Genomic DNA, 57,671 nt, shown 5'->3' with positions numbered 1-57,671 from the left:
TCCTAAAGCCCCAGCCAGAACAACAGGGCCATACATAATTGCTTGTTTTTTGTGATCATCTTTCGCTATATATGTATGTAGTTGCATTGGCAATCCCACTTGCACTCGATCACCCGCAGTCCATTTTCTATTTATTGTTAAATATCCATTTTCTATTTTTGAAAAAACTTCCACTCCATTTACGGTAGCAGTTACAGGACCTGATATCCAATAAGGAACCCTTACATGAAGATTAAGTGTAGTCCCGTTTGCTTCCTTAAACACAAGTTCAGTACTGTCTGATTCAGGAAACGTCGTGTTTTGAATCAATTGGATTTCTTTATCTTCTAAAGTAATGTCAGAAGCAATAAATAAATTCACATATAAATCATCTTCTGTCCGATAATAAATATTTCGAGTATAGCGAGCAGGATTTTCCATTCCTGTTCCTGTACAACACCAGAAAGAGTCGTCTGGTGAGCAATATACCTTAAAATGACCAGGTTGAGTAGAAACAAAATACGTCTTCATTCCTGAATCAGGGTCTTGTGAAGCAAGAATATGATTATAGAGCCCTTTTTCGTAGTAGTCCATCAACGAAGCTTTGTGTGTCCATGCAAATAAGTACTCGGTTAGCTTTAACATATTGTATGTGTTACATGTTTCAGTTGTTAAAATTCCTAACTCTTCTGCATTTCCAGGACCAAAGTGCTCACCGATACTATTTCCACCCATTACATAAGATCGGTAATTTGTCACTTGGCTCCAGAAAAACTCAGCCATATCACGGTATTTTTGTTCACCTGTAATATCATATAACTTAGCGGCACCTATTACTTTAGGGATTTGAGTATTCGCATGTTTTCCCTCTAAATCATCAACATGATTTGCTAGAGGTTCTAAAATTGCTTGATGACAAAAACGTTTCGCGAGAACCAGGTACTTTTCTTCCCCAGTAATTAAGTACATATCTGCCATCGCTTCATTCATTCCACCATGCTCACAAACAAGCATACGTTGAAATTGTTCATCTGTTAATTTTGAAAGACCAAGATAAGCCCAATTCGATAATTTAGTTACTACGTCTAATGCTTTATTATTTCCAGCAATTTGGTAAGCATCAATCAAGCCCGCAAATATTTTATGAAGACTATACCAAGGTACCCAAGACCCTCCTAAACTAAAGTTATCTACTCTAAACTCTCCAGTAAACACTTCATCATAACAAGCGCGAGGAAAACCGCTTACATACCCACTCGGATCATAGTCTTGAACAATTGCTAACTCATCCACAGCATAGTCAAGTTTGTCTTTTAACTTCTCGTCACCCGTAACTGCATACATGGTTGCAGCTGCAGATAACCAATGTCCAATTGAATGTCCAGCAATCCCCATAGATTCCCAACCACCATACCTAGGTTTACGAGGCTTTTGCGAAGTAGATTCGTAGCATGGTGCTATTAGGCGATCAATATCTAGATATAAAAGATACTCTTTTCCTTTTTCTTGTGACTTTTTAAAGATTCCATCTGAAAGATTAACATTTTTCAACATGAGATTCTCCTTTAACCTTTTTATGTAATACCCTTATTATGAATGGATAATAGTAGAAAGGGAATTCACATTTCAATAGAAAACATATCTTTTTTTTGGATAAATAATGATATACTTATATTAATATTTACTGGAGGTTAGATGATGAATCAAGTTAGTATAAACGCTTATAACCTGCCGTTGGTTAGAGAGGTAGGGTTTATGTCTGATAAAGAGGGAATAATGCGCCACCCAGAACGAAATATGGACAAAATAAACGTTTTTGTCTATGTCAAACAAGGTTCCATTCACGTGATTGAATCGGGCATAGAGTACCATATTAAACAAGGAACATATCTTTTTCTCAGAAAAGGCATCCCTCATTGGGGTGAAAAACATTATACCCCAGGAACAGAATGGTATTATATACATTTTTATGACGCTCCACAGCAAGAAAGTAATAGTGAGTACTCTTCCTTTCAACAGGCCTCCATGATTTTAGAAGATACCTATGATAAACAACTGACTTTGCCTAAAGTTGGGAAAGTGTTTCAGCCTGAGTATGTGGAAATCCTATTAGCAAAACTGTTAGATCGTTATGATACACCAAGTCCAATACGTCCATTAAGTTTATCTGTTATGACTTATGAATTATTTGTTGATTTGTATAGGAATAAACATGATGAAAATAAAGATAAAAAAACGCATCGGATTGTAGGAAAAGTAATTGAATTATGTAGGAATTCTTCTAAAAACAAGCTTTCAGGACAGGATATCTCAAAAGCAATAGGAATGAACTACGCTTATTTATCAAGCTTATTTCGAGAACAGACTGGCAAGACTATTACCCAATTTCAAAATGAATTATTAATTGAAAAAGCTATAAGACTTTTTAAAGAAGATACATTAAACGTTTCTGAGGTAAGTAGTTATCTAGGTTTCTCTAACCCATTTTATTTTAGTAGGGTATTTAAAAAAGTTACCGGCATATCCCCTTCTACATATTTAAACCAAAACTACAGGAACTATTAACTTTTTGGCTCTGTTAAAGTTTGATTTTAAAATTTACCATAAAATTGGAAGTTTTGCTTTTGCATTTTATTGGATTATTAAACTATGGCTACTTTAGTTTAAGTTTATGTCCTCACATAGTTGTCTTCCATAAAATTTTATAATTACTTTCCTTCGAAGGATTCTTCGTATTTACTTTCAAGAAGAATTTCATTGGCTGGCATATTCGTCCATTCCTCAATAGGAATGTTTGGGTTTTCATCTAAAAACTCTTCCATGATTTCTTTCCCTATTGTGTAGTTTGCTCTATCTGGTATATCTTTGATTTTGCTTCCATATAATAAAACTTCCTTGGTAGCTAAGCCTGTTGAATCTGCATTTTCTTTAAGAAACTCCCATGTGTTTTCTTCCATTTTAATACTAGAAAATTGGTGCCAAGGGATAGTTATGTCCTGATATAAATTTTCCGCAAATGTATCTGCTTTACCCTCAAGGATAACATCGTGTAATAACGTGGTAGTATAAGCCAGTTCTGTGTTCTCCATATATACAGAATGGTGATATTCATGAGCAAGGCAATACTTTAAATATTCATCCTTAAGTAAAGATGGTTCGATTTGGATTAGAATGACATCTTTCTCCCATGTTACACCTGTTACCCCATTTAGAAACTTCATTGTAGAAGTGTTAGTGGGATTTGCGGGAATTATATATATAGACTTTTTTCCACCTGGAAGTTTTTCAGATGATTCCTTCAATGCTTCTTTAATTAAGATATTGATACTGCTTTGATTTTCAATTAAAAGTTGAACCGATTCTTCTAACTTATCGATAGACATGGGTGTGCTAAGTGTCCAATCTTCTATTTCCCAATCATTGAATTCTTCACCGAATCCACTTACTAAGAATGGTTGTTTAACCGTCTGCTGATATAACGCTTTTAAATTAGTTGTTTGTTCCTTTGCTCCTTCTATATAATTTAAATATTCTTGATAGAAGGGTATTATAGTAAATTCTTGTCCGTTACTAGTAAAAGTAACTGGTGTTTTATAACCTATTTCGGAAAGTTTTCCTGATTCTTCACTGTTGGAACATCCAAATAGAAGAATCGGTATGGTAACAAATATTATTAAAACTTTTTTTATATTATTTAATTGTTGGATTTTAAACCACCTACCTAAGTCTATTTAATTATATTTGAAATATTATTGCAATAAGTCCAAAGAAAAACCTTTGAACAACCCATTTAGAACCTTAAAAGGAAGAACAAGTAATTCAGGAGTCCAAGACAGTATTTCTGATATATAATCTTCTTAAGCCTTTATCAGTTCTCTCCCTTTTAATGAATTATTCATTAAATCCCTATTTTTTCACTAACTTGCCTCGTAGTGAACAAAAAATTACGTTTATATCTGAATCTAGATAACCTAAGTGTATCATATATTTCCATATTTTGTATTAAACCACCTCTAATTATCAAGTCATTCATAGTAACAGAATTCCTTTGATGTTGAATGGATTCTAACACTTTGAACCAAGCCAGGTAATTGTTCAGATATTTAGTTGCAACTCCATTAAAACGTTGCAACCTTTAAGCCTTCGGTGATAATTGTTAACGTTCTGAATATGGTATAGCACCTTTGTACGAACATTACCATCAGACTTGAATTGACAAATATTCATACCTTTTTCAGCAACATTTGTTTTAATGGCCCCCCAAGAATAGGTGCATAAAACAATCTCGTTGGAAAGTTTATGTCCGATAGCTTTATCTAATTGTGCTTTTCTACTCGACCCATTCCCAATGTCTTAGAAAAAGTCATCTTTTCACGATCTCTTGCGAAGACTTATACTTGTTCGTTGCTTATGACGGCTGTAAAGCAAGAATGTTTAAAATAGGTTAATAATAATATCCAGGGTATTTCTCTCCCTGCAACAAAAAAACCGCCATTCTATATATAAAAGAATGACGGTTTCTCCATACTATATTATTGTGGATTCAATGATTTGGTTACTCCCCACACCTTGGTGGCACCGTCATATTCATTCAAAGCTATATCAAGGTCATGGAAATAGCGGTGTAAACTTCGAACGTGACTCGTTGATTGATCTTCCAATAATGTCGATGCTAGCTGCCTCGTACTTTCTAAATCACTTTTTAAATTTTCATTTTTAACTTGTGGAATCATTTGTTCAAGCGTTGCAACAATTTTTTCTGCCATATTGGTCTGACTATTCCAATCTAAATTATCAATCTTACCATAACCGGTCGTGTCGTTATAGAAATCATGTGTATCTGAAACAAACGCACCAACATTTTTATTATTTTCCCCTACTGTTTCTTGAATCTCCTCAACTTCTTCCACTGTAGGAGTTGAACTATTTTCTGATTTTTCTTCATTGGCGCTTTGATCTGTTGCTTCCTCTTTCTTTGTTTGAGTTTCGGTGAGCAATTCTTTTCCCACAATGAAAGTAAGTGAAGCTGTTGCGACTAGTATGGCTACTACTGCAATAATCACTTTACTCCTTATCGATTTACCCTTTTTACGTGACAATTATCTCACCTCTATAACTAAAATTGCTAAAGTTTAACTACAAACGATTCTTATATTTTCTGGAATCTTCTATCCTGTTTTTAAATTCTATCTTTTTCAACTCAACTTTTTCAATTCTTTTAAATGTTAGAAAAGAAATGAAACACACAGCATAATAGATTAATTCATAGTCTTGTTGTTCAATGATATTCATAAAAACATACTCCTTATAAGTACTTCCAGTTAAAATATTCATGAAGCTAACACTTTACTTCATAACATTATCTATTCTAAAAGTATCATTCTCCTAATAATTTTACATGTTTGTTACTATTTTATCCAAGAATAACATTTATACTTATTGCGAACATCCGTCGACCATCCCGAATAAACTGATATATCAAAAAAAGGGGGCATAAGGATGATTCACACTGTGAAGGCTGGTGAAACAATATCGCTTATTGCAGAAGACTACCGTATTCCTATTCCATTAATTATTAACGCAAACCCACAAATTAATCCAAACATTATTCATATTGGACAACAATTAGTTATCCCCGGTATTCCTTCTATTGAAGAAATTTCGTATTCAATCCGTATTGACTTATCTGAAAGAAGATTAACATTATTGTTAAATGGGATTGTTCAAAAAGTTTACCCGGTTGGAGTTGGAAGAATGCTTCACGAAACTCCGACTGGAAATTTCATTATCATAAACAAGGCACCAAATCCTGGAGGTCCATTTGGAACGATGTGGATGAGCTTGTCTAAAAAACATTATGGGATACACGGTACAAACAACCCTGCTTCCATTGGTAACTATGTATCAAAAGGATGTGTGCGAATGTATAATAAAGATGTTGAGGAACTGGCTGCAACCATTCCAATTGGTACTCCCGTTACAATTACCGCTTAAGTTATATCGAACTATATTATACCTATTTTAATTAACTGAAGCCTAATCTTTTTTTAGGTTCGTTCTAGTCTAAATAAGTATCTTCAACCCCAATTCCCCCTAAATTTCACTAAGGTTTACTTATCATTTCATCTGAGACATAATAGTACTATAGTTTTATGGTGAAGGTAGGTGGATATATGTTTGTTTATATCGTTTTGATTATGATCGTATCCATTATTGGGCTAGTATTAACATTACTGTTGGCTGGGAAAAGTGATGAAGGGTATAATGATAATCCGAAAAAAAATATTAAAAATTTAACATGGATATATATTGTTGCTATTCTAGGCTCTGTTATTGCTTTAGCTGTGTTTATTATTTTATTTACGTAGATGAATTCAATTGTGGTTGAAGATTGTGGTTATCATTGAGAATCATTTTCTTGTCTTCTTATTATGATTCTTGTCCAAATCATCCCCTTGATCTTCATCCTCTCTCACTTCTATTTCATCATGAAATTCAATCGTATTCTGGCCCGCTATATAATCAAATGGAGTATAGCTGTTGTCTGGAACTGACTTATTTTTAATCGTCTTGATGATTATCAATACAATTAATAGAAACATTAGAATAACAATTATTAAAGATAAATTGCCTACTAAAACCACAGTATCTCCCTTTCTCATCAGTATTTTTTCACTTTATCTCTATCTATTGTGAATATATTACAAATCCAATGCTTTCCGCTAGTTTTTTTATCTGCTTTCCACCCCATTTTTTTTAGTTCTTTTGCTATCATTACATTAAAAAAACCATGACCAACTAAAGCAATTGTTTGGTGTGTTTTAGCATAATAAACTAACTCCTCAGCAGCTTTTTTTGCTCTTTGTTTTGCGCCATTTAGGGATTCTTTTTGTCCCGAGTAGCCGTTTAACCAGAGTAATCTCAGTAAGAAAGCCCATGAACTTGGTCTTAATTTAAATCTTAAATTTTGTACAGTTGGAATAGGAAGCTCTGCTTCACGGAATAGTGGCAGACAAACCACTTCAGATAAAGGATTTAATATTTCAGCTGATTCTATAGACCTTGTTAAATCACTAGTAATTACTAGATTAGCACCCGCAATTTTTTCCATAGTAACTTCCGGGTAGGTTTTTTCCTCAAGAACACCATGATAATCATACTTTTCTATCCACCGTGCAAATTCTAAAATCGTCATGCGATCATTTATAATGTAGCTTGACTTACCATGTCTAATCAGTGATATTTCCATTCCCAATACTCCTCGCTCCGAAATTCCAGTCACACCTACTGGCTAGAAATTCGCATTACTCATACTTTTATATAAATTGTTTGACTATGTGCGTGTACACTTCAGGTTGTTGGTCATGTATTAAATGAGAAGAAAAAGGGAGGATAGACAGGTGAACATGTTTATTTAACTTTGCATAACTAACTGCACCGTGTACTTCATTTCCATTTCCTTCCCCAACCATATAAAGAATGGGAATGTTTAAATGTGCTATATTTTTCATTTCAACAAATGGATACCAATCTCCATGATGTAAGAATACGACTGGTTCTCCATCACCAATAATTTCCGTTTACAATAACAAATGGTATCCTCCTCTATTTTTCGGGTAATTAGCAACAATAAATTTCTCACTAAATCATTCTACTTTGTCTCTTATAGTGTCTTTTTCATAGAAACTACATCTATTATTATATCGTTTGACCTCTGTATAATCTCTTCATCATAAATATCATAACCTATTAAGTGGTATAGCTTTATATTTTTAGTTGCATACTTTCGCACCTTACAAGTTAACGTATTGCAACCATGTTCTAACCCATACAACTCTAATGCTTTTAGTAACCTCTTTGCCATCCCTTGGCCTTGTTTTTCTGGGATAACAGATAACCGATAAAAATAAATATTCTTATCTTTACAGGAAAACCTAACCATTCCAACCGGTACATCATCCGCATAACAAATGAGAGCCTGCTCATTTTTTTTAATGCAGAAGATATAGAATCCACTGTCTCATCTAATGCACTAGAAGGTATGGCATTGTTAAAATCCTTAAACGATTGAATCATTATATTGTGAATAATTGATGCTTGAGATTTTTCTGCTAACATTATGTTCATACAATCCCCCCTAAGAATCTTAACGTTTAATGGCGTCAATAATTAACGAGGGTGAAACTAGCTTTGCTCCTTGATTTCTCGGATCGTATTTTTTTGACCGAAAAATAACTCCATCTTCTCCTCGCCAATCTTGCTGATGGAAAACGCCATTACGATCAAAATATTCTAAAAGCTTCACCTCAAAACCAACAGTTTCAAAAACCTCTGTTAATGTGTCATAGTTATATACAATTTTATGACTTGCCGCTGAATGGTCCTTTGGGCCTGGACCACCCACTTGAACAATCTCTTGATACGTTTTATCCGGGAACAATCCGTCAGGCACTGCGCAACGAATGTACCCACTCTCCTGTAAATATCTATAACATATTTGCGCAGCACTAACACCTTGTTCGTATGTAAGGTGCTCCCAAACATGCTCCGCAACAATTGCTGTGATTGAACCACTATTAAATCTACCTTTCCAAGAATCCTCATCTAACAAGTTGAGATCTTCTTCTTGAGTATGAATCCAACTAGGATTATTGTTATATAGACCAGCACCTATCACTAGCTTTATTTGCTCTTGAGCAGTGTTCACGTAGACCATCTACCTTCCTATATCTTTAATAAAAGTAATTTATCAATTTTAATTTTAGCATATTTTTCCACATTTGAAATTTAAATTACTAAAAAATCGACATCCGTAAAAGATATCGATTTTATACTTAATTATATGTTATTGCCCTCCATTTTCTTTTCTAAGAAATACTGATTGTATCCTCTTGGGTGGTCTTCAACGATTCCAATTACAGTAAATCCTTGTTTTTTATAAAATTCTGGTGCTTGAAAACTAAATGTATCCAAAAGTATGGTCCTACAGCCTTTTCTCATCGCCCACTCTTCCATTTTCTTTATTAACTTACTTCCATAACGCTTACCTCTATGTTTTTCATCTACCCACAAGAAATCAATGTGAACGTGTGACCAGAACGTTGTTGCTGTTATCCCACCAACAATTACACCTACTTTGTTTCGTATGATAAAACTTAACTGCTCAATTGGAGTCTTTATCTCATCAGGCAGTTGTTGCATATTATATTCGATTAGCTTTTTCTTAATAAATTCACTATCTTTCTGAGACCCTTGTTGAATTTCTTCCATTTAATCACTCTCCTCATAATAAAAAAGCATTTATTTAATTATAAATGCTTTTTAGAATAATCATTATTCTATTTCCTTCATTTCACCTTTGCAACACCTAATGCATAGTGATTCCAAAGAATACTTTCGACTTAATCTGCTCTTACTTCTTCGCAATCTACAATTAATATGATTTCAGAGTGTTTTCCTTTTAATAATCTACTCTTTTTCTTGAATACCACTTCGGTTAAAAGACGAATTGCAATACCTAGGGCGAGACCAGCGAAAGCTCCAATCAATCCCCATTAAATCGGTCCCCATGTCAATTAAAAACCTATGCTAGCTCCAATAACAGCAAATGCTGTTGTCAGTACCATCCCAATATCCACAAAAGACGTACCATCAGACCGATGAAGACTGTCTAAATTTTTTCGTTCTTCCATGCGGAGACTGAAGCTTTCCCCATTGAAAGGGAGTATTTTTCCTTAGTGCAGGCGTTAGTCCCCATCTCATAAATTAACAATAAAGTTACGTTGGATTTTCTTTCAACTACACAAAATTTAGCAACAATCTTTTAAGTGATAGTTAAGGAGCGACTAATTCTACCTTCATCCGATCTGGATCTTCAAAATAAACAGCGTAGTGTTTTTCTCCACCAGCGAATGGATGTTTATCACTATAAAGAATTGTTATCCCTTTTTCTAATAGTAAATTAGTTATTTCATCAACATGGTGACGTGATTTCGCATAAAAAGCAAGATGATTAAGTCCTACCCTACATCGATGGTAGCTTACATCTAAAAATCTATCCTCAGCTTGCACAAATACAATATACGCGTCATCTAATTTCCAACTGATCCCTTTGTCCCATTTCTGATACCGTGTATATCCCAATTCTAATAGAAACCATTCCCAAAAGTTAATAGTACGAACCAAATTTGAAACGTAGAATTCTATATGATGGATTTGTCCTGCCAATGCATTTCCCTCCTCGATTTGGTTAGCAATTATATTGAATTATTATAAGTTACTATAATCAATCAACTACAACGGCGGCGCTTAGAAACAACCTTCTAAAAAAGAGCCAATCATTCCCTCTTAAATCAATAGATTATAGAAGGAATAAATGGTTTCTTAAAACAAAAAAATATTTAATTTGTGTTTTCAATAATGTATATTTATTATATATTACTAATAAATATACATTATTGAAAACGAAAAGGAGCTAAACCAATGAATATAATCCTAAGTGAAGATAATCCTAAAAAAGATGATTATATTAACCTACATCAAACAACTGGGTGGAATGCGAAAGGTTTATATACGTATGATCAACTATATACCGCCATATGCAATAGTTGGTATAGCATATCTATATATGAAAATAAACAACTAATAGGATATGGACGAATGATTTCTGATGGTATTTATCAAACACTTATTTGTGATGTCATGGTACATCCTGACTATCAAAATCTAGGCATAGGAACGAAAGTAATGAATTCATTACTCGGAAAATGTAACCAAGCAGGAATTAAATGGGTTCAGTTGTTTAGTGCAAAAGGAAAGTTTAATTTTTATGAAAAACTTGGTTTTAAAAATAGAGAAGTAGAAGCACCCGGTATGTCATTATTCTTATGATCAATATGTACTAGAAAATTCTACCTTAAACATGCTAGGAGATACCTCCTAGCATGTTTAGCCATTCACTCTATAATTGCATCATTTCTTTGTTCTTCTAACTTTGCTTTTATCTTGTGAAACTCTTTACTCGGAGGTGTCAAACTTATCACAGTATCCCCTGACTCCGGTTTACTTTCTTTCCCCTCAATAAAGAAATCTATCTTTTTAGTCGCCTTCATCACAAATAATAAGATAGCATTTTCATCTCTGTCTTCTAGGTAATTTTGATAATTATACTGTTGAGATAATGTTGTTTTACGAAAAACATAACCTGCCTCCACCTTATAAATAAGATCATCTAGAGAAACATCCTTTGAAAATAATACCCGTCCTCCAATGGTACGAACCATTTCTTCTACATTATCTCCGGTTTGATCTTGTATATTTAATCTGTAAACATCTTTACGACCAAAGGTGGGGACAAATGTTGTACAGACTAAAGCATTATAAGAATCATATTCCGTTGCTGAGATTAAATAGTCATAAGGTGTCATATCTAATCTATATTCTGTTTGTTCAGATAAAATTTCTCCATGATGAAAGTTAACACCGGCATGCCTTGCTTTCGTTAAACGTTCCCATGAAGAATCTGCAACAACCGTCGGAATTTTTAGTTCATCAAAAATACCAGCCAAAGCTACAGAAAATGCGTTACTACCTATAATCATCGCACCTGGTTGTCCTTCAGAAGACAAATTTAGTTTTTTCGCTAACCACCCTATTGAAAAACCATGAGCACACACGGTGAAAAAGACTAAAGCAAATGTTAAAGACGTTACGATCCGAGCATCTTCAAATCCTTCTTCGTACAATACTGAAGCAAAATAACTTGCTACAGTCAATGCAACAATACCTCTTGGAGCAATCCAACCAACCAATACTTTTTCTTTTAAAGTTAAGTCTGTACGTATCGTTGAAATAAAAATAGATAATGGTCTTACGATAAATAACATTAATAAGACATACCCTATTATTTCTATATTAAATACGTGAAGAAGTGTCCCTCTCGTTAAAGAGGCAGTTAACATAATGAAAATAGTAGATATTAGTAGTATTGAAATATTCTCTTTAAAATGACGCATGTCTTTTATCGAAGAAATCCCCATATTAGCTAACTTCATTCCCATTGCTGTAACAGCTAACAATCCTGTTTCGTGTGTAACTTCATCTGCTATAGTAAAACAAGCAATCACCGCTGCGAAAACTGCAGGTGATTTTAAAAATTCTGGCATAAAACCAGATTCAAACATCCAGCCTGTCCCTTTTCCGAATAACCAACCTAATATCACAGCAAATATAGAGGCTAAAAAGAAAAGCAGGAGTGATGTACCATCGGCTTCATTACTTGAGAAAAATAAGATAATCTCAAAGGCAAATACAGCTAATAACGCACCAAATGGGTCTACAATAACACCTTCCCATTTCAAAATCTTAGCTGGCCGGGGTTTTAGTTTTGATTGTCGTAGCAGTGGTAAAATAACTGTAGGGCCAGTTACTATGAAAATCGCTCCTATAATAAGCGAAACTGTCCAAGACAACCCAGCAACATAATGAGCAGCAAAAGATCCAAGTAACCAACTAATCAAAGCACCATAGGTTACAATACGAAAAACTGGTTTACCTAAACCACGGATTTCTTTAATATCTAGATTCAGGCTGCCTTCAAATAAAATAATCGCAACAGCAACGGATATAATAGGCCGGTACAAATCTCCAAAATCTTGCTCTGGGTTGATAAATCCAAATATAGGACCTACAAGTAGTCCAGCTATCGACATAACGACTATCGCAGGAAGCCTAAAGCGCCAGGATAGCCATTGTGACCCTACTCCTAACATTGCAATAATCATAAACTCTAATAATATCGAGTCAATCATAGCTCTCCTCCCTTTCACTCTTTAGGACAACTCAATCTATAATAAATTAATTATTTAATCAATTACTGCCCTTTTCCACAGGATAATCTATTTAATTTCAAACAGAATATATATAAAAACATCTTAAATCGAATGAGTACGGAAGTAAAACAGTTTGTTTTCACATTAAGACCCTCTATGCAAACCTTTCACTGGATGGAGAACTCAGAGAGTATAAAAGAAGAAAATGCTAAACCTATTTATCAAACTTAAATATTGACCTTCTAAAAGTTTGGTGTTTGTGTTTATGATAGCTAAAATATAAAGTCTGCACTAAGGTGTGCGACTGCCCGGGGTGGAAATTAACATAGAAGTTAGTGCAAACTTTCTATTAAGTTCGACGGTTGTACGAAAAAATGTTTACAGAAAAAGCTAAAACTCAAAATAGTATCAAATACGTTGCAAAAATAAAGAGACCACGATTGTAGTCTCTTACTTTAACATATTAATAAACCATACTACTATCATGATAGTATTTAAATTCTAATAAATTATTGGCAGGATCAATTAAAAAAAATGTCATGTGTTCTTCTTGTTTACCTTCAAAGCGAACCATAGGCTCTTTAAAAAAAGACAGTTCTTTTGCTGTTGCATCAGCTAACGCTTGATTATACTCTTTCTTTTCTAAAAACGTAACACCAAAATGACGAGGGTACATCTTCGGCTTATCATCTATATTAGTTGGACTCAAATGGCACACAACTTGATCCCCAAAAAAGTCAAAAGTAACACGATCATCATATCTTCTAGCAAGTTTACATCCTAGTTTCTCATAAAAGTCTACAGTTTCATCTAGTTCCTTGCATGGAATCGCTAAGTGAAACACCTTGTTGGTTTGTCTCATATAATTCCTCCTCGTATATATTTGTGCTACAAAGTCCAAAGTCCTTACTTCATAGCAACAATTATAGTCCTATCTAGCATACCTACCAAGATACGTTTACCTCCTAACAAACCTGATAGGATTACAAATGAAACGTATCGGAACGCAATCCTAAACGCAATGTCTCTAATGAAATAACATCACTTAATGCAATATTAGCTAAATTAACATTCGACCCAAGATGCTTAATAAAAAAGGTCTGCATATTTTTATTCGGCGCTTCAAAAATCAGTTTTTCGACTGGGATACTAGAAGATAGAATTTGCTCAAAGATATCAGTACGAATACCTCCATCTTCATTACATAAACCACTTGTTCCACTTTCTCTTGCTTCGGTGATAACCTTGGTTGCACCAGCTTCAAAATCCTCATGTATGTTCTCTAACCATTCAGCTGAATCTTGATTATTTGCCTTTGAACAATCTTTATTTCCAACCTCACTAAAGACAATAAAATCCTGAGAAAATTCTTTAATGAATTTGGCTTTTTCATGGTTTGATAAAGCGATAGTTCCATTCGAAACCTCTACATAGCTACAATTAAACTTTTTACAATAGTTATAATAACTTTCTACCTTGTCTTGGCTTAAAAACTTTTCAAATAATGTGCCACCGAAAAAAAAGTCAATCCCGAGAGAAGTTAAAAAATCTATTTTTTTCTGTAACCCTTTTGTTATTAGTGACGTGCCCCAACCAAACTTAACTAAATCAACATAGTCACTTGAACTTACAATGGTATCAAAAAATACGTTTAACGGGGTGCCATTATCAATTAAAACCGTTAGCCCTAAGTCTCTTGGTTTACTTTCTCTTGTTGGCAGAATTAACTCTGATTCTGTCATACATTAACCCTCTCAATCATTGGAATTCTCTTATTCTTTTTCACCTTCATAATGAAACTTCCATCTAATTCTTTTGTACAATAAAAAATATCTTCCTGCTTAAATATTGGATTTTCTACATTAAAAAACTTATCCGCGACATGAGATTGTTTTATTCTATTAATTACTTCTTCGGTAGAAATTGAATTAGAACCATCTATTATAGATTTTATATACTCTGCACAAGCAAGATCATCATCTCCACTTGGATGAGAGGCAATCACATTAACAGCATCTAGTTTTTCCTCAGCGATTCTTTCTTTTACATATAAAGCAGTCCTTTTCGCGTTCGAAAATCCAGTCACAAATACGTGATTTGAAGATAAACAATTTAATGTTGCTCGTACGCCGTTCGTTGTTTTCAGTACTAACGTCTCTCCTATAAGATCTTGATTTTGCAACTTAGTTGGAGAGTTTTCTAAATCAAAGCCTTCAATAGGCAATCCAGCTACTTCTCCGGCTAAAACAAGTGCAGGGTTATCTCTTTTCATTTTCAACGCTTGCTCTACAGACTCTGCTAGAAATATACGGTTTGCCCCTTGTAAAAAAGCAAAATGGGCTACTGTAAATGCACGAATAACATCAATCACAATCGTAAAAGGAGCAACGGTTGGTGGGGGATTCCTACCCTGATAAATATCAATCAGCATAATTTTTCTCCTCACTCTAAAATTCACGTACTCGGAAGGGTAGTAGCCTTCACATACACAAAGTATATTCGCCTACAAAATATTCGTTACAAAATCATACTTAGACTTAAAAGTTCAAAATTAGGCTCTTCCGTTATACCCAACTTGCTTTCTATTGGAATACATTGACTTTAAGGCGAATACCTAGACCCTTAAAAGAAAAGGGCTATATATTTATAAACTATAAAAGTGAGGGACAATAATGAAAGGTAAAATCACCTATAATCAGTGGGATACCCATGCTGAAGAAATACTCAACAACCAATTTAAAGACTTCATGGACGTGATTAAATGGGCCTACCAAGTTTATAAGAACGACATCTTATACGCTTGTAGCCTTGGAGCAGAAGGAATTGTTTTAATCGATCTGATCTATAAAGTTAATCCGAGAGCTAAAGTTGTCTTCTTAGATACAGATTTACATTTTAAAGAAACCTACGTCCTTATCAATAAAGTAAAAGAAAGATACCCAAAACTTCATATTAAAATAGTTAAACCAACACTTAATCTAGACGAACAAGCTACTCAGTACGGTGAAGAATTATGGGAAATCGACCCAAATATGTGTTGTACGATTAGAAAAATAAAACCTTTGCAAAAAGAGTTAACCAGTGTAGATGCATGGATTTCAGGATTGCGAAGAGAACAATCCTCCAGTCGAAAAAATATCGATTATATTAACAAAGATACTAAATTTAAACGAGTTAAAATTTGTCCATTAATTCATTGGACGTGGGATGATGTTTGGAATTATATTCACTTAAACAACCTACCCTATAATGAGTTACATGATCACAACTATCCTAGTATTGGGTGTGAGAAGTGTACATTACCAGTTAATAAGAAATCAGACTCACGATCTGGTAGATGGGCAAATTCGGAAAAAAAAGAGTGCGGACTGCACCAAGCTTGATTAGGAGCTGTTTACAATGATAACAACATTACTAGCCTGTTTAATTGCCTTCTTTTTCGCTCTCAACATTGGAGCAAGCGGTGCAGCTGCATCCATGGGGATTGCATATGGATCAGGTGCAGTAAAAAGAAAAAAAGTGGCATTACTCATTTGCGGAATAGGTATTTTTCTCGGTGCCATTTTAGGAGGAGAAGAAGTTGTTAAAACGCTAGGTTCAGAGATTGTCCCTAAAAATATTATCTCCATTAATATCGCCCTCATCATTCTTGGTTCTGCGTCGGTATCTCTATTCCTTGCGAACCTAAGTGGAATTCCACTATCTACCAGTGAAGTTATTGTGGGTGCAATTGTAGGTGTTGGTATTGCTTTCAAAGTTCTTTTTGTTAACACCCTAGTAATCATTGTTATGTATTGGCTACTCGTACCCTTAATAGCATTTATATTAGCCTTTGTTTCCAACAAAGGAATCCAAAAAATAAATAAAAAGTTCCCTTTTCTAAATGAAGGAAAGTGGCCGAAGATTCTTGTGCTATTAGTAATTATTACCGGATTCTTAGAAGCTTTTTCAGCCGGCATGAATAATGTTGCCAACGCTGTTGGACCGCTCGTTGCAGCTGGTATTATTAGCCTTGACCAAGGAACTTTTACCGGTGGTTTCTTTGTAGCTCTAGGAGCTATTTTTCTTGGTGGAAAAGTAATTGAAACCAATGGGAAAAAAATTACGAATTTAAGTCTATTACAAGGAGGCACTGTATCAGGGATTGGAGCGTCCTTAGTCATTATTGCTTCCTTGTTTGGTATCCCTGTTCCCCATACACAAGTAACGACTTGTAGTATTTTAGATGTTGGAGCATCCGAATTGGGGAGGGAAATATGGAAAAAAGCAATTATTGCAAAACTAATTAAAACATGGGTAATCTCCCCATTGTTTTCACTTGTTATTTCCTATAATCTAATAAAACTATTCATTGATTTTGATTTTTCAGGAATAGTTTTATTATTTGCTTTTGTAGTGATTGTTTATCTGATTGGTTTGTGGAACCCACGTGAAATTACTCATCCAGTTTATAAAGAAAGAGTAGGAGGAAGTAGCCAGAAGCTTTAAAGACTGGTCAATAGATAAGTTACAAAAATACGTATAGCAGAAGAAAGATAAAAGGATAGTATGAGATACTAGTTACCTTATATTCGATGAAGCCCAATAATAGGGCTTTTTTATTTACAAAAGGCGATTTTCAGAAAATAATGTTATCGACGAAAAATATAAAGTCTGTCGTAATGGAATAGATGATTGGTTTGTTAACTCAATTCAGAAAATACACTGGTAATTCGCTTGTCCTAATTCATTTCTTACTTTGTCACTCCCCTAATACTTCGGTCGATGGGACGAGTAATCACAGTATAAAAATATCGTAAGAAGCGTTTCTATAGGTTGTGCGGCTGCCCGGAGCGGAAATCAACGTAACAGTTAATCCAAATCTTTATATTACTACGAAGAACACATGGCAACAAAACTTGCGAAAGAACCTTTGAACAATGGATTTATTTATACATAAACAAATGAAGAATTTTCATAGACTAAACGTCTTACTCAATAATTACTCGATTAACTTGTATTATTTAGGGTAAAGAAAGAGAGAGGATAAAGAAAAGGAGTATGAAACAATAGTATGATTTCTAACATTTTAATTGCACTAACGATTTTATTTATCATTGCAAATCTATACATTTTTTTCACAAATAAATCTTATAAAAAAAGCACCTTTAATGCCCCACTCTTTTATCAACTTTTTTTTAATATGATAGGAATTGCACTTGGTTTTGCAGTTCTTTATTTTCTTTTATCTTTAAATGGCACTATTCTTAAAGTTGGTTCACCTACTGGAGATCCGGCTGATCAATCATTTGGTAATTTACTTTATTTTAGTGGAGTCACATTATTATCTATTGGCTATGGAGATTATGTTCCAGTAGGAAGTGTGAAGTTATTTGCTGTATTGGAAGCTAGTATTGGTATTTTATTACCTGCTGCTTACTTTATGAAGGCATTTAACAATGGAAAAAGTGACAATCGTAAGGATTAATTACTAAAGTAGTAAACTTACAAACATAAAAGCCACAATGAGCACCTAGAAAGCAGGTGTATTATGGCTTATGTTTAAGGAATTCTATTTAAAAAAGCAAGAAACATTACTTTTAAAGTATCTTAATACTTAATGGGTAAAGATAAGTTTGTTTGGGCTCTCCTATTTCTTTCCATTCCGATATTTTTATGACAGGTAGTTTAGCGCCTTTATAATCTTCAATATGGATGGTGCCCTTTGCTTCCATCCATGTATCTTCTGTTATCGATGAAGCGTCATCTACCTCAGTCAAAAAGCCTATAATTCCAGCGTCAGCTACACAATGTGTAATAATAAACCTACCTAAAACAAACTGGTCTTCTGTAAAGTCCTCTTCCTTATAAACGAAGCCATTTAATGTAATCTCTTTCCCTTCAAATTCCCCCATATCCATGTTAATCGCTTCATAGTATGTTGAATAAAGTTCATCAGTCATGACTATTGAAGAACTGCTCTTTAATTCTTCCACCACACGCTTAAATTCTTCCTGACTAATTGTATTCGAATAGAGGTTTGGATCTTCTGGATTATCATAGGGGTCAGCTGAACTATCATCTGTATTTTCATTTTGCTCTTCTAACAATGGTTCTGCATTGTCATCACTTTCTATGTCTGGTTGTTCTGTTATTTCCAGGTTATTATCTGTTAAACTTTCCTCTCTACCCACTCCATTTAACGCATTATTAGTTAATGTGAGCATTGTTCCTTTTTTAGCTGCAATAGAAGCATCCAAAGAAGTTAAGGGAATTGCAAATCCAACAAATAACGGTAATATTATGATAGAGTAAGATAGCAACTTTTTCACATTAATTGGTGAATACCCGTGATCATGATTGTGGTCATGGTTGTGATCATGGTTGTGGCCATGGCTTTCATTTTTTGGAGACCAAACCCGTTGGATTTGGGCAATAAATAAGACAAGAAAAATTATTGCTCCTATTTTACTTAACAGATCATATTTTGGATTGATAAGCTTAAGAATATCACCAGTATAGTGCAATTTAACTATAAAGATAACAAATGTTAATAATATAGCCGCTCTAAATGCTTGTTGAAAATAAAAACGCATGCACTCACACCCCCTAATAGAAACCATGTATTAGCATTAATATAGAAAAAACAGTTCCAGTTACTATGCTTATTAATATAAATACAAACTTTGAATTAAAAACACTAAGTAGCATAAATGTATTTTTCAAATCCATCATTGGTCCATAGATAAGAAAACCTAAAATTGCTGTAGTTGGAAATAAGTTTTTAAAAGATGCAGCAATGAAGGCATCAGCCTCTGAACAAAGAGATAAAAGATAAGCTAGTCCCATCATAACCACAGTTGATGCAGCAAGTCCATCCCCTAATCCTACTAAAGCTTCTGCCGAAACGTACGTTTGTATAAAAGCAGCAAATAAACATCCGATAATTAAGTATTTCCCCATATCAAAAAATTCATCAACGGCATGTATTAGTGTACTTCCTATTCTTTCGGTTAAAGGTTGTTGGATAGAGGTTTGATGCGTGTGAGTTTTGGGTGGTATCGGGTGTTTTAATTGATTCGATTTAAATAGTAAACTTACAATTAAAGCAATTACTAAAGCAATTACAAACCCTATAATCATACGGGAAGCAGCTATTCTTAAATCATTTCCAAAGGCCATAAACGTTGACATAATTACAATGGGATTAATAAGTGGGCCAGTGAGTAAAAAACCAACTCCAGCATATATTGGAACACCTTTACCTATCAATCTGCGAACAATTGGAACTATTCCACATTCGCATGCTGGAAAACACGCTCCTACAACACAACTCATTGTGACTGCTAAAAACTTATTTTTAGGTATCCAACGTTTTATGTGGTCTTCGGTAACAAAAATTTGAATCAATCCAGCAATGATTACACCGATTAAAACAAAGGGTAGAGCTTCTATTAGAATACTTAAGAATATTGTACTCATATTATAAATAGACGAGGGTAACTGAAACATCTTTTGAAGCGAGTTACCAAAAGAAATAATATAAATAACAATTCCAAACAATACAATTCCAGTAAAATCTACAATAACCGGCCGTAACCTACGATTCATTTTATTCCTCCAGAGCTATGTAATTGGGGACCATATCTTATAGACATGTCCCCTACTATTAATCTATTCTTTTAATGCAGTTACTAGCACGTCTAGATTTTCATACATTAATGTAAAATAATCGTCGCCATTTTCTATATTTTCATCAGTGAGAACAGCGAGGTTATGAATATTAAGCGATTTTACATTTGTTTCATTTTGAATCACTGAGGCAACTTTTGGTTTCACATTTTGTTCGAATAAAAGGTAATTGATCCCATGTTCTTTAACAATATCTATAACATTTTCTAACTGTTTTTGAGAAGGCTCATCAGAAGAAGAAATACCTGCTATAGCAATTTGCTCCAAGCCATAAACTTGCTCCCAATAACCGTAGGCTGCATGTGTTACAAGTATTTCATTATTAACCTGGGATTCTAATTTACTATGAAACTCTTCATCTAATTTTTCCAACCTAGACTTCAGATTTTCGAAGTTAGTAACAAACTCTTGTTCTGCTTCTGGTTTCAATTCAATCAATGTATTCTTAATATTTTCTGCAATTGATATTGCACGAATTGGATCTAACCATATGTGAGGATCTACATCCCCGTGGTGGTGACCATCAGTTTCTCCACTAGCTTCTTCTTCATGTGCATGTTCTGTTTCAGTCGACTCTCCTTCTTCATGTGCATGTTCCGTTTCAGTCGACTCTCCTTCTTCATGTGCATGTTCCGTTTCAGTCGACTCTCCTTCTTCATGTGCATGTTCCGTTTCAGTCGACTCTTCTTCATGTGCGTGATTATGAACATCTTCACTGCTCTGTTCTTCCATATTATTTGACAATGCAATGCCACTAGAAGCTTCAACTGATAATAAGTCCTCATCTTTTAACGCTTCATTTATCGTATCCGCATATGGTTCTAATTCAGCGCCATTAAAAATAAATGCATCAGCACCTGCAATATCCACCATCGTCTTGGAGGTAGGCTCATATGTATGTGCATCAGCACCTGATGGAAGTATGGATACGATATTAACATGAGAACCTCCAATTTCATTCGCAAAATATTCTAATGGATATAAAGTTGTATAAATATCTAATTTTTCATTGTTTTCGTTAGCATCAGTTGATTGAGCTTGTTCATCTGCTCCACAACCACTTATAATGAAAACACTTAACACAAAAAGTAAAACTAGCAATCTTGAAGAAAATTTCATTTAACTCTCCCTCTCTTTTAAAACATCCCAAAAACGATTATAGCGTAATGATTCCGTTTTGTAAATAGGAATTATTTCGTTTTGTTTTGATATCCTTAAATTGTCTTATAAAAAAAACAAAAGCAAACCAGCTGAATTAATTCATTGGTTCACTTCTACATGAATTAGTACGTTTTAATAACTTTTACTGGGATATGATTATGTCTTCATCGGTAAAACTATCACTATTTTCTGATTTTATTTCAACAAAAAGCTTATGTGGAAGGCATACGATTGTTTCTCCGGGGGTATCTTTCCAGCCCATTTTCACACCAATCTGATCTGGACTGTTGTCTTCTTTAATTCTTATTCTCCCCTCATCAACTTCCATTAAATTATATTGATTTCCTTTTCCCTCAATAATAAATTCTTCATTTCCCTCATGTCCTGTTAATGTAATTTCTCGAATAACCGTTCCATTTTGCGTGATAACAGCAACAACATTATTTCCACTTTGTTGTGCTTGTATATATGAAAAGATAATCAACGGTGTAAACGATAATAGTACAAGAATTATGATAATTATGATGTCATAAGGTTTAGCCATTCTTAAATAGTTGCGCATAAAAAGATTCCTCTCTATACTTAAAAGCTATTTTTGTTTAACTAAAGCTATTCTAGCCTACACTAATTTCTATATAATATATCACGATTAGGATTTAGTCTATATCTTAGAAGTCGATAAGAAAGCTAAGGCCGCCTTGCTCACACTAGGGCAATGAAAACGAACATCTATGTGGAGCTCTTTACCACAAAGATGTTTGACTTAAGACCTCTGACGGGGTAGGCGCTGGAACTAGATTTCAAAATTTTTATACTAAAAAAAGACACCTACTCTAAAGAGTTAAATGTCTTTTACATTCTTTTCTGTACTATCCGCATTTTTATTTTTATTAAGTTCATCAATTAAGTATTGTACAAAAGCTTCATCTCTATCTAACCAAGCCTGATAGTTCCTTTTCAAGAATTTCTCAGCTTCATTAAAACTGGAAAAGGATTTATTCATTATTGTTTTGTTTTTTTCAATTTCCCATTTTCCATCATCAACTGGGTAAAGAAGAAAAATATCATTTTTCCCTTTATATAGTGAACCAAATGTTGAATTTTTAAGGTTGAAACGATTTCGTTTTGCATCCTCTCGTAATGCTTCGAACTTAAACGGTGCATCAACATACAGCTTATACGCATCATCTGTCAATACAGCACCCGAAGCTTTTTCATGTCCACCGCCGCCAAAAAGACCTGCAACTTCAGACACATCCACATCATCATGAATGGTTCGAAATCCCATTCGCTTTCCACCCATGTTTAATATGACAATGTAATCAAGATGAGGATATTCTTTACCAAGTTCATTTCCTAATTCTGAGTGATACGACTCAGCATGGACGATACCAGCAAAATACCCATTCACTTCAGATTGAATAAGTTGACGCCTCTTTCGGCGAATATAACGTTCCGTTTTTTCCTCTTCCATCTCTAGTAATTTTAATTCGAATTCATCAAAATCGAATGAATCCGTTGTAGTAAGACGAGGAATCATTTTCTGTTCAAAATCATCGATTGATATTAAAAAAAACAGTGTATTTAGCTGCTTTGCTTTAATATTATCATTTTTCTCCCATTCCCATGTATCGTATTGCCTAACCAGTTCAACAAACTCCGCTATTGTCTCTGATGGATCTAAAAGTTTCTGTGCAATAAGATAGTTGTAAAACAAGGAAGTAGCAGAAGTTAACTTACCTTCATTATCCTCTACTTCAACTTGGCCCCAATCATATTCATTAAATGTTAGTGCAGTTTTATGATGGTCTAGTAGTTTCACTTTACCACCTGCTTGATAAAATGATTCAAGCCTTTTCTCATTTTCTTCATTGACTGAAAGATCCGTTATAAATAAAAAAATATCCTTATTATTATTTTCTAAAAAGTAATTAACTTCACAATCAAGGCTAGATATTGAATTATAACGAACATTCACCTTATTACCAAAGGCGAGTTTAGCCAAAATCCCACATCCTACCCCATCTAAGTCATTATGGGACAATAGTTTATACATATGTTCACCTCAGCAACTAGTATGTGTTTGGTAAGAAGATTTTATAATTGTTATAATAAATGAGTTAACAAAATTACTCATCTGTGTCTTCCTCTACTTCTTCTGATTGTTCCTCTTCTAATTCAATATCTTCAAGGTCTAGCCAAGAAAGCATCTCATAGACAACCTTATTAATTTTTTCATCAACCATTTCTTCTCCATATTTTTTCTTTGCTCGTTCTATATTGTCAATTACATCCTGACTAAACTCAATTATTGGTGTATCGCTTTCAATATTGTTAAACAGTTCAATTATTTCATCTAATGCTTTATCAAACCTTTTGCTTTCTAATTCTGTTGCCTTCATATTAATCACCCCGTCTTAGGATATCCTGAACGCAGCATTATTAATACTACTCTTTCTATAGGCTAGTCAAACTAGAAAAAAAGATAAATAAACAAAAATGGTTGTTTCGCCCTCCCAATATTGGTACATCTGTCATTTACTATAGTAAATGTCACATTACTGGAGATGAGGAAATGAGTCCGAAACTCGAAAAATTCGTCGATAGGCTCCCTATCATGGAACCTTTTACACCGCAAAAAGAAAATGAACATGGTGCTTATTACGAAGTTAGTATGGAGCAGTTCAGACAAAAATTGCATAGAGACTTACGACCAACGCTTTTATGGGGGTATAATCGGCAGTTCCCCGGGCCGTTATTTGATGTCAAACAAGGTGAGGCTGTTAGAGTGAAATGGATAAACAACCTTCCTAAAAGTCACTTACTTCCTGTTGATAAGTCTATAGTTGATGCTAAGTTACCTGAAGTACGTACCGTTACCCACTTGCATGGTGGTGAAACACCACCTGAATCTGATGGTTATCCGGAAGCTTGGTTTACGAACGGATACAATGAGGTAGGTCCTTTTTTCAAAAGAAAAGTATACGAGTATCATAACCAGCAACGTGCAACGATGCTATGGTACCATGACCATACCATGGGAGTGACGAGACTAAACAACTATGCTGGACTTTCTGGTGCTTATATCATTCGTGATCAACATGAAAAGTCATTAAATTTACCTACTGACCAATACGAAATACCCTTAATTATTCAGGATAGATCATTTAATCAAGATGGTTCCCTTTCGTATCCAAAGCAACCAGATGATGCTTCTGACAATCTACCGAACCCATCCGTTGTTCCAGCCTTTTTAGGTGACACCCTACTTGTCAATGGCAAGGTATGGCCTTATTTAGAAGTTGAACCACGAAAGTATCGCTTTCGAATATTAAACGCATCAAATACGCGTGGTTATCAATTGTCTATTGATTCAGGGCAATCTTTTTATCAAATTGGTTCAGATGGAGGATTGTTAAGTAAAACTGTAAAGATGAACACAATTCAAATGGAGCCATCGGAACGTATCGATGTGATTATTGATTTCTCTAAACAAGAGGGGAAAAATATTATCCTAAAAAATGAACTTGGTCCTAATGCCGAATCAAATGATCGAACAGATGAAGTTATGCAATTCAAAGTAATAAAGCCACTTTCCAATCGAAAGAATAATGCTATTCCTAAACATTTATCTAACATTCCATCCCTGAAGAACAACAGAATTTCCGCGATGAGAATTTTAAAATTGGGAGGATCAACAGATGAATTTGGCCGGCCTTTGCTATTACTAAACGATAAAAAATGGAACGAAAGAGTTGAGGAAAAACCGCGTTTAGGAACAACTGAAATATGGTCGTTTTTAAATACTACCGGCTTTACACACCCAATGCATATCCATTTAATTCAATTTCAAATACTAGATCGTCAAACCTTTGACTTGGATCGCTATAATTCAGACGGGAAAATTGTTTACACCAATTCGCCAACTGCACCTAAATCAAATGAACGAGGCTGGAAGGATACGGTAGCAGCACCTTCTGCACAGATTACAAGGGTTATTGCAAAATTCGCTCCCTACACCGGTAATTATGTATGGCATTGTCACATTTTAGAGCATGAGGATCATGATATGATGCGACCTTTTACCGTTATAGATGATAATGACAAAAGAAAATAAAGATTTAAAGCAGCTACTTTATCGATAGTAGCTGCTTTTTTGGAATTTATATAGTTTTAAGTGCTTGTTCAATCGCTACTTCACCATTTACTAAGTCAAATGATTTACCAAATGTATTTTTTTCATCTAATGATGTAACGATAACATCAGCAACATCTGCACGACTTATCGATCCTGATTCTATATCCTCAGCAACAGTAACCTTGCCTGTTGCTTTATCATGGGTTAATCCACCAGGTCTGACTACTGTAAAGTTGAGTCCACTATCTTGCAAATGTTGATCGGCTTCACCTTTCATTTGTAAATAATGGCCCATACCACCAGAAGCAATATCTGGCTTATCAGCATAAAACGAACTAAGAATGACGAACCTGTTTACGTTATTTACTTTTGCAGAATCCATTAGATTGATTGCACCATCACGATCTACATCTTTCGTTTTTTCTGGTCCCGTTTTAGAACCTGAACCAGCTGCAAAAACCGCTGCATCCATTCCTTTTACAGCTGATGTTACATCCTTTTCTAAGTCAGCTAACACCGTTGTTGCACCTATTTTTTCTAGGTCAGGTGCTTGTTCGGCCTTTCTTATCATTGCATACGCATCATGCCCACGTTCTATAAGATTTTTCACTATTAATCGGCCTGTATGACCGTTTGCTCCAGCTACAAGTACTTTCATTTATAAAACTCCTTTTAAGATAATTTTTCCATAATAAGTTTTTATTATGATAATTAAAAATACACTCTTTAAATGTATCTTCCCATTTTGAATGACATTAAACACAATAGCTCATAAGAAACTTCAGCAGAATACAAAAGGCGGTATCTTTAGACTTATTTCTCCTCTAAAAATACCGCGATAGTCATAACTATTCAGTTAAACTTTCTAAAACATAATCAATCATTTTTGTATTAGCAATTGGTCCTGTGTATAACCAGCTTGTGTTTGCTTCATATTCATAAATTTGATTATTTTGAACTGCAGGAATATTTTGCCAAATCGGATCTTGTAACATTTCTGATCCGTTTCCTTGATCACTATTAATTAGAAAAATATGATCAGCATCAAGTTCAGCTAACTTCTCAAGTGAGATTTCTGACCAGTTGGAAGTAGTATTTTCGGATATTTCTTTAACTACATTTGGTAATGTAATCCCTAGATCACCGTATAATACGTCTCCACTAGATAACGTTTCACTTACTACAAAGAAAGTTCCACCGACTAACCAGATAGCTGCAGCGGACTCATCTCCAATTGCAGACTGAATGTGTTCTTTGGCATCTGCTGCCTTTGCTTCATAATCTTCTAAAACCTGTTCTGCTTGATCTTTTTTACCAAAAATTTCACCAATAGTCATTAATTCTTCTCGCCAATCATTATTTTGCTCAGTTCCAACCACATAAGTTGGAGCGATCATATTGTATTGATTATATTTGTTACCTTCTACCATAGATGCTGAATCCATAATAATTAGGTCTGGATTAAAACTAGTAACTGCCTCTAGTGGTAAATCATGAGGAATTGTTGGGACTCCCTCTAGTGAATCTTGTAAGTAATCTTGAATACTTGCACCGTCAGATACAGACCACTGTGCCACCGGTGTAATACCTAGTGCTACTAAATAGTCTTCTAAGTAAGATGCAACAACACGCTTTGGATTTGCTGGGATGGTAACTTCATTCCCTAACGCATCAGTCAAAGTACGTTCTGTTTCTTCCTCTGAACCGTTTGTTTCAGTTTGTTGTTCATCATTTTCTGTTGTTTCTTGTTCTTCGTTTTCGGATGTATTTTCTCCACTGTCATTTCCACATGCGGCTAGCAAAAACAAAAAAGCCAATAAACTAACAAATATAAATATTTTATTTTTCTTTATCATGAATCCTTTTCCCCCTAAATCTTTTATCTCACAATAAGATGATAGCAATAATCATTCTCATTTACAAGTGGAATATTATGCTTATCAGCAGTAACTACAGCTATAATTGCTCGCTTTTACTATTTATATTATAATGAAAACTATTCTCAATCCGTTATTTATAAAGGGGTACTCATTATGCCTAGCAACACGTCTACAGATACAACTAATCCAGAACAACCTAGCATTGTTTCAAGGCCAATAGTGGCTACTATTATTTTGTTTGGTGGTTTAGCTATTCTAGTTTTATCTATTGGACTATCCATTATGTACGGTGCTTCTGATATTGATTTTATTACGATATGGCAAAGTCTTACGCAATTTGACCCGTCTTCCACTTCACATCAAATAATACGTGGACTACGAATACCGAGAGCACTTGCTGCGGCGTTAATTGGAGCTTCACTTGCGATGTCAGGAGCAATCATGCAAGGGATGACAAGAAATCCACTTGCCTCACCTTCCATCATGGGTGTTACTGCAGGGGCTACATTTATGATTGCTATCTCTTATGCAGTTATGCCAGGCTCTTCGAATTTTACAATTATGCTTTGGGCATTTTCAGGTGCAGCACTAGGTACTTCGATTGTTTTTGGTATTGGTTCCTTATCTAAAAGCGGGTTAACCCCAGTTAAGTTGGCACTTGCTGGTACTGCTGTTACAGCCTTATTAAGTTCCATCTCTTCGGGGATAGCGATACATTTTAATGTCGCTAAAGATATTAGCTTTTGGTATGCAGGTGGGGTTTCGAGTATTCAATGGATGCATGTTCAACTATTGGCACCAGTGGCCATTATTGGTTTGACTATAGCGCTTTTACTCGCCAACTCAATCACCGTACTAAACCTAGGTGATGATGTCGCCAAAGGATTAGGACAACAGACAATTATCACCAAACTAACAGGGACACTCGTTGTGTTACTACTAACAGGAGCTGCAGTATCCGTTTCTGGTACCATTGGGTTTATTGGTTTAGTCATTCCACATATTACACGGTTTCTCGTCGGTGTTAATTATCGTTGGATTATTCCGTGTTCTGCCATTTTAGGTGGCCTTCTACTTGTAATTGCAGACACTGTTTCACGAATGGTTAATCCTCCTTTTGAAACACCGGTAGGAACTATAACGGCTCTAGTCGGAGTGCCCTTCTTTCTCTATTTAGCTAGACGTGAAGGGAGTGGCATACGATGAACAAAAAGATAAACAAAGCCTGGTTGGTTGCGATTGGTTTAGTGGCTGCAATTATAGTAACTCTTTTACTAAATCTTAATTTGGGAGTTGTCCGGATTGCTCCAGTCGATGTATTCAAAACATTAACAGGATCAGGCAATGAGCAAAATAGTATGATTCTATTTCACTTTCGCTTACCTCGGATGGTAATTGCCTTACTGATTGGGGCAGCTATGGCAGTGTCTGGTGCCATATTGCAAAGTGTAACACATAATGATTTAGCTGACCCAGGAATATTAGGGATAAATTCAGGTGCAGGTTTTGCTGTAGTTCTATATATTTTCTATTTTCAAGGAAATGTTCCCGACATTGGTGCATTATCTGTTTTTCTATTACCACTAGCTTCCCTAGTTGGTTCAACAATTGCTGCCATATTAATCTATACGATTTCCTGGAAAAATGGTGTCTCACCGATTAGATTAATTCTAGTCGGAATTGGTATTAATTCTGCTTTTGCAGCTTTAATTATTATCTTTCAATTGAAAATGGATCCAAATGATTTTATGCGTGCGACGGTTTGGCTGTCTGGAAATATCTCAGGAACAGATTGGACTTATGTACTAGCGATACTGCCTTGGATGTTCATTCTTATTCCATTTGCTATGTATAAAGCTAGTGCATTAAATACACTAAATTTAGGTGATGATATCGCGAAAGGTTTAGGTACACATGTAGAACGCGAGAGAAGAATTCTACTTTTTATTGCTGTTGCACTGGCTGGTGCAAGTGTATCCGTTGGTGGAGGGATTGCATTTTTAGGTCTTGTCATCCCACACCTTGCTAGAAAAATAGTTGGAGTAAGGCATGAATCTTTCCTTCCTATTACTGCACTAATGGGTGCATTTCTACTCCTAGCTGCAGATACTATAGGTAGAAATATCTTGTCCCCTTCTGAAATACCAGTAGGCCTTGTCGTTTCTGTCATTGGTGGTTCATATTTTATATACTTACTAAGTAAAACTTAGTGAATAACACAAAAAAGCATGACTAGTAAAGTCATGCTTTTTTGTGCAGTAAATTATAGATTTAGTGTGAATAACTTACTATTGCATGTGCCACGTCCAGCTCCAGCGCTTTTTTTCTATATAAACTATAAACTATTAACTAACATTAGATAGCTTAACGGTTAGCTTTTTCTCTTTCCTTTTTCTTTTCATTTTCTTCATGTGTATATTCAATAGAATGTTTTTGGGTATTGGTTAAAAACTTATTGTAAAGTGAACTATTTTCTATTTTTTCTATTAAATAACTAACTCTCTCATACACAATGGAACGAATATTATTAATCTCCCTAACAGCTTTTTCTAACAGCGCTTCTTGATTTTCCATGCGTCCAATCATTTCATTCTGATTTTCTACCTGGTTAGTAAACTGGTCATTAAGTGTATCTTGTTGATTGAATAATAAATCAACCTTTTCATTCAACTGATTGTTATAGACATCATATTCTGTTAAACCTCTTACTATCTCTTGATTTGATTGACTTAACTCCTTAATCTGTTCCAATATCGTTTTATTTAAAATTTGTTCATTTTCCAACATAGCATGTAGGTTGTTCTCACTTTTATCTAGATTACTAAGCCACTGTTTAACCTGATATTCGAATTGTTCCTGTTTCGATTGCCTTTCAGTTAACTCACTAAACTGTTTATCAATCCTTTCCCAATTACTAGCTTGCATATGGTAGTGGCGTTCATGTACATCCTTTAATTCTGAGAATGAGGTAATAAACGATTGATTTATATTTCTCTGTTCATTTATCAACTCTGTTAGATAATTCACCCTAAATGACTGCTGATTAGGTTCCTTAATGTTCTTTTTGTTCTTAAAGATATCCGGATGCTTTCCGATATTAATAAATACAGCCATATTTTCCTCACCCCTTTTCGTGACTTTCACCTGTATTATCCTATGCATTGAATAACGCAAAAGGGACAATGCCTACGCATCATTTTTTATTTTTCACTCAAGTGAGTCAATTTCATAATTACCTTATTCAGATAGGTGACGACAAAATTGGTATTATGAAATGGATTAAAGCGATGTTATATTTCCAAAAAAGTAGGGAACTACGGAATAAAAGGAGGAATTTTCATGAATGAATTTAAACTAAATCAACCAGCCCCTGATTTTACGCTCCCAGCTACATCAGGTGAACAATATCATTTTGACACTTATCGTAAACAGATCGGTGGTTGGCATTTACTTATCTTTTTCCGTGGATCTTGGTGTCCAGCTTGTACGGAAGAACTAATTGAATTAGAAGATGGTATTGGTTACTTTGAAAAGAAAAACATTCATTTAACTGCAATTTCTACTGACTACTTGGATTCATTAAAGGAATTCGTTACAGATAACAATATCAGTTTTCCTGTTCTTGCAGATGAAAAATTCGAAGCAATAAAAGCCTATCAAGTTCATTATCATCGTGAAGATGCTCCATATGAAGATCATGGTATACACGGCGAACCAGCATATTTCTTAGTCGATAATAACGGTAACTTACTCTATCAACAAAGGCAAACCAGCCCATTTGGCAGGCCAGGTATAAATGGATTACGGAAAATAGTCAAGTATATCAGTAAGAATTTAAAATAAATTATATTTCTTAACTATTAATATACTTAGGTAAATCCTAAGTATATTTTTTTGCTATTACCAAGAATATTATTGCTTTACAACTTACTTGATGTAAAGTTTGCACTAACTGCTATGTTGATTTCCGCTCCGGGCAGTCGCTTTCCGCGGACACGGCTTCAGCTAACTCAGAAGAAGACCGCTTCTGAGTGGATCTTCAGCTCGTGCTGTTCCCGCAGGAGTCGACTGCCCTACGCTCCAAATCAACAATCACAAGATGAATAGCTGTTGTTTTAGTTATGAGATGGTAGAAAAAAATCATTCTGCTCATACTAACTTGCTTGAACGGATTTTCTCTCTTCAATAAAAGAGCTATACTTAGCGGAGAAAAAATGCGAGACTCCAGTGGGAAAGGAACAGTCTGAAGGTCCCGCAGGGAGCGGTATTTGCTCGCGAGGAGACCGAAGCGTTCCCCACGGAAAGCGAGTGTTTTTTCGTAGCGTTGGAGCGAGTACTCATCTTAGAAAAAATGCTAGGTAGTTAGTGCAAACTCTATATTTTTTCTGTCATAAACTACATTCTTCTTAGCATAATCTTTTACATAAACTTAATTGACAATGATAATCATTTTCAATTAAACTAATAGTAAGGGAGTGATTATATGCCAAAAGTAATTTTACTTTACACTAGCATGTCCGGAAACACGGAAGAAATGGCTGGGATAATCGAAAAAAGCATAAATTCTCATGGAATAAAAGTAGATAAATTTCAAATAGATTTGGATGATTTTTCTGCAACAGACTTAATTGACTATGAGGCAATACTCTTTGGTACATATACATGGGGAGATGGCGATATTCCCTATGAAGCCGAAGAATTTTATGATGACCTTGAGGAAATAGATTTATCAGGAAAGGTCGTTGCATTATTCGGTTCCTGTGATTCCATGTACCCCAATTATGGTGGGGCTATCGAAACATTTTCTAATCGTTTCAAAGAACGTGGAGCTGCAGTTGTTCTATACCATTTAAAAGTCGAATTAACTCCAGAACAAGAGGATGTTCAACGATGTCAATCGTTTGCTGAAGCATTTATTGAGGAGATATCGATTAAATCCAAAAGTTAATTAGAAAATGATGATATTTTCTTCCCCTCTTAATCTATAAAGCAACTTAAAAAGGATAGAAGAACCAAGGGAATAACACCCCCTAATTCACTATCCTTTACAATTTTTCAAGCTTTTCTTTCCATTAAATTAATGCCAACCCCCATACACAATACACCGATTACTAATAAGATCGATAGGGATTCAGCTATAGCAACAATTCCTTGGTTATACATGACAACTTCTTTTAAAGCATCCATTGCATACGTAATTGGCAAAAGTTTAGAAATTGCTAAAATAACAGAATTTGTAACTGCCTCGATTGGCCAATAAGCCCCACCAATCATCGCCATACTTACTGACACAATCGGAACCAATGCATTCAGTTGTTCCATACTTTTCACAAGTCCTAGCATTAGCATCCCCAGAGCAACAATGGCAAATGTATAACAAGCTGTAGTCAATATGATTGCTCCAAAGTCATCGCCTATATAAAAATCAAAGACATATTTAAAGCATAAGAAAACGGCTAATATTTGTACAAACCCAATCATAAAAGCATAGCATAGGTGACCGATGTAGACTTGCCATTTTCGAACAGGGGACAAGATTACTCGATTCCATGTACCTGTTCGTTTTTCCTCGGCTACTTTTCCTAAACTGAAAATAATCGTGTAAATAGAGAAGAACAATGTCATCCCAAACAAGTAATGATTTTTTTGATCATATCCACTTGTTCTATTTGCTTCTTCAGCTGTTATATTTGTTAATGTTATTGGAGATTCATCCAGATTCCTCTCTATTTCTGCTCGAACATTTGAACTATCTGCGCTAGCTTCAACTGCTTGAAGACGTAATTCATGGGCATAAATTTGTTTGACGTATTGATCAAGTAATAATTGATCTGGGTTATCTGCAGCAATGACTATTTGATAATCAGACTTCATTGCTTTTATCGCATGCGGAATTTCTCCTAGTGCAACTTTTTTTATTGCAGTATCCTCATCGGTTATTTCAAAAGCATATGTGTCCGATTCATTTAATCGATTTATCAAGTTTTCTTGTTCAGAGCCGCTAAGTGTTTCACCAAAATAAACGGGCACAGTTGTTTTTCCCATACCAAAACCACCTAATAATAATACAAAGCCAATCGTCATCACAAACATCCAAATGACTAATCCTGGTTCACGTCGCAGCCTTTGTAATTGAAGTAATAATATGGACTTCATCTATGTCGCCCTCCTTTTAGAAAAAACTAGCAGACTCATACCAAATGTAATAACAGCAATAATTAGTAGCCTTACGACGAGTGGTGTAATAAACGCAACGCTAAGCCCTTGCGACCATTGTTGCAAAGCACTTAACATGATTCCGTTTGGTGTCCAATTCCCCAAAATGCCGAAGACCTCTGGTAAATTTGCAGTTGGTACAAAGCTACCACCCAACAAAGCAAATATCGAGACAATCCCCCCTGAAAAAATTGCAGGCAATGCATTACTTTTAAAACGTAGTGTAATCGCTGTTAACAATGCACCAAACCCACCAATACAAATAGCAAATAATAATGTAATAACTAGCATACCAATCCAAAATGATAGTGGCTTCTCCGAAAAAGCTTGTAAAATAAAACGAGCCATAGCAAATAATATGACCACTTGCAGAAAAACTAAGGTTGATGTAGAAATGGCCTTACCTGACAAATACAGTATTGGGTGTTTACCAGATAGTAAAATACGATCAAATACGTGCTGATATGTTTCTACATAGGCTTTACCTGCAATTGTAGACGCAACATACAATGCAAACATTACAGCCATTCCAATCGCGTAATATTCCATCGAGGAAATGGCTTCTTCGTCCGTAGCAGTCAGCTTTCCTCCTAATTCGGTTTGATTGACTTTGGATGCACGTTCTGTTGATAGGTTAAGGTTTTCTGTTGCTTCAGCAATAGCGGTTTCAATATTCATCGTATCAACATAACTAGTCACAATATCATGGAAAATACTAGCAGATAGCAAGGCGTGAGATCCTTCCTCTACCAACAGTTCGCTCCCCTCGCCTTGATCAAGTAGCATTTTCATTAATGCTTGGTAAGTAAACCCTGATGGCACTGTCAAAACTGCATCAACTTCCTCTGCTTCTAAAGCTTCTGTTGCTTCTGCAGCTTTCATATCATGGACCTTGATTGCCTCACTTATCTCTTTACTTTCAAAGAATTCTTCTAATACTTTAAAAGGGGCAGCTATTTCTGCTGTTTCTATCAGTTGATTTTTTGCATCTTCTGGTAGCGAAAGATTACTTACTTTCCGCGAAAAGTCTTCCAATCCTATTTCAGTATTATCCTGATTAACGATAGCAACCTCAATATCTAGTCCAGATTGTTCTCCACCAAACATTCCTTTTAAAGCAAACCCTAATATGACTGTTAATATAATTGGCATAAGTAATAAGATAAGCAACTCTGTTCGGTCACGCACTAAAACAAGTACATCCTTTTTCAAAAATGATAGCACTTCTAAGTCACCTCCTAATCCCTTAACTTTCGACCAGTCAGATGCAGGAAAACATCCTCTAGTGTCGGTACTTGAACATTTACACTGACAATCTGTGCATGATGTTGTTCTGCCATTTGAAATACTTTACCTAGTAATCTGCTTTTTTTGGGCGCTATTAATTTTACACCTTTTTCTGTTTCTATTATACGGAGTACATTTTCTATATTTGCTAATTGTAATAAAAGTTGAGGATACTGACGGTCTAATTCCAACACAATCGTTTCCTCATTCGACAATATACCTGTGAGCTCCTGTTTAGTCCCTGATGCAATCACCTTGCCATGATCCATAATATAAATTCGATCACAAAGTCTCTCTACTTCTTCCATATAGTGGCTCGTGTATAACACAGTCATCCCATTCTCACGGTTAAGCTTTTGAACCATTTCCAAAATGTAATTACGAGATTGTGGATCAATACCAACTGTTGGTTCATCCATAATAATAATTTCAGGTTCATGTAATAAGGCAACAGCTATATTTATCCGGCGCTGCATCCCACCAGAATAATTTTTCACCAATTCATCTTTGCGCTCTGTTAATCCAACGATATCTAACACATGTGCAATTCTTTCATTTAACAAGTTCCCCTTCAGGCCGTATATTCTCCCAAAAAATTTCAAATTTTCATTTGCAGTTAATTCCTTATACAAAGCAATTTCTTGTGGTACAACCCCAAGTTGTAGACGTATCACACTCGGGTCCTTGACGATGCTTTTCCCTTGCCAAGTTACATCTCCAGCAGTTGGTTTTATTAGGGAAGATATCATAGAAATAGTTGTGGACTTCCCAGCTCCGTTTGGCCCTAATAATCCGACTGATTCGCCTTTATCTAAATACAAATTAACATCATTAACTGCTATATCTTTTTTAAAAGTTTTTTTCAAATTAGTTGTTTCCAGCACAATTTGTTCCTCCTTCTTTCCGTTCAACTTTATTAAAGTATAAGAAAAAGAAGACAGCACGAATACTGTCCCCAGTCACAATATTTAATTAAAACCATGACTTGAGTCATGGTTTTTCAAATTTTTCATTTAAATTTCGCAGATGATAGAAAGTGCGACGTAACTTTCTTGAATTATTTCCATGAAGAGTGCTAAATCCAGCGCTATTTTTTAAACAAAGTGATTATGAATTGCAAAGATGGCTAACTGTGTTCGATCACGTAAATTCAGCTTATCCAATAACTGACTAATATGATTTTTAACAGTTCCCACTGATAAAGCGAGCTCCTCTGCTATTTCTTTATTGCTTCTTCCTTCCCCAATCCGTTTTAAAATGTCTAATTCTCTAGGTGTCAATGGATGCTTAAGATTTGGTCTTACTTTCGTATTATTTAAAAGCCGTGGTAGCACTTTTGCTGCTACTTCTCCTTGAAGTTGAAGACCACCTGCTAAACAACCTTTTATTGACTGAATTAATGCCTCTGCATTCGCATCTTTTAACATATAGCCATGAGCTCCAAGTCTCAGAGCCTCTAGTGCATACTCGTCATCGTTAAAGGTAGTTAATATTAAGACTTTCATATTGGGCCAACGATAACGAATAATACGTGCTGCCTCTAGTCCATCCACTTCTGGCATTCGAATATCTAAAACTGCCACATCAAAGGATTGTTGTTCACATAAGGAAATTGCTATTCTTCCATTTTTGGCTTCACCTGTAACTTTCAATGTACTATCTGTTTCCATCATCAACTTAAGTCCTTGTGCCACTAATGCTTGGTCTTCAGCTAACAGTATTCGAATCATAGGCCTCACCCTTCTCTCCTTTTAAAAAAGGAAATGTACCACGGATAATAAAACACCGCTGATAAACTAACACTTGTAAACTACCACCAGTTTGTTCCACTCGTTCTCTCATCGAAATCAACCCAAAGCCTTCTTTAACCCTAAACTCTGATGCAATGGGATTTGATATTTCAAATCGGAACACACTTTCCCCAGGTGCTTCGAATAAAACCGTTGCTTCTCGAAAAGGGCCATGACGCATGACGTTTGTTAGCGCTTCTTGAACCGCACGATAAACTGCAACCATTTGCTCGGAAGTAAGTGGCGCAGAGAAAGCATGATTTTTCACTGAAAACTGAATTCGAATAAAACTTTCAGCTTCAAGCTTTCTTATCAGACTAATAATTGCGGTAATCCCTCCAATTTCCTCATTTTTCAACGTCTTCACTGCGTGACGCGTTTCTTCCAAACTTTCTTTCGCCAAATCCTTTAACAACTCTAAACGTCCAACTGTCATTTTATCCACTTCCATTCTTGCTACTTCCAGTTGCATTAACAGATTCGATAGTTTGTGTCCAACACTATCATGTATCTCCCTAGCAATTTCAGTTCTCTCTTGTTGTCTTGCAAGTTTTTCATCGGAGATGTTTTTCCTTTTTAACAATCGATACTCATGGAGTAGTGCTTCATATCTTGCTTCAGATTCAGTTAACTGTATGTTGTATCGATGAAATATCCATAGTGCGATACTTGCTATAATTATGTATAAAACGATAAAACTTAATGGAAAACTATTCCTAACTAAGGATGTTACTAACAGACTTACAGCAATCAAGACTCCAATAGGAACTGAATACTTTTTATTTAGCCTAAAAACAGCTTCACCAGCTATGTAAGAAAAAAGCAACAGCACATAGTAATTAGGAATACCTTCATAGTACGGCCAAAAGACTGTTGACACACAAAAACATGCACCTAACCATAATAAAGCTTGGATAATCATCTGCTTTTGAAATAAAGGAATGAGAAAATAAATAGCAAAAAACGACGCACTTCCAACCCATTGGATGGCAGAAATATTAGTTGTTTGATCAGAGTGTGTCATTAAACCAAAGCTCCATATCCCTATTAATAGACAAAGCCATAACCAAAACGTATTCAGGTACACATAATCCCCCCAGTAAACTATTTATCATCAATCTAGCGTTTAAGAGTACTGTCATTAATGAATAGCTTCTTTTTTTATCCAGGCAACTTCACCTTGCTTTTTAATGAGAGTATATCCCGTGCAGCTATCATCAATGACCGCTACATTATCGCCGCGACTGACACTCATTTGCGTACAGGATACATCCGTTTTTGTTCGATAGCTACCATCTTTATTTTGTACTATATATTCATTTTTCACATAAAGCTGTTGGTTAGTTTCTTGTTGTTGACACAAAGTAAAGTGTTTTCCCTTTTCGATGGGAACAATTTCAAATAAAGGGTATCCAACAGAACCAACCATTTTAGGATATGCAGTAAAATCCTCTATCACTTTACAAGTTGGTAAAAAGTCGACATATGTATGTGAGTACATATCACCGTTTCGCCCCCTTTTAATAAGAAGCGCATTTAATTGTCCCTCTGGCTTTATAATGTTCCCTCCGTCAATCGCAATAATTTTTTTCTTTTCATCGATGATTGGATTGTGTGATGGTAAGAAAGCTTCGTAATTCACAACCGGCCAATGACCTACAATCACGTACTTGCCAGTGCGGTGTGATTTATTTAAAAAAGATTGCATCGTCAGTGCTGTTTCACGTTCTGTTTCTTTCCAATTCTTAATGTCATCTAAACCTGCATGAACAAATATATATTCATCCGAATAGAGTGCAGTTGGTAATTCACTTAACCACTTTACTTGTTCAGGGAAATGGCCAATTAGTAACTTTTTTACATCTTGTATTTTCGTTTTTTTGTTAACTTCATATCCCAATTGAGATAGCCATTCACTAAATATAGATTTTTTTCTTGCACACATATAATCAATTAATTTTGGATTCTCCATTAACAGTTCATCTATCAAACTATCACAATTACCTTCTATTACATGAACTCTTGGATTAGTAGCCATTAACTCCATCATGTAATGAACAACAGCTCTACTATTATCTCCTTTTTCACAGAGATCTCCATTTATAATCAAATAGTCATCGGTACTAAAATGAACTTTATCTAACAATTGTTTAAGCAATTCTAACTCACCATGAATATCAGAAATAGCGATAATTCTTCCATGATCCAAAAAGGTTAATTGTTTTATTTTATTCAATAAAATTTCTCCTTTATACATTACTATCTTGAAAAAATTTGATTTGACTGTCTAAACTATTCGACAAAATGCCACGAACAACCTTTGTCAACAAAATAATAATCACATAGAAATGATTTAATGTGAACATTTTCAATTATACTATTTTGAATCTCAGTCTGAGGGCTGAGTTTTTTTAATACTTGAGGGTGTAGTGACACTAAGAAATAAGAGATAAAATTAGATTAAATAAAAATGGAGAGGATGTTTTGATGGATGCTGTAATAGAAGTGAATAATATTAAAAAAAGATATAAGAAAAGGAAAACAAAAGATATTATTCACGCTGTAAACAATATTTCCTTCACGGTTAAGCGTGGTGAAATTTTGGGATTACTTGGTCCAAATGGGGCAGGGAAAACAACAACAATTAAAATGATTTGTGGCCTACTTACTCCAGATGAAGGATCAATTATAATCAATGGAATGAATATAACAGATCACCGTTTAAAGGCGTTACATCATATAAGTGCTGTTTTAGAAGGGAACCGCAATCTATATTGGCGCTTAACTGTCAAAGAGAATCTTGAGTACTTTGCAGGGAACCGTGGTGTTTCACGTAAAAAGGCAGCCAGTTTAATCAATGATCTATTAGAAAAGTTTAAATTGAAAGATAAAGAAAATGAACTTGTTAACCGACTTTCACGAGGGATGCAACAAAAGTTAGCAATTGCTATATCGATGTTAGCAGAAAGTGACGTTATTTTATTAGATGAACCTACACTTGGACTCGATGTAGAAACAGGTTACGAGGTCCGTGAAATACTTAAATCCATTGTACAAGATTACAATCGAACGATTATTATTAGTTCTCATGACATGGATGTCATTCAAGATATCTGTGAGCGAACGGTCATTATTAACCAAGGTACAATAGTTACCGATGATAAAATTGAAAACTTATTGAAGCTTTTTGAAATTAGGTCATACACCATCACGCTGGGTAATGCAATCAGTACTAAGCAAAAAGAATTATTAACTCAGAAATTCTCACATCATATATACACAAGCGACTCCTATGTAACTACTTTAGAAATTGACCTTGCAAGAAGTGAGCATATTTATGATTTGTTTAATATTTTAAAATTAGAAGCTACACCAGTTGAATCAATTGATCGAAAAACAATAGATTTTGAGCAAGTATTCATGAAAATTATTAAGGGGGAAAGAAGCAATGCAATTGCTCAACCTTCTTAACGCCAATATCCGAAAAAATTATATCGAAATGAAACGCTATTTACCGAATACAATTGCTTTACTGCTTACTTTCTATATCATTTTTCTGGCCATGTTCGCGGGAATTCAAATTATCGGTGACCCAAATACACAGGATATGAATATTCAATATGTGATTGTTAACTATATATTTTGGTATCTAGCAATGATTGTCGTCAACGATATCGGTTGGCAAATATCAAACGAAGCATCACAAGGTACTTTCGAACAACTCAGCATGTCACCTATGGGGGTATGGCGGATAATGACTGCAAGGTTAATCGCTTCCACTTTCGTTAATATTCTTATCATCATTGGTCTGCTTTTACTTTCTATGGCAACAACTGGACAATGGCTCAACCTTGATGTAATTACACTATTTCCAATATTAATTCTTACACTAATAAGTATGTTTGGACTTGGCTTAATCATAGCAGGATTAACAGTTGTATTTAAACAAATCCAAGCTTTTTTACAAATCTTACAATTTATATTAGCTGCCTTAGTGTTTGTCCCACTATCAGTTGCACCTTTTTTGGCTTTTTTTCCTATTGTAAAAGGTGTAGACCTTGTTCGTAGTGTGATGATTGATGAAATAACTTTAAACCAAATTGGAACCGGTGATTTTATGATTCTAATCGTTAATGCTGTTGTCTATTTTATTGTTGGTCTAGGATTTTTTAATTTTTGTGAACGTGTAGCGATGAATAAAGGTTTGCTTGCACATTATTGAAAATAGTTATAAAGGGAGCGGAAAATGGGAGAATTATATGTTCAAGTTGCGGCGATTATTTGTGTTAGTTTATTTTTTCTTCTGGCTGTATTCCAACTGTTACTCACTATAGGCTTTCCTTTTGGTGAAGCTTCGATGGGTGGTTTCTATAAGATTTTACCGAAACCGTTACGTATTGTTAGCGCTGCGTCAGCGCTAATTTTAGTACTGATGGGATTTGTTTTTTTACAGCACGCTCGCATCATTTCCTTTGGGTTCCATACAAGTGGATAATTACTGGGTACTTAGCTCTAAATACAATTGCCAACTTATTTTCAAAAAGCAAAAAGGAACGGATAATTATGACTCCGTTATCTATAATAGCACTAGTACTTAGCCTAGTCGTCTGCCTTTCCTAATTAGGAAAAACTAAAAATCCTCCATGAAGGGAAGAACACTGTCCACATGGAGGATAATTATTACATACCTTGTTGCTTTTCTCTGTCTTCTTTTTTCCATAACTTTCCTGGCCAATATGCATATCTTCCCAGTACCGTTGTAATAGCCGGCACGAGTAAAGGCCTAACAATAAAGGTGTCTAATAATATCCCAATGGCTGTTACCGTTCCAAATTGCACAAGAACTTGTAATGGCAAGACAGCCAAAACTGAGAACGTTCCTGCTAGTATTAAACCAGCAGAGGTTATCACACTACTTGTTTCTCCGACACCTTCAGAAATAGCTTTTTTCAAAGGCATTTGTTTACGATTTTTCCAGATACTTGAGATCATAAAGATATTATAATCGCCCCCAAGTGCGACTAGAAAGACAAATGCATATAAAGGGATTAATCCTTGCATAGCAGACGCGCCCATACCGTAGTGAATGATTAACCAACCAAGCCCTAATGCTGAGAAATAAGAAAGAACAACTGTTAATAAAAGATAAATCATCGCCACAACAGATCGTAAATAAAACAGTAATAACGTTGCTATAATAAGAAGAACAACAGGTATAATTAGACTTTGATCGTTGCTTGTAATTACTTCTGTATCATAGAGCGTTGCTGTTTCACCACCTATCCAAACACGTTCACTAGCATTAGTTATTCCTGCTTGTTCCAGTGCTTCCACCGCTGTTTGTTTATATTCTGGAACTTTTTCAACCGCTTCTGATGAATAAGGATCTACAGCTAATGTAACAGTGTATTCAACGATATTTGAGTTACTATCACCCTGCCTCGGGTCACTGACATTTTCAGTAGTAGGTAAGGATGCTAATTCTTCTTGTACTGTAACTTCCTGTCCACCCGTATCTACGATGACTTGAACAGGAGCAATTTCTCCTGCTGGATAATGTTCTGCAATAATAGCAAATCCTTCACGTGATGGCATATCTTCTGGAAATGAATCAAGCACTCCATATGTGTACTCTATTTTTGGAACAAAAATAGCAAGAGCCCCTAACAAGAACAAACATACGATAATAATCCTACGTGGCTTTTTCGTAACCAAATTGCCAGCAGCAATACTAAATCGACTTCTTGTTTTTGGATAACGCACTGGTTTGCCCTTCTTTTTCTCTAATTGCTCTGTCATTGCTTTTGTCCTTGGAATAAATGGAAAGAATGCTGTTCTTCCTAATAATGCGAGAATTGCTGGTAATAAAGTCATAACAGCAATTGCCATCATAAAGATTGCTAAACTAAATGGAACTGCAAAACGATCGTAGGAAGCATATTGAGCTAACGATAAAGTTAATAAACCAAGTACCGTAGTCAAGGCACTCATCATAATGGCACCACCAGAATTGGCTATTGCCAAGTGAAGTGCCTTATATTTATTTGGTTCTAGCTGCAGCTCATCTCGGTACCTAGATACAAGGAATAAACAATAATCAGTTCCTGCTCCAAACAAGAGGACAGTCATAATTGAAATCGCCTGAGAATCTACAACAATCCAACCTTGACTCGCCATAAAGCCAAGCAGTGGACTAATTATCCCATAAGCGAACCCAACCCCTACCAGCGGTACGACAGCTAATATTGGTGAACGGTATAAAACGATTAACAATACTAACACTAATAAAACCGTAGCTATTAGTAGTGTTACGTCGGCCTGACTAAACAATGCACTTGCGTCTGTTTGTATTCCAACCGGACCTGTAAATCTAATTTGCAATCCTTCTGATGAAATCTCCTTACTAAATACATTATTTTCGGTTAACTCCGTAATATTTGTTTCCAAAACTTCAAGAGATTGCTGTAATTCTTCTGTTGAAGCATCATTTTCAAAAAATACTGGTGTTGTTAAAGCTACACCATCACTGGATGCTGACTCTGTTAATGCTTGCAATGGAATACTAGCAAAGTCCGGTACCATCGACTGATGTTCAAGGGGGTTTTCTTGAAGTTGTTTATAAAGTGACTGAACCGCTTCAAAATCGTCATCTGTCAAACCCGCCTGACGTTGCCAAACCACTAATAATGGAACACCCGAATCATTTGGAAACTGATTTTCCGTTAGGTTAGAGGCCTCGACAGACATTGCATCTTCTGGTAACAAGTTATTTGAACCAGATTCTTCATCATTTACAGCCGGCCATACCGTGGACAGTAGTGCAACTACTAATACCCACATTACCATTGTAATCCACCTACTCTTAGACCCAGCGACTACTTTTCCCCACTTGTATAATCTGTTATTCATTACCCTTCTCCTTCTCCAATTCAATTCTTTTTCTAAATCCTTTTAAACTAAAACATTGTAATTAAGTACATATAACCTTTAATAGAATCATCTTTTAAATTTGAGCAAATATTAATTATATCCATATTAATTTTTATGTTGAATTAATTATATATACTAGTCAGTTAATAATCAACTAAATCAATTATATTATTTTCTATGCTATACTGAAAATGAAACAAACACATACAGGGAGAGAACAAGTATGAAAGAAAAAAAATCAAGGTCACTAGGTAGACCACGTGCCAGTGAATTAAAACAACCTACAAATGAACTGATTCTAAGTATGGCAACTCAATTATTTTTAACAAACGGCTATCAAGAGGTTTCTGTTGACGATGTTGCAAAAAAATGCAACATAACGAAAGCAACTGTCTATTATTACTATGAAAGTAAAGCAGAATTATTTACCGAAACTATTGTGCAAATGATGTTTCGAATACGCGAACATATGCAAACGATGCTACTGGAGGATTCACCGTTACGTGATCGTCTTTTAAAAGTTGCAGTGGCCCACTTAAAAGCAACTGTTGACCTTGATTTAGATGGGTTTATGCGAGAGACTAAAAATGTCTTATCTTCTGAACAAATCAAAAAAATGCAAGAAGCTGAAGAGAACATGTACAGAGCAATTGAAAAGGCTTTTGAAGCTGCCATCGAAAATGGAGAAATAACAAAAATCAACCCTACATTTGCGGCACATTCCTATGTATCACTGTTGAAGGTAGGTAATTATAGAGATGCTGAAAATAATGCAATATTTTCTAGTATAGAAGAAACCGCAGATCAAATTGTTCGTTTATTTTGGAATGGACTTTTCCCAAATCAGTGATAAAAACCATATATACCCGACCTATGCCCAACCTATGGATTGACAAATCACACAATCTTACATAAGATATAATTAATCCTATGCATTTACTTGGTTTTGATATGAGGGGGATACACATGGTAAAAAAAACATCCAGTATTGTCATCATCGGATTCATGCTCGTTTCTTGGACAATAGGCATTTATTTTTTAAATATAAACTATGATCCCGTATTAATTATTCCTACTTTAAATGATTTCCTATGGATGTCGCCATTTAAAGCAATACTTGGTCTAACATCCGTCGTTACTGCATTTACAATACTTTTATTCCTATCTCAATATACATTTAAATCATTTTTTCAAAATCGAAAAAAGTTTTACATTGCTCATATTAGTCATCATACTGCGTGGATTTTGATTGTGATGCTACAAGTAAAAGTAATTGCTTTTAATCTAGGAATCTGCCATTAGTGAATCGTTTTTTAAAAAGTAATAATAGAACCCAAATTTCTTATTTGACAAGAGGTTTGGGTTCTTTTTTGTGGAATTAGAACGAGAAATCCGTCCCCGTTAAATAAAACAAGCAATACAGGTTACACTACTACATAAAAGGAGTCGATTATCCAAATGAACTTTGATTTAACAACGATTAGTAATGACATGCCTGATTTCGAAAACCATTTACAAGCTAGAGATTGGTTTAAGGAACAGTTTCAAGATAGATTTTCTCTTAGAAATAGTGATGTTAATAATGGAGAGAAAGTCTATTACTATCACCTTATTAAGAAACCTGAAATGTATCAGGAATACATGGACAGTTTTGCAAAACCTGTTAAACATGAAATCACCCATATGGAAACATTTGAAAGTTATTCTACCGTTGAAATAAGTGAAGATGGAAGTGTTAGCTTAACCTTATAAGAGACCCTTTCATTTTCTAATTAATTCAAAAGTCCTTGAGACATCAAGGACTCTTGAATTGTTGTCAGGGATATTCATTTATTTTTTTGTGTATAACTCATTAACTGGGAATAGTCAGATTTAGCCCCGGCGAACCACCTTGTTTCTGTGTTCTTAAATCAATCTATTTTTTTAAAGGTTGTACTTAGGAGGAAAGCTATATTACTTATTTTTTGTAATACGTCCTAAATATGGAAAAAATATCTCAAAATTTCACATGAAAGCGTTTTGAGTATGGCAGTATTGTGAAATAATTAACAAAATTATTCATTTTATAAAAAAACCATTTATAATAAAAATAGACATTTAAGTTTAGGAAGTTATATGATTTGGGGGAATCGGAAGTGGATTTCATCGTTGGGTTATTAGAAGAACCACTCATATTATTGTTTGTAATCTTATTTATAGGATCATGGATTGGTCAAACGAAAATAAAAGGATTAGGACTAGGTTCTGCCGGAGTTTTACTTGTAGCAATGGTTTTTGGCCACTTTGGTTATCAAATATCACCTATCATACAAAACTTTGGTCTTAGTTTATTTATAGTTGCAGTTGGACTGCAAGCAGGTCCACGGTTTTTCCGAATGATCCGCTCTAGTGGGATTATCTTCGGAATAATTGGATTGTTAATTGTTCTAGTTGCTGCAATTACTACCATTATCGTATCAAATATATTTCATTTGTCACCAGCATTAAGTATTGGTCTAATGACAGGTGCCTTAACCAGTACACCTGGTTTGGCTGCAGCACTCGAAGCAACAAATGACCCACTAGCATCCGTTGGTTACGGTATCGCTTATCCATTTGGAGTTTTAGCGGTAGTCTTATTTGTTCAGTTATTACCACGAGTATTAAAAGTTGACTTAGTCAAAGATTTAGAACAAAAAAATAATCCAGCTAGAAATGAAGAGTCACCACAGGTTACAACGATTAAAGTAACAAATCCTGATATTAATAAACAAACATTAAAAGAGCTTCGGTTTCAGAGAAACAATTCAGTAGTAATAAGCAGAGTCATTCGCAACAACCGTAACATAATTGCTTTAAGCGATACTGTTATTTTATTAGGCGATCGACTTGTGACAGTTGGCATGAGATCAGATTTAGAAAAATTCCGTGATTTTGCTGGAGAAGAAGTAGAAACAAACTTAATTAATAATGATCATATTAAACTAAGGAAAGTAGTCGTAGATTCAGAAGAAATGATAGGTAAAAACATCAAAGATTTACGATTAAGAAGAAATTATGGTGTAACCGTAACACGCATGGTGCGTGGTGGTCTTGAGTATAATCAAAATGCTAGAATGCGTTTAGAAAGAGGCGATGTGCTTACAATCGTGAGTAGTGAAGATCGTTTAAATGATGTTGAAAAACTCTTTGCAAGAAAAAAAATGTTAATAACAAATGTAGATATTTTTTCCTTAAGTATCGTTTTATTAATTGGAATTTTACTCGGAATGATCCCGATTCACTTGCCAGGTTTAGGTACGATAACATTAGGAGTGGCTGGCGGGCCATTATTTGTAGCTTTAATCATTGGACACTTTGGTAAATTGGGTCCTATCCAAGCTAGATATTATCAACCTTCTAATCAAGTAATTCGCGATATTGGACTTGTTCTATTTTTGGCAGGAGCTGGTACTACTGCTGGGCAAGGTCTCGTTGACGTCATTCAAACCGAAGGATTAGGACTCGTTTTTGGTGGATCTATCATTACAATGGTCCCAATTTTAGTCGGTTTCTATATCGCAAGGAAATTATTCAAACTAAGTATTGTTCACTCATTAGGAGCACTTTGTGGCGGGATGACGAGTACCCCAGGATTAGGGTCTGTAAACCAAATCATTGAATCTGAGGATCCAGCTATCGCTTATGCAGCAGCTTATCCATTTGCACTTATTTTTGTTGCGATTGCATCGCAGCTACTCAGCCTCTTTTTATAAGGTGCCCTTGCTTAAGACTACCTATGGGATAATCACTGAAGATTTATGTCACTAAATTTTATACTCATTTTTTTAAAATCCTGTACCTCATATTTTACTATGGGGTACAGGTTTTTATCAGTAGTGGCTTATTAAATTAACAAGCATTCATTATCATAAATAAAGGAATAGCGAATATCGATAAACAAAAAGTATTCATCTGTTAATGGATAACTGAAAGTGCGTATCATTTCCCTTGTTTCAATATCAGAGTATATATCTGATAATATTCCTCTACTCCATGTTTTCATTTGTACCATATTCTCTAAGAAGTAGGGGCGAAATGCCCAGTTTGACCCTGTTTTATCTGATTCAATCACCCATACTTCTTCTTGCTTTCTAAAGTTGGAAGACACTTGTTGGCCATCGCTATTACAAACGTACATACGAAAACTCTCTTCATTGAACTTACTAGTCACATTATCAATAAACGTATCTACTTTTTTATTCCCATCCCAATGTGGAAGTAAATCCTTTACTTTTTGTTCCCAATTCAAAAGATGTACTAACCGCTCTTCTATTAGTTTCTTTTCTCTAGAGATATAAGTGGAAACTTTGTCTCCAAGATCTATAGGTAAAGCATCATTTGTCACAAGAGAAAATCCTGGTCTAGCTAAGTAATAGCCTTGATAATACCTTCCTCCATGTTTCCAAGCAAAATGTAATTGGAGATCATCCTCTATGTATTCAAATAATAATGCCGCTCCTATCCGACGTGCTAGCATCGATAATGAATGCATGATATCTTGAAAGCCTTCTCCATTATGATTACGTAAAATTCGTGTATCAATTTTTAAAATATGTGGTTCTAGCTGCCTAATACGATCAATATTAGAACTTTTCACTCCCACTCGATCTACTGCAATCTGAATCCCATACGTTTTAAAATATAAGAGTAAATGATTAAGAATTTCAAAGTCTTCATCAAAGTCATGTTCTGTAACTTCGATAACAACCCTATCCATAGAAAATCCCTTTTCTTCAAATTGTATTAACATTTGCAATAAATCTTCCCCATCATTTACCATCAATTGCTTAGCATTTCGATTAATAAACAATAAGCCTTCTTTTTTCAACTCGAGCATCTCTGAAATAGCTATATTTAATATATGTTGATCAACCTCAACTTTAAATTCGTCTGGCACCTCATTATCATGGAAAAAAGCACCTAAACTTATCCATTCATCTTCATCATTATAAAATTGTCCTAAGACTTCATAGCCAATCACATTGTGCCTAATAGCACTTACAATAGGCTGATAGATTGGTTTTACATTATGTATATTTTCAACTATATCTAATGGATCCATTACCCTCTGCCTCCTTGAAGAGAATATTATCAATAATATTCTAGAAATAATTAGTGCATGAGTTGAACAAAACATGGAGTTATAAGTTGTATAAAAGTTTTCAGTTTTAATTAAAAGCCAGACCTGTAAAGTACCACTGTTTATTCTTAACCAAATTTATTAACAAGTCTTCCTATTTAATTATAAACGTTATTTACCAATTACACATGATTAATTTTTAACGGATATTAACCCCTTTTTTATAATAGGATTGTTTACAGCTTCCACATCCTTTTATTCTGCGTATTCTATACTAAAATGAGAAGGAGCATAAAAATGATAGACATTAATCAATTAGACCCTGCTAATTTAGCAACAATCTCAGCTATTGTTGCTGCATTAGTAACTGTTATTGGTAATGCATTTACGGTTCCTAAAAGATATAGGTCATTATTAGCTATAGGATTTGCAATGATTATTGTGTTTTTACCACAACTCCTGCTAAACAAAGTATTAACAGCTTTAATAATTGGTTTGACAGCAAGTGGTGTATATAGTCAAATAAAGCCATCTAAACTACTTGATAATTTAAATTTAAAAGACACTAACACAACAACAACCACTAATAATTCTTCCAATAGCTCAAATGCAGAAAATACTGCTACATCTGGAAATAACAACAATTCCAACAATAATACTTCAGGAACCAAAAATAATGCGGATAATAAGACTAAAAATAAAATAAGATATTATTAGTTTGTAGTTCATAATCATATAAAAACACTCTCTTAGTCAAAATAGCTAGGAGAGTGTTTTCCTTTTTGTATTACATTATGAACGAATTATAAAAGACTTAGAATAAACCCAATTACTACAAATGCCCCAATAATCATGAATACCGTTCGAATAACTTTCTTTTTCACTTATCTCGAATTCATTCACATCTTAATATGCAGCCTCAATTTCCTAGTCAATTAGTATAAATGCAAGAGATGATTCTAAACATTGCATTAAGCCTAGTCTTTTTCACTCTAAGTTTTTTATAATAGGTATTAATATATCAAAATGAGGGTCATTAGTAGTAAGATCTATGGGGTACCTTTCATGTTTAATTGGTAAGTCGTCAAAATATTCCTCTCCATTATCATGATAAGGTCTAACATCATTTTCTTGTAACCATTGAAAAATGTATTTGTAAGTTTGTCCTACATTTTGACCTTTTTCATGCTTGGTCAATAAGTAGGTCATTGTGGGAACATTAATTTCAATCATACCTACAGGAATAGTTTGCTGTTCACTCACCTCATAAACAGAGTAGTGAACAAAACCATTGGGTATCAAGTGATAAGACAAACCTAATTGCACATCTGGATTGATAGCGTAAGTAAGTTCATTTACTCTTGTTTTCATATCAGAAATAATCCTTTTCAAATCGCTAATTTCATCATAAGTACCGTTCCATTTTAAACCAACACCTCTGTATGCTGGAATAGTCACAATATCACATTGAAAGCTGTTCATTAGAACTCTCCTCATTTTGTTTATATTTATAAATTATTCTTGTTGCACACGAAAAACTCCTTTTTAAAATAAAGATTATGATTAATTAATAATGTTATTCAAAGGGATACTATGCACTTGTTATACTGAAAACACTTCAAAATCGTAACTATAAACAACTCTACAGTATTACTATATATTAGGCGTAGTAGAATTAAAAAAATGGGCAGATAGAGCTTAAAGATGAGCTTAAGCTTGTGATGAGCAGCGGTATAAAATCGCTTAGAGATGAACTTAAACTTGATATTAGTAGTGGTAATCAAACTCATAGAGATGAAATGAGAAGTGAGTTCAAGCAAGTTAATGAGAAGTTGGATCTTTTAACAAAACAAACCAGCAATGCAGTAGTAGAGACATCAAAAAGGAGCAAAATCAACAGATGAATTACAGTTCCTTTCTTCCAAAGTACAACAATTAGAAAAAGAAATATATAAGTAAAAAATACATAATAAATATCGTACATCTGTTGCTAATTCAACTCCCCCTTCCAAAGATAATGGGAAAAATTCTTCTTCAAATAGTTTTCAACTATGTTATTCTTCTCAACTCACTAAATAATTGTCATAAAACATACACAAAGTTCATTTAATGTTCAATGTTTAACAAAGTTTTTTATATTATCATAGAGGTTATGGTATTATTCTAAACTTCAAGAAAGGATGTTTGCATGCCAAAACTGTTATATATTACTGCAAATCCAAAAAAGGAAGTACAATCATCTAAAGGTGCTCAAATAGGTGAAGTATTTCTTGAAACGTTTAAGAAGGAACGTCCCGAAGTCGAAATTGATAGACTTCATTTATATGATATGAACATAACGCGAATTGATCAAGATTTACTATATGCACGGGTTAAACTTGCATTTCAAGGGTATTCACTAGACGAAGTCTCTGATGCAGAGAGAGAAAAATTCACAGCAATGCAAGCGCACGCAGAACACTTTATAAATGCAGATTATTATGTATTTGTAACACCTCTTTGGAACTTAGGAGCACCTGGAATCCTGAAAGACTATATGGATAATATGTTTCAGTTTAAAAAAACATTCACTCGAAACGAAGAAGGAGTACAAGGCCTATTAACGGATCGTACAGCTATCCACATTCAAACTCGCGGTGGCATCTATTCAACTGGTCCAATGGTGGATTTTGAAATGGGTGATCGCTATTTAACAAAAGCGCTAACTTTTTTAGGTATGGATGTAATGAATCCAGTCATAGCTGAAGGGATGGACCATTTCCCTAAACAAATCCCAGAAATTATCGAAAAGGCCAAGCAGGATGCTGTTAAAGCAGCTAAAGATATGGCTAAACACAAGATAAGTTCTTAACCTTTTCTAATACATTATAATAACCTAAGTCTCACAACTGCCTGTGAGTCTTAGGTTATTTCCGATTTTTTTACATATTAAAAGTCGTATTCTGCTTCTTTAGCTTCTCGAATTTTTGTATATGTTTCCGTTAAAACCACGGTATCTTCCACCAAACGGTCAATGCGAAGGAACACGTCATCGCTAGTAATTTCTTTTCGGTAAAAATTCACTTCTTCTATAAATACATACGTCTGCACAATTTCTGCCTTCATATAGCCTAAAATAGGTTTTAATTGATGTTCTACAACTAAATAATGCTTCTGAGACCCAGCTGTTACAAGTATACTAACAACTTTATCTCGAAGTGCATTTACTGGGAGTAAATCAAAAATATTTTTTAATGTTGCCGGGATGGACGCCTGAAAAATAGGTGTCCCGATAATAATAGCATCTGCTTCCATTATTGTTTTAGTGACATAGCCTGTATCGCCATCGTACTCCAAATAATTTCGTCCATCACTAAATTGAACATCATACTCAGCCAAATCAATTAAGGTTACGTCAGCTTCTGGATTTTTTTTGTGAATAGCTTTCATTGTATAGTCCATAGCTGTTCTTGTTTTTGAGCCAACATTTGAACCTGATAAAGCTACTATCTTCATTTAATCCACCTCCTATTTTTTTGCTGTATGTTTTTTGATTGCAGGTAAAATTTCTGTACCTATTAACTCAATGTTTTTTCTTAATTTATCAAATGGCATACCGCCAAAATCCATTTGAGCAATATAACGCTGATGACCAAATAGTTCATGTTGATAAAGAATCTTTTCAATGATTTCCTGTGGACTACCGATATTCATGATATTATGTGGGTCCACACCTTGTGCAAAGTGTTGCTTTGGAAATCCTTGGCCATTCGTTTTCTTCATTCCTTCATTAATATGAGGATATAAATCCTTTAAAGCCTGCTGCGAAGTATCTGCAGCATAGAAAAAGCCAGCCGTCGCAATTGGTAACTCTGTTGGATCAAATCCACCACGTTCTGCAGCTTCACGATACGCATCAACTGTTCGCTTAAAGACAGAAGCTGGTCCACCTAAATGTGCCATGAACATAGGAACCCCTGCATAACCTGCTTTGATTGCACTAGCTGGTGACCCACCAACCGCACGCCAAATTGGAAGACTTCCATTTTTCGGACGTGGTAAAACCTTTGCATTCTTTAATGACGCACGATATTCCCCGCTCCAATTCACAACTTCTTCTTCATTAATCTTACGCAATAAATCAAACTTTTCTTCGAATAACTCTTCATAATCACGAACATTATAGCCTAATAAATCAAAGAGTCCTATTCTTGAAGCACGACCTGCAACAAGCTCTGCGCGACCCTTTGAGATTAAATCGAGAGTTGCGAAATTCTCATAGACACGAACAGGATCTGATGTTGAGATGATTGTAGACGAGCTTGCAATTTTTATATTCTCGGTAGCCTGTGCAATCGCTGAGAGTACAACGGCATGTGCTTGTGTTGCAAAATACTCCTGATGACTCTCCCCCACACTAAAAAAGTCAAGGCCAGCCTGATCCGCCAATTTCGCCAATTCAATGATCTCGTGAATGCGCTGTTCCGCAGAAATTCTTTCTCCTGTTAACGGATTTGGTAAATGATCACCCAGTGTATATAACCCGAATTCCATTCCCTTACTTTGATCAATACGATACTTTTCCATCTCTTATCACCTTTCTTTTACCGCGACATAGGGACAGGTTTCTTATCCCTTGTTTGTATTTTTTAAGCCTAATTTTTAACGATAATTTATTACATATCCTAAGTATATAGTCAAATGATTGTTCATTTGAACTGATACGAATTTCTGGATTAGTTTGTGATGATATTATAGAATATATTAATAAAGTTAGTAAGTACGCACTTTAAAGTGGCATAGTATACAAAAAGATACTTAGGAGAATGTTTTATGGAAAAGAAACCTGAATATTGCCAAGTAGAGGATGCTTTAGGTATTTTGGTCGGAAAGTGGAAACCGATTATTCTTTTGCATTTATTACAAGAAGGCACAAAACGTTTTAGCGAACTTAAGCGAGGTATGCCAGGAATTACACAAAAGATGCTAACAAAGCAATTACGTGAACTAGAAGTCGAGGATATCATTGAACGTGTTGTTTATCCGCAAGTTCCCCCAAAAGTTGAATATTCGATCACTGAATACGGTAAAAGTTTGGAGCCTATTTTAGAAGCCATGCATGAATGGGGCACAAAACACACATTACATAAACAACAAAAAATGAATCAACATAGTGTGTGAAAAACTTATTTCTTTCATTGCCACTCGCACAATAAATTTAGTTTCTGTCTTAACGCTTTTTAGAAAACAAAAACGACTATCTAATAAGATAGCCGTTTTTGTAACTAAGATAAAGCATCCACATTGACCTTCATATCTACCAATATTTCATTATAAGCATTTAAGGTCAGGACAGGATCTGGATCCTCTCCCTTTTTCTTTGGTACATCAAAGTCAGATAGGACATAGTGATGTTTCACTCCCACATCATGTCTAGCTAAAGACTTTTTGCTACATGACAATCGACAACCATCGATTGCAATGATTTCTCTTCCAGACTTCGCTGTTCTGACAAGTGATTTCACGTCACCACCGACACCCGCAATACAAGACATTTCTGCAACGCTTTCTCGATCCATTTTAATCGCAATCGTATTAGCTGTCTGTGCTGCAGATGAACATCCAGAGCACGAATAGACAATCGGTAAATCTAATTTTTTCATTTTCAGAATCCCCCTTATTTAACTTGTTTTAGGTAGTGGCAGATGTTAATCTTCCAGTTGAAGCAAGTTTTAATGAACTGTATTTATACTTTAGTTGATTTAATTTAAAAATTCTGTGAATTATATCACTGAAAGAAAAAAAGGCTTTATGGATTAAATTAAGAACTAACAACCTCAGCACATTTAAAAAGCTCTACAAAAACAAATCTAGTCTACGAGCAAAACAATTTGCATTATTTTTTAAGTTATAGAAAAGATAAAAAGAAGATGTAATATAAAGTCAATCAAGCAAAACGGAGGTCTATCAAAAATGGATGAAATCAAAGTTGGCGAAGTCTTTACTATTGTAGATGAAACAGAACAGGAACAAACCGTTGAGGTTTTGGCTAAAGTTACCTTACAAGGAACTGATTATGTGGCAGTTAGCTTTTTAGATGATCTACAAGAAGAAAGTGAAGAAGACATTGATATCTTTTTCTTGAAAGTAGATAATGAAGGTGACTTAGAAGCTATTGAAAATGATGAAGAATTTGAAAAAGTTTCTAAAGCATATGATGCTCTCTTAGAAGAAGATGAACAATAGAACCATTTTATTAAAGGACAACTATTAATTCATACGTTTTTTATTAGCATTAATCCCTTACTATAAGGAGGTTGGTGCTTTCTTTTTTTATATTCTAAGAATTAAACCAAGTTAGGACTAACGTTCATACTAATTCAAAGCATAAAATGAATTCATTTAGATTTTCATTTAACAAAAACACGACAGGTGAAATTCCATCCCCTGTCGTGTTTCTAAATCACTAAATGTTTATTTAAGATGCTCTACTGCCGCTCTTTCTATCTCAAGACCTTTTTTGTAACGTACCATAAATTGATCAAAGCCTTCTACATCTTTTGGATTTGGAGACACAGTCTTCACTGCTTGGTCTGCAAATACTTTTTCATTTAAATAATCATCTAATGTTTCGTTACCTTCTTTGTTAATCATATAGGATGCAAGTAAAGCAATACCCCATGCTCCACCTTCACCAGCAGTTTCCATAAGAGAAACAGGAGTATTAAATGCAGCGGATAAGATACTTTGACCAACACCCTCTGTCTTAAATATTCCACCGTGACCTAACACTTCATCTAGTTTTACATTTTCTTCTTCTATCAAAATATCCATACCTATTTTCATTGCACCAAATGCAGTAAATAAGTGCGTTCGCATAAAGTTAGCTAGATTGAAATTGCTATCTGAAGAACGGACAAATAGTGGACGTCCTTCTTCAAAATGTGTCATATGTTCTCCAGAAAGATAACCGTATGATAATAGGCCGCCTCCATCTGAATCTCCTTGAAGGGCTTGCTTAAATAACGTTTCATATAATTTATTAATATCTAAATCCATACCCATTGCTTTTGAAAATTCACCAAATAATCCAACCCATGCATTCAAGTCTGACGAACAGTTATTAGAGTGAGCCATCGCCACCAGATTACCTGTAGGTGTTGTAACAAGATCAATTTCAGGATGTACTTTGGATAAATCTTTTTCTAGTACAACCATTGCAAATGCAGAAGTACCTGCAGAAACATTACCAGTACGTTTCGCTACACTGTTTGTTGCAACCATACCAGTACCTGCATCACCCTCTGGCGGACAAAGTGGAACACCAGGCTTTAGTTCTCCTGTAGGATTAAGTAATTTAGCTCCTTCTTCTGTGAGCACACCTGCGTTTTCACCTGCTACTAAAACATCCGGCATAATATCTTCCAATTTCCAAGGAAGGTCCTTCGGTGCAATCAAATCATTAAACTGCCCGATCATTGTCTGATTATAAGTCTTCGTATTCAAGTCAATTGGAAATACACCGGAGGCTTCACCAACTCCGAGAGTCTTCTGTCCAGTCAGTTTCCAATGGATATAACCAGCTAGCGTTGTCTGAAAGCTAATATCAGCAACATGTTCTTCCTGATTTAAAATTGCTTGATACAAGTGAGCAATACTCCATCTTTGTGGAATATTGTAGTTAAATAGTTCTGTCAATTCTTTAGAAGCCTGTTCTGTAATATTGTTACGCCATGTACGGAACGGTACTAGAAGCTCTCCATCTTTGTCAAAAGCCATGTAACCATGCATCATGGCGCTAAAACCTATTGCTCCTACTGTTTCTAAAGTGATTCCATATTTCTGTTTTACGTCGCTTGCCATTTTTTGATAACTATCTTGTAAACCCTTCCAAATATCCTCTAAGCTGTATGTCCAGATAGTGTCCACATAACTATTTTCCCAATCGTGGCTTCCAGATGCGATTGGTGCATTATCTTCTCCGATGAGAACTGCTTTAATCCGTGTTGACCCTAATTCAATACCAAGTACTGTTTTGCCACTTTGAATGGCGCTTTTTACATCAAGACTCATGTTATTTTCCTCCAATAATAGAAATACATCGATAAGTCTATTATAAAAGATATGTTGAAGTATTACAATCATAAATGTACGGACAACTTTAAGTGAATGCGTTATCTTATTTATGATAAACGTACGATTATTGTATTGAATTTTCAACATGTAAAAATAATAGAAATTTTTGATTATTAGAGAGACGTTTTTTAAAAGCTCAAGGCTAAAGGTGCTCCTTTTCTATAGTTGTGGTTTACTCTCCTGAGATTTAGAAGCAACTACTCATATCTGGGATTATTATCATACACAATGGCAATACTTATAAAATGATTTATTTACTACGGCACGATAAAGCAGGAGGTACATATGAATTCTAATAACCAATACCGTATGGAAAATGACCCGTTAGGCAACATAATGGTTCCTAACTCAGCCTATTATGGTTCTCAAACACAGCGGGCTGTTGAAAATTTTCAAATTAGCGGAATACGACTTCCCAGGTCTTTTATAAAAGCGCAAGGGATAATTAAGGCATCAGCCGCAACTGTAAATGTGGAGCTTGCAAAGCTTTCACCTGATATGGGACAAGCAATCATCCAAGCGGCTGAAGAAGTCATTGAAGGACAATGGGATGCGCATTTTGTTGTTGATATT

The 57,671-nt window shown here is 34.9% G+C and carries 61 protein-coding genes and 1 pseudogene (2 of these 62 running past the window's edge); 24 read left to right on the top strand and 38 right to left on the bottom strand.

Annotated features, from left to right (window positions below; genetic code table 11):
* On the bottom strand, positions 1-1,530 hold the 5' portion of the coding sequence (locus tag QQS35_RS21565; protein ID WP_285934320.1) for a glycoside hydrolase family 127 protein. It extends 750 nt beyond the left edge of the window; only the first 1,530 of its 2,280 coding nucleotides appear in the window; it begins with the start codon at positions 1,528-1,530; its stop codon lies off the left edge, out of view.
* Positions 1,531-1,677: 147 nt separating this feature from the next.
* Here QQS35_RS21565 and QQS35_RS21560 point away from each other — a divergent pair, with 147 nt between their 5' ends.
* Positions 1,678-2,544 carry an AraC family transcriptional regulator gene (locus tag QQS35_RS21560; protein ID WP_285934319.1) on the top strand — a complete coding sequence of 289 codons (867 nt, stop codon included), beginning with the start codon at positions 1,678-1,680 and terminating at the stop codon, positions 2,542-2,544.
* Between the two features lie 143 nt (positions 2,545-2,687).
* Here the strand turns inward: QQS35_RS21560 and QQS35_RS21555 are convergent, their stop codons facing one another.
* From QQS35_RS21555 to QQS35_RS21545, 3 genes and pseudogenes are all read right to left on the bottom strand, one after another.
* A complete protein-coding gene (locus tag QQS35_RS21555) occupies positions 2,688-3,362 on the bottom strand; it encodes a DUF2268 domain-containing protein (protein ID WP_285934318.1) in 675 nt (224 codons plus the stop codon).
* A gap of 515 nt (positions 3,363-3,877) precedes the next feature.
* Positions 3,878-4,364 (bottom strand): annotated as a pseudogene (locus QQS35_RS21550) (hypothetical protein); the annotation flags it as partial.
* 147 nt (positions 4,365-4,511) lie between these two features.
* Positions 4,512-5,078, bottom strand: coding sequence for a hypothetical protein (locus QQS35_RS21545; protein WP_285934317.1), 567 nt, complete (start codon positions 5,076-5,078; stop codon positions 4,512-4,514).
* Between the two features lie 400 nt (positions 5,079-5,478).
* Between QQS35_RS21545 and QQS35_RS21540 the strand changes: the two genes are divergently transcribed.
* Positions 5,479-5,973, top strand: a complete 495-nt coding sequence (locus tag QQS35_RS21540) for a L,D-transpeptidase family protein (RefSeq protein WP_285934316.1) — start codon at positions 5,479-5,481, stop codon at positions 5,971-5,973.
* Between the two features lie 179 nt (positions 5,974-6,152).
* The gene (locus QQS35_RS21535; RefSeq protein ID WP_285934315.1) at positions 6,153-6,347 is read left to right on the top strand and encodes a hypothetical protein; all 195 of its coding nucleotides are present in this window, start codon (positions 6,153-6,155) and stop codon (positions 6,345-6,347) included.
* Positions 6,348-6,389: 42 nt separating this feature from the next.
* On the opposite strand, the gene QQS35_RS21530 is transcribed toward QQS35_RS21535, so the two are convergent.
* The 8 genes from QQS35_RS21530 to QQS35_RS21500 form a co-directional block, all read right to left on the bottom strand.
* The gene (locus tag QQS35_RS21530) at positions 6,390-6,641 is read right to left on the bottom strand and encodes a DUF3951 domain-containing protein (RefSeq protein WP_285934314.1); all 252 of its coding nucleotides are present in this window, start codon (positions 6,639-6,641) and stop codon (positions 6,390-6,392) included.
* Positions 6,641-7,228: a histidine phosphatase family protein gene (locus QQS35_RS21525; protein WP_285934313.1), complete on the bottom strand. Its 588-nt coding sequence runs from the start codon at positions 7,226-7,228 to the stop codon at positions 6,641-6,643. The genes QQS35_RS21530 and QQS35_RS21525 overlap by 1 nt, the downstream gene beginning before the upstream one ends.
* Before the next feature lie 414 nt (positions 7,229-7,642).
* A complete protein-coding gene (locus QQS35_RS21520; RefSeq protein WP_331490909.1) occupies positions 7,643-7,921 on the bottom strand; it encodes a GNAT family N-acetyltransferase in 279 nt (92 codons plus the stop codon).
* Positions 7,825-8,106 (bottom strand): hypothetical protein, encoded by a 282-nt coding sequence (locus QQS35_RS22845; RefSeq protein ID WP_331490943.1) that lies wholly within the window; start codon positions 8,104-8,106, stop codon positions 7,825-7,827. The genes QQS35_RS21520 and QQS35_RS22845 overlap by 97 nt, the downstream gene beginning before the upstream one ends.
* 19 nt (positions 8,107-8,125) lie before the next feature.
* The gene (locus QQS35_RS21515) at positions 8,126-8,695 is read right to left on the bottom strand and encodes a class I SAM-dependent methyltransferase (RefSeq protein WP_285934312.1); all 570 of its coding nucleotides are present in this window, start codon (positions 8,693-8,695) and stop codon (positions 8,126-8,128) included.
* A gap of 122 nt (positions 8,696-8,817) precedes the next feature.
* Entirely contained in the window at positions 8,818-9,249 is a 432-nt protein-coding gene (locus QQS35_RS21510) for a GNAT family N-acetyltransferase (protein ID WP_285934311.1), read from the bottom strand.
* Positions 9,250-9,380: 131 nt separating this feature from the next.
* A complete protein-coding gene (locus tag QQS35_RS22840; protein WP_331490908.1) occupies positions 9,381-9,527 on the bottom strand; it encodes a hypothetical protein in 147 nt (48 codons plus the stop codon).
* Positions 9,528-9,813: 286 nt separating this feature from the next.
* A complete protein-coding gene (locus tag QQS35_RS21500) occupies positions 9,814-10,206 on the bottom strand; it encodes a VOC family protein (RefSeq protein ID WP_285934310.1) in 393 nt (130 codons plus the stop codon).
* Positions 10,207-10,461: 255 nt separating this feature from the next.
* Between QQS35_RS21500 and QQS35_RS21495 the strand changes: the two genes are divergently transcribed.
* Positions 10,462-10,869, top strand: coding sequence for a GNAT family N-acetyltransferase (locus QQS35_RS21495; protein ID WP_285934309.1), 408 nt, complete (start codon positions 10,462-10,464; stop codon positions 10,867-10,869).
* A gap of 65 nt (positions 10,870-10,934) precedes the next feature.
* Here the strand turns inward: QQS35_RS21495 and QQS35_RS21490 are convergent, their stop codons facing one another.
* The 4 genes from QQS35_RS21490 to QQS35_RS21475 all read right to left on the bottom strand — a co-directional run bounded on the left by QQS35_RS21490 (position 10,935) and on the right by QQS35_RS21475 (position 15,240).
* The gene (locus tag QQS35_RS21490; RefSeq protein ID WP_285934308.1) at positions 10,935-12,788 is read right to left on the bottom strand and encodes a cation:proton antiporter; all 1,854 of its coding nucleotides are present in this window, start codon (positions 12,786-12,788) and stop codon (positions 10,935-10,937) included.
* A 484-nt stretch (positions 12,789-13,272) separates the two neighbouring features.
* Positions 13,273-13,671 (bottom strand): VOC family protein, encoded by a 399-nt coding sequence (locus QQS35_RS21485; RefSeq protein ID WP_285934307.1) that lies wholly within the window; start codon positions 13,669-13,671, stop codon positions 13,273-13,275.
* Between the two features lie 121 nt (positions 13,672-13,792).
* A complete protein-coding gene (locus QQS35_RS21480; RefSeq protein ID WP_285934306.1) occupies positions 13,793-14,551 on the bottom strand; it encodes a phosphosulfolactate synthase in 759 nt (252 codons plus the stop codon).
* A complete protein-coding gene (locus QQS35_RS21475) occupies positions 14,548-15,240 on the bottom strand; it encodes a 2-phosphosulfolactate phosphatase (RefSeq protein WP_285934305.1) in 693 nt (230 codons plus the stop codon). The genes QQS35_RS21480 and QQS35_RS21475 overlap by 4 nt, the downstream gene beginning before the upstream one ends.
* A 241-nt stretch (positions 15,241-15,481) precedes the next feature.
* Between QQS35_RS21475 and QQS35_RS21470 the strand changes: the two genes are divergently transcribed.
* The 3 genes from QQS35_RS21470 (at position 15,482) to QQS35_RS21460 (ending at position 18,276) form a co-directional block, all read left to right on the top strand.
* Positions 15,482-16,192: a phosphoadenylyl-sulfate reductase gene (locus QQS35_RS21470; protein ID WP_285934304.1), complete on the top strand. Its 711-nt coding sequence runs from the start codon at positions 15,482-15,484 to the stop codon at positions 16,190-16,192.
* Positions 16,193-16,208: 16 nt separating this feature from the next.
* The gene (locus QQS35_RS21465; RefSeq protein ID WP_285934303.1) at positions 16,209-17,297 is read left to right on the top strand and encodes an inorganic phosphate transporter; all 1,089 of its coding nucleotides are present in this window, start codon (positions 16,209-16,211) and stop codon (positions 17,295-17,297) included.
* 565 nt (positions 17,298-17,862) lie between these two features.
* The gene (locus QQS35_RS21460; RefSeq protein ID WP_285934302.1) at positions 17,863-18,276 is read left to right on the top strand and encodes a potassium channel family protein; all 414 of its coding nucleotides are present in this window, start codon (positions 17,863-17,865) and stop codon (positions 18,274-18,276) included.
* Positions 18,277-18,388: 112 nt separating this feature from the next.
* On the opposite strand, the gene QQS35_RS21455 is transcribed toward QQS35_RS21460, so the two are convergent.
* The 6 genes from QQS35_RS21455 to QQS35_RS21430 form a co-directional block, all read right to left on the bottom strand.
* Positions 18,389-19,384 (bottom strand): TIGR03943 family putative permease subunit, encoded by a 996-nt coding sequence (locus tag QQS35_RS21455; RefSeq protein ID WP_285934301.1) that lies wholly within the window; start codon positions 19,382-19,384, stop codon positions 18,389-18,391.
* A gap of 13 nt (positions 19,385-19,397) precedes the next feature.
* Positions 19,398-20,399 (bottom strand): permease, encoded by a 1,002-nt coding sequence (locus tag QQS35_RS21450; protein ID WP_285934300.1) that lies wholly within the window; start codon positions 20,397-20,399, stop codon positions 19,398-19,400.
* A gap of 63 nt (positions 20,400-20,462) precedes the next feature.
* A complete protein-coding gene (locus tag QQS35_RS21445; RefSeq protein ID WP_285934299.1) occupies positions 20,463-21,599 on the bottom strand; it encodes a metal ABC transporter solute-binding protein, Zn/Mn family in 1,137 nt (378 codons plus the stop codon).
* Positions 21,600-21,783: 184 nt separating this feature from the next.
* On the bottom strand, positions 21,784-22,203 hold the full coding sequence (locus tag QQS35_RS21440; protein ID WP_285934298.1) for a NusG domain II-containing protein: 420 nt from the start codon (positions 22,201-22,203) through the stop codon (positions 21,784-21,786).
* A gap of 279 nt (positions 22,204-22,482) precedes the next feature.
* Complete coding sequence (locus QQS35_RS21435; protein WP_285934297.1) at positions 22,483-23,697, bottom strand: DHH family phosphoesterase; 1,215 nt, start codon at positions 23,695-23,697, stop codon at positions 22,483-22,485.
* Between the two features lie 73 nt (positions 23,698-23,770).
* Entirely contained in the window at positions 23,771-24,043 is a 273-nt protein-coding gene (locus QQS35_RS21430; protein ID WP_285934296.1) for an atypical membrane-integrating protein (Mistic protein), read from the bottom strand.
* 173 nt (positions 24,044-24,216) lie between these two features.
* Here QQS35_RS21430 and QQS35_RS21425 point away from each other — a divergent pair, with 173 nt between their 5' ends.
* Complete coding sequence (locus QQS35_RS21425) at positions 24,217-25,758, top strand: multicopper oxidase family protein (RefSeq protein ID WP_285934295.1); 1,542 nt, start codon at positions 24,217-24,219, stop codon at positions 25,756-25,758.
* A gap of 46 nt (positions 25,759-25,804) precedes the next feature.
* Here the strand turns inward: QQS35_RS21425 and QQS35_RS21420 are convergent, their stop codons facing one another.
* Both QQS35_RS21420 and QQS35_RS21415 read right to left on the bottom strand, forming a co-directional pair.
* Complete coding sequence (locus QQS35_RS21420) at positions 25,805-26,437, bottom strand: SDR family oxidoreductase (RefSeq protein ID WP_285934294.1); 633 nt, start codon at positions 26,435-26,437, stop codon at positions 25,805-25,807.
* 190 nt (positions 26,438-26,627) lie between these two features.
* Positions 26,628-27,635: an iron-hydroxamate ABC transporter substrate-binding protein gene (locus QQS35_RS21415; protein WP_285934293.1), complete on the bottom strand. Its 1,008-nt coding sequence runs from the start codon at positions 27,633-27,635 to the stop codon at positions 26,628-26,630.
* A 177-nt stretch (positions 27,636-27,812) separates the two neighbouring features.
* Here QQS35_RS21415 and QQS35_RS21410 point away from each other — a divergent pair, with 177 nt between their 5' ends.
* A complete protein-coding gene (locus QQS35_RS21410) occupies positions 27,813-28,865 on the top strand; it encodes a FecCD family ABC transporter permease (RefSeq protein WP_285934292.1) in 1,053 nt (350 codons plus the stop codon).
* Positions 28,862-29,869 carry a FecCD family ABC transporter permease gene (locus QQS35_RS21405; RefSeq protein WP_285934291.1) on the top strand — a complete coding sequence of 336 codons (1,008 nt, stop codon included), beginning with the start codon at positions 28,862-28,864 and terminating at the stop codon, positions 29,867-29,869. The genes QQS35_RS21410 and QQS35_RS21405 overlap by 4 nt, the downstream gene beginning before the upstream one ends.
* 154 nt (positions 29,870-30,023) lie before the next feature.
* On the opposite strand, the gene QQS35_RS21400 is transcribed toward QQS35_RS21405, so the two are convergent.
* Complete coding sequence (locus tag QQS35_RS21400) at positions 30,024-30,773, bottom strand: hypothetical protein (protein WP_285934290.1); 750 nt, start codon at positions 30,771-30,773, stop codon at positions 30,024-30,026.
* A 225-nt stretch (positions 30,774-30,998) separates the two neighbouring features.
* On the opposite strand from QQS35_RS21400, the gene QQS35_RS21395 reads away from it, so the two are divergent.
* Positions 30,999-31,502: a peroxiredoxin family protein gene (locus QQS35_RS21395; RefSeq protein ID WP_285934289.1), complete on the top strand. Its 504-nt coding sequence runs from the start codon at positions 30,999-31,001 to the stop codon at positions 31,500-31,502.
* Between the two features lie 640 nt (positions 31,503-32,142).
* On the top strand, positions 32,143-32,607 hold the full coding sequence (locus QQS35_RS21390; RefSeq protein ID WP_285934288.1) for a flavodoxin: 465 nt from the start codon (positions 32,143-32,145) through the stop codon (positions 32,605-32,607).
* Positions 32,608-32,714: 107 nt separating this feature from the next.
* Here the strand turns inward: QQS35_RS21390 and QQS35_RS21385 are convergent, their stop codons facing one another.
* The 6 genes from QQS35_RS21385 to QQS35_RS21360 form a co-directional block, all read right to left on the bottom strand.
* Positions 32,715-33,815 carry an ABC transporter permease gene (locus tag QQS35_RS21385; protein WP_285934287.1) on the bottom strand — a complete coding sequence of 367 codons (1,101 nt, stop codon included), beginning with the start codon at positions 33,813-33,815 and terminating at the stop codon, positions 32,715-32,717.
* Complete coding sequence (locus QQS35_RS21380) at positions 33,816-35,099, bottom strand: ABC transporter permease (protein ID WP_285934286.1); 1,284 nt, start codon at positions 35,097-35,099, stop codon at positions 33,816-33,818.
* A gap of 14 nt (positions 35,100-35,113) precedes the next feature.
* A complete protein-coding gene (locus QQS35_RS21375) occupies positions 35,114-36,046 on the bottom strand; it encodes an ABC transporter ATP-binding protein (protein ID WP_285934285.1) in 933 nt (310 codons plus the stop codon).
* A 210-nt stretch (positions 36,047-36,256) separates the two neighbouring features.
* Positions 36,257-36,892 (bottom strand): response regulator, encoded by a 636-nt coding sequence (locus QQS35_RS21370; RefSeq protein WP_285934284.1) that lies wholly within the window; start codon positions 36,890-36,892, stop codon positions 36,257-36,259.
* On the bottom strand, positions 36,870-37,976 hold the full coding sequence (locus QQS35_RS21365; protein WP_285934283.1) for a sensor histidine kinase: 1,107 nt from the start codon (positions 37,974-37,976) through the stop codon (positions 36,870-36,872). Before QQS35_RS21365 ends, QQS35_RS21370 begins: the two co-directional genes overlap by 23 nt.
* Before the next feature lie 117 nt (positions 37,977-38,093).
* Positions 38,094-39,188: a metallophosphoesterase gene (locus QQS35_RS21360; protein WP_285934282.1), complete on the bottom strand. Its 1,095-nt coding sequence runs from the start codon at positions 39,186-39,188 to the stop codon at positions 38,094-38,096.
* A gap of 251 nt (positions 39,189-39,439) precedes the next feature.
* Between QQS35_RS21360 and QQS35_RS21355 the strand changes: the two genes are divergently transcribed.
* Genes QQS35_RS21355 through QQS35_RS21345 form a run of 3 tightly spaced genes read left to right on the top strand, consistent with a single transcriptional unit; the run spans position 39,440 to position 41,447 of the window.
* Complete coding sequence (locus QQS35_RS21355) at positions 39,440-40,423, top strand: ABC transporter ATP-binding protein (protein WP_285934281.1); 984 nt, start codon at positions 39,440-39,442, stop codon at positions 40,421-40,423.
* Positions 40,401-41,174 (top strand): ABC transporter permease, encoded by a 774-nt coding sequence (locus QQS35_RS21350; RefSeq protein ID WP_285934280.1) that lies wholly within the window; start codon positions 40,401-40,403, stop codon positions 41,172-41,174. The genes QQS35_RS21355 and QQS35_RS21350 overlap by 23 nt, the downstream gene beginning before the upstream one ends.
* Before the next feature lie 24 nt (positions 41,175-41,198).
* The gene (locus QQS35_RS21345) at positions 41,199-41,447 is read left to right on the top strand and encodes a hypothetical protein (RefSeq protein ID WP_285934279.1); all 249 of its coding nucleotides are present in this window, start codon (positions 41,199-41,201) and stop codon (positions 41,445-41,447) included.
* A gap of 185 nt (positions 41,448-41,632) precedes the next feature.
* Here the strand turns inward: QQS35_RS21345 and QQS35_RS21340 are convergent, their stop codons facing one another.
* Entirely contained in the window at positions 41,633-43,861 is a 2,229-nt protein-coding gene (locus QQS35_RS21340) for an MMPL family transporter (protein ID WP_285934278.1), read from the bottom strand.
* Between the two features lie 244 nt (positions 43,862-44,105).
* Here QQS35_RS21340 and QQS35_RS21335 point away from each other — a divergent pair, with 244 nt between their 5' ends.
* The 4 genes from QQS35_RS21335 to QQS35_RS21320 all read left to right on the top strand — a co-directional run bounded on the left by QQS35_RS21335 (position 44,106) and on the right by QQS35_RS21320 (position 47,616).
* Positions 44,106-44,732 carry a TetR/AcrR family transcriptional regulator gene (locus QQS35_RS21335; protein WP_285934277.1) on the top strand — a complete coding sequence of 209 codons (627 nt, stop codon included), beginning with the start codon at positions 44,106-44,108 and terminating at the stop codon, positions 44,730-44,732.
* Positions 44,733-44,848: 116 nt separating this feature from the next.
* Complete coding sequence (locus QQS35_RS21330; RefSeq protein WP_285934275.1) at positions 44,849-45,184, top strand: hypothetical protein; 336 nt, start codon at positions 44,849-44,851, stop codon at positions 45,182-45,184.
* Positions 45,185-45,340: 156 nt separating this feature from the next.
* Positions 45,341-45,634 carry a hypothetical protein gene (locus tag QQS35_RS21325; RefSeq protein ID WP_285934274.1) on the top strand — a complete coding sequence of 98 codons (294 nt, stop codon included), beginning with the start codon at positions 45,341-45,343 and terminating at the stop codon, positions 45,632-45,634.
* Between the two features lie 383 nt (positions 45,635-46,017).
* Positions 46,018-47,616, top strand: coding sequence for an aspartate:alanine exchanger family transporter (locus QQS35_RS21320; RefSeq protein ID WP_285934273.1), 1,599 nt, complete (start codon positions 46,018-46,020; stop codon positions 47,614-47,616).
* 131 nt (positions 47,617-47,747) lie between these two features.
* Here the strand turns inward: QQS35_RS21320 and QQS35_RS21315 are convergent, their stop codons facing one another.
* A complete protein-coding gene (locus QQS35_RS21315; RefSeq protein ID WP_285934272.1) occupies positions 47,748-48,965 on the bottom strand; it encodes an EAL domain-containing protein in 1,218 nt (405 codons plus the stop codon).
* A gap of 315 nt (positions 48,966-49,280) precedes the next feature.
* Between QQS35_RS21315 and QQS35_RS21310 the strand changes: the two genes are divergently transcribed.
* The gene (locus QQS35_RS21310; protein WP_285934271.1) at positions 49,281-49,700 is read left to right on the top strand and encodes a hypothetical protein; all 420 of its coding nucleotides are present in this window, start codon (positions 49,281-49,283) and stop codon (positions 49,698-49,700) included.
* Positions 49,701-49,970: 270 nt separating this feature from the next.
* On the opposite strand, the gene QQS35_RS21305 is transcribed toward QQS35_RS21310, so the two are convergent.
* Entirely contained in the window at positions 49,971-50,465 is a 495-nt protein-coding gene (locus tag QQS35_RS21305) for a GyrI-like domain-containing protein (RefSeq protein WP_285934270.1), read from the bottom strand.
* Positions 50,466-51,171: 706 nt separating this feature from the next.
* Between QQS35_RS21305 and QQS35_RS21300 the strand changes: the two genes are divergently transcribed.
* Complete coding sequence (locus QQS35_RS21300) at positions 51,172-51,834, top strand: FMN-dependent NADH-azoreductase (RefSeq protein ID WP_285934269.1); 663 nt, start codon at positions 51,172-51,174, stop codon at positions 51,832-51,834.
* Between the two features lie 77 nt (positions 51,835-51,911).
* Here QQS35_RS21300 and QQS35_RS21295 read toward each other — a convergent pair whose 3' ends face one another.
* On the bottom strand, positions 51,912-52,478 hold the full coding sequence (locus QQS35_RS21295) for an NADPH-dependent FMN reductase (RefSeq protein WP_285934268.1): 567 nt from the start codon (positions 52,476-52,478) through the stop codon (positions 51,912-51,914).
* A gap of 12 nt (positions 52,479-52,490) precedes the next feature.
* The gene (locus QQS35_RS21290; protein ID WP_285934267.1) at positions 52,491-53,549 is read right to left on the bottom strand and encodes an LLM class flavin-dependent oxidoreductase; all 1,059 of its coding nucleotides are present in this window, start codon (positions 53,547-53,549) and stop codon (positions 52,491-52,493) included.
* Between the two features lie 246 nt (positions 53,550-53,795).
* Between QQS35_RS21290 and QQS35_RS21285 the strand changes: the two genes are divergently transcribed.
* A complete protein-coding gene (locus QQS35_RS21285; RefSeq protein ID WP_285934266.1) occupies positions 53,796-54,143 on the top strand; it encodes a winged helix-turn-helix transcriptional regulator in 348 nt (115 codons plus the stop codon).
* 104 nt (positions 54,144-54,247) lie between these two features.
* Here QQS35_RS21285 and QQS35_RS21280 read toward each other — a convergent pair whose 3' ends face one another.
* Complete coding sequence (locus QQS35_RS21280) at positions 54,248-54,625, bottom strand: putative zinc-binding protein (protein WP_285934265.1); 378 nt, start codon at positions 54,623-54,625, stop codon at positions 54,248-54,250.
* A gap of 310 nt (positions 54,626-54,935) precedes the next feature.
* Here QQS35_RS21280 and QQS35_RS21275 point away from each other — a divergent pair, with 310 nt between their 5' ends.
* Positions 54,936-55,208, top strand: coding sequence for a DUF1292 domain-containing protein (locus QQS35_RS21275; RefSeq protein ID WP_285934264.1), 273 nt, complete (start codon positions 54,936-54,938; stop codon positions 55,206-55,208).
* Between the two features lie 228 nt (positions 55,209-55,436).
* Here the strand turns inward: QQS35_RS21275 and QQS35_RS21270 are convergent, their stop codons facing one another.
* Positions 55,437-57,035: a xylulokinase gene (locus tag QQS35_RS21270; protein ID WP_285934263.1), complete on the bottom strand. Its 1,599-nt coding sequence runs from the start codon at positions 57,033-57,035 to the stop codon at positions 55,437-55,439.
* Between the two features lie 348 nt (positions 57,036-57,383).
* On the opposite strand from QQS35_RS21270, the gene QQS35_RS21265 reads away from it, so the two are divergent.
* Positions 57,384-57,671, top strand: the start of a protein-coding gene (locus QQS35_RS21265) for a class II fumarate hydratase (protein WP_285934262.1). Its footprint extends 1,092 nt past the window's final position; 288 of the gene's 1,380 nt are visible here — the first part of the coding sequence; its start codon is at positions 57,384-57,386; its stop codon lies beyond the right edge, outside the window.

Origin of the sequence: Aquibacillus rhizosphaerae, assembly GCF_030282825.1 — a bacterium.
Classification (GTDB): domain Bacteria; phylum Bacillota; class Bacilli; order Bacillales; family Amphibacillaceae; genus Aquibacillus_C; species Aquibacillus_C rhizosphaerae.
Note: the sequence above shows the minus strand (reverse complement) of the source record. Positions and strands in the feature narration are given on the sequence as shown.

Coding starts and splice junctions, on each gene's coding strand:
- QQS35_RS21560 (WP_285934319.1), top strand. CDS start 1,678: ATGAATCAAGTTAGTATAAACGCTTATAACCTGCCGTTGGTTAGAGAG.
- QQS35_RS21555 (WP_285934318.1), bottom strand. CDS start 3,362: ATGTCTATCGATAAGTTAGAAGAATCGGTTCAACTTTTAATTGAAAAT.
- QQS35_RS21540 (WP_285934316.1), top strand. CDS start 5,479: ATGATTCACACTGTGAAGGCTGGTGAAACAATATCGCTTATTGCAGAA.
- QQS35_RS21535 (WP_285934315.1), top strand. CDS start 6,153: ATGTTTGTTTATATCGTTTTGATTATGATCGTATCCATTATTGGGCTA.
- QQS35_RS21530 (WP_285934314.1), bottom strand. CDS start 6,641: ATGAGAAAGGGAGATACTGTGGTTTTAGTAGGCAATTTATCTTTAATA.
- QQS35_RS21525 (WP_285934313.1), bottom strand. CDS start 7,228: ATGGAAATATCACTGATTAGACATGGTAAGTCAAGCTACATTATAAAT.
- QQS35_RS21520 (WP_331490909.1), bottom strand. CDS start 7,921: ATGGTTAGGTTTTCCTGTAAAGATAAGAATATTTATTTTTATCGGTTA.
- QQS35_RS22845 (WP_331490943.1), bottom strand. CDS start 8,106: ATGAACATAATGTTAGCAGAAAAATCTCAAGCATCAATTATTCACAAT.
- QQS35_RS21515 (WP_285934312.1), bottom strand. CDS start 8,695: ATGGTCTACGTGAACACTGCTCAAGAGCAAATAAAGCTAGTGATAGGT.
- QQS35_RS21510 (WP_285934311.1), bottom strand. CDS start 9,249: ATGGAAGAAATTCAACAAGGGTCTCAGAAAGATAGTGAATTTATTAAG.
- QQS35_RS21495 (WP_285934309.1), top strand. CDS start 10,462: ATGAATATAATCCTAAGTGAAGATAATCCTAAAAAAGATGATTATATT.
- QQS35_RS21490 (WP_285934308.1), bottom strand. CDS start 12,788: ATGATTGACTCGATATTATTAGAGTTTATGATTATTGCAATGTTAGGA.
- QQS35_RS21485 (WP_285934307.1), bottom strand. CDS start 13,671: ATGAGACAAACCAACAAGGTGTTTCACTTAGCGATTCCATGCAAGGAA.
- QQS35_RS21480 (WP_285934306.1), bottom strand. CDS start 14,551: ATGACAGAATCAGAGTTAATTCTGCCAACAAGAGAAAGTAAACCAAGA.
- QQS35_RS21475 (WP_285934305.1), bottom strand. CDS start 15,240: ATGCTGATTGATATTTATCAGGGTAGGAATCCCCCACCAACCGTTGCT.
- QQS35_RS21470 (WP_285934304.1), top strand. CDS start 15,482: ATGAAAGGTAAAATCACCTATAATCAGTGGGATACCCATGCTGAAGAA.
- QQS35_RS21465 (WP_285934303.1), top strand. CDS start 16,209: ATGATAACAACATTACTAGCCTGTTTAATTGCCTTCTTTTTCGCTCTC.
- QQS35_RS21460 (WP_285934302.1), top strand. CDS start 17,863: ATGATTTCTAACATTTTAATTGCACTAACGATTTTATTTATCATTGCA.
- QQS35_RS21455 (WP_285934301.1), bottom strand. CDS start 19,384: ATGCGTTTTTATTTTCAACAAGCATTTAGAGCGGCTATATTATTAACA.
- QQS35_RS21450 (WP_285934300.1), bottom strand. CDS start 20,399: ATGAATCGTAGGTTACGGCCGGTTATTGTAGATTTTACTGGAATTGTA.
- QQS35_RS21445 (WP_285934299.1), bottom strand. CDS start 21,599: ATGAAATTTTCTTCAAGATTGCTAGTTTTACTTTTTGTGTTAAGTGTT.
- QQS35_RS21440 (WP_285934298.1), bottom strand. CDS start 22,203: ATGCGCAACTATTTAAGAATGGCTAAACCTTATGACATCATAATTATC.
- QQS35_RS21435 (WP_285934297.1), bottom strand. CDS start 23,697: ATGTATAAACTATTGTCCCATAATGACTTAGATGGGGTAGGATGTGGG.
- QQS35_RS21430 (WP_285934296.1), bottom strand. CDS start 24,043: ATGAAGGCAACAGAATTAGAAAGCAAAAGGTTTGATAAAGCATTAGAT.
- QQS35_RS21425 (WP_285934295.1), top strand. CDS start 24,217: ATGAGTCCGAAACTCGAAAAATTCGTCGATAGGCTCCCTATCATGGAA.
- QQS35_RS21420 (WP_285934294.1), bottom strand. CDS start 26,437: ATGAAAGTACTTGTAGCTGGAGCAAACGGTCATACAGGCCGATTAATA.
- QQS35_RS21415 (WP_285934293.1), bottom strand. CDS start 27,635: ATGATAAAGAAAAATAAAATATTTATATTTGTTAGTTTATTGGCTTTT.
- QQS35_RS21410 (WP_285934292.1), top strand. CDS start 27,813: ATGCCTAGCAACACGTCTACAGATACAACTAATCCAGAACAACCTAGC.
- QQS35_RS21405 (WP_285934291.1), top strand. CDS start 28,862: ATGAACAAAAAGATAAACAAAGCCTGGTTGGTTGCGATTGGTTTAGTG.
- QQS35_RS21400 (WP_285934290.1), bottom strand. CDS start 30,773: ATGGCTGTATTTATTAATATCGGAAAGCATCCGGATATCTTTAAGAAC.
- QQS35_RS21395 (WP_285934289.1), top strand. CDS start 30,999: ATGAATGAATTTAAACTAAATCAACCAGCCCCTGATTTTACGCTCCCA.
- QQS35_RS21390 (WP_285934288.1), top strand. CDS start 32,143: ATGCCAAAAGTAATTTTACTTTACACTAGCATGTCCGGAAACACGGAA.
- QQS35_RS21385 (WP_285934287.1), bottom strand. CDS start 33,815: ATGAAGTCCATATTATTACTTCAATTACAAAGGCTGCGACGTGAACCA.
- QQS35_RS21370 (WP_285934284.1), bottom strand. CDS start 36,892: ATGATTCGAATACTGTTAGCTGAAGACCAAGCATTAGTGGCACAAGGA.
- QQS35_RS21365 (WP_285934283.1), bottom strand. CDS start 37,976: ATGACACACTCTGATCAAACAACTAATATTTCTGCCATCCAATGGGTT.
- QQS35_RS21355 (WP_285934281.1), top strand. CDS start 39,440: ATGGATGCTGTAATAGAAGTGAATAATATTAAAAAAAGATATAAGAAA.
- QQS35_RS21350 (WP_285934280.1), top strand. CDS start 40,401: ATGCAATTGCTCAACCTTCTTAACGCCAATATCCGAAAAAATTATATC.
- QQS35_RS21345 (WP_285934279.1), top strand. CDS start 41,199: ATGGGAGAATTATATGTTCAAGTTGCGGCGATTATTTGTGTTAGTTTA.
- QQS35_RS21340 (WP_285934278.1), bottom strand. CDS start 43,861: ATGAATAACAGATTATACAAGTGGGGAAAAGTAGTCGCTGGGTCTAAG.
- QQS35_RS21335 (WP_285934277.1), top strand. CDS start 44,106: ATGAAAGAAAAAAAATCAAGGTCACTAGGTAGACCACGTGCCAGTGAA.
- QQS35_RS21330 (WP_285934275.1), top strand. CDS start 44,849: ATGGTAAAAAAAACATCCAGTATTGTCATCATCGGATTCATGCTCGTT.
- QQS35_RS21325 (WP_285934274.1), top strand. CDS start 45,341: ATGAACTTTGATTTAACAACGATTAGTAATGACATGCCTGATTTCGAA.
- QQS35_RS21315 (WP_285934272.1), bottom strand. CDS start 48,965: ATGGATCCATTAGATATAGTTGAAAATATACATAATGTAAAACCAATC.
- QQS35_RS21310 (WP_285934271.1), top strand. CDS start 49,281: ATGATAGACATTAATCAATTAGACCCTGCTAATTTAGCAACAATCTCA.
- QQS35_RS21305 (WP_285934270.1), bottom strand. CDS start 50,465: ATGAACAGCTTTCAATGTGATATTGTGACTATTCCAGCATACAGAGGT.
- QQS35_RS21300 (WP_285934269.1), top strand. CDS start 51,172: ATGCCAAAACTGTTATATATTACTGCAAATCCAAAAAAGGAAGTACAA.
- QQS35_RS21295 (WP_285934268.1), bottom strand. CDS start 52,478: ATGAAGATAGTAGCTTTATCAGGTTCAAATGTTGGCTCAAAAACAAGA.
- QQS35_RS21290 (WP_285934267.1), bottom strand. CDS start 53,549: ATGGAAAAGTATCGTATTGATCAAAGTAAGGGAATGGAATTCGGGTTA.
- QQS35_RS21285 (WP_285934266.1), top strand. CDS start 53,796: ATGGAAAAGAAACCTGAATATTGCCAAGTAGAGGATGCTTTAGGTATT.
- QQS35_RS21280 (WP_285934265.1), bottom strand. CDS start 54,625: ATGAAAAAATTAGATTTACCGATTGTCTATTCGTGCTCTGGATGTTCA.
- QQS35_RS21275 (WP_285934264.1), top strand. CDS start 54,936: ATGGATGAAATCAAAGTTGGCGAAGTCTTTACTATTGTAGATGAAACA.
- QQS35_RS21270 (WP_285934263.1), bottom strand. CDS start 57,035: ATGAGTCTTGATGTAAAAAGCGCCATTCAAAGTGGCAAAACAGTACTT.